Source organism: Jeotgalibacillus sp. S-D1 (assembly GCF_004358665.1).
GTDB lineage: Bacteria > Bacillota > Bacilli > Bacillales > Jeotgalibacillaceae > Jeotgalibacillus.
Genome location: NZ_SMZR01000007.1, coordinates 57,672 through 115,342, shown reverse-complemented (window position 1 = coordinate 115,342; position 57,671 = coordinate 57,672). Strand labels below are relative to the sequence as shown.

Sequence of the window (57,671 nt, the reverse complement as noted above, 5' to 3'; positions counted from 1 at the left end):
TAATTCCGATTTTTGGCGCATTGGACGGAACTCTTCTGGCGGAGAGTAAAACAAGAATCCTGTCACATGTTTCGGACAGCCAAATAGACGAGCTGATTGTGGATTTGCAATCGGTTTCCTCTCTTGAGCCGAAAGGAATTAACCAGTTAAAGGAACTTATTAAAAACTGTTCACTTATGGGGGCAAAGACGTATATATCAGGTGTTAAGCCTGAGCATGTGGACTTGTTGAATCAGCATCATATGCTGGACCACGCTGTTTTTATTAATACCTTGAAGCACACGATTAAACGATTGGTATAAAAAAGCTTCCCATTTGATGGGAAGCTTTTTTTATACCTTGATGTGACTGAATGTCCGTACATTAAACAAACCAATATCCGTCAGCTTTAGAGCCGGGATAACCGGAAGTGCTAAGAAAGAAAGGATAGAAAACAAATGAAAGGATGCGCTTGGCGACACAACTTTAAGTGCATGCTGAATCGTTTCCATTTCTGCTGCAGCTTCTTTCATTGGCTTAATGGACATTAACCCTGCAAGCCGCAGTTCCATCGCGCCAATTACTTTTCCATCTTTCACCACTGCAAATCCGCCTTGATGATCATTGAGCCAATCGATGGCCTTCATAATTGCTTCATCGGAAGTGCCGGCTGCAATGATGTTATGAGAGTCATGGGCAACGGTGGATGCGATCGCACTGTCCGGTGTGAGATTAAACCCTTTTACAATACAAGCCCCGAGAGTGCCTCTGGCATGATGGCGTTCTGCTACTACGAGTTTTTGCAGATCTTGCTCTGCTGAAGGAAGAAAATAGCCTTCAGAGTCTGTAGGAACGGTTGATTTGGTATGCCTCGTTACAATTTGGTTTGGAATGATCTCTATGATGTTGGCAATCGCTTCCTCCGGTTTAATTTTAAGGTCTGTGACCGTGATCGGCTTCATATTGACCGATTCCACACAGCCTTCCAGCCCGCTTGTTGTATGGGGCCACTCTTTAATAAGAGCAGAATTATGCGCAATGACTTTCCCATCTTTTATTACAGTTTTAATATCTACCTTTTCCAAATCAGAAACAACCAGAATATCTGCCTTCATGCCTGGTGAGATCGCTCCGCGGTCATGTAGTTGGTAAACCTGTGCAGCATTAAGTGTGCCCATCTGATAAGCTGTCAGCGGATCAAGCCCCAAAGCAATAGCTTCTTTGACACAATGATTGATACTGCCTTCTTCAATCAGCTCATCGATATGCTTATCATCGGTGCAAAAAGAAAAGCGGGAAGCATTCTTTTCATTAACTGCCTCCAATAATGCAGGCAGGTTTTTTGAGCCGGAGCCCTGCCGTATCATGACACGCATTCCAAGTCTTACTCGTTCAAGTGCTTCGGCTGCTGTAGTGCACTCATGATCATTTCTTATGCCTACAGATAAATAACCGTTAATTTCATTTGTGGAAAGTCCGGCTAAATGACCATCAATTAATCCGGAGTAATGAGCTGCATCCTTGATTTTATGAAGCATATCACTGTCCGCATTCATTACCGCTGGATAATCCATCACCTCTGCTAAACCAATTACGCTGGGGTGATCATAAAATGGTTTCAAGTCCTCTGCTTTTAACAATGCACCTGCATGCTCAAACGATGTGGCGGGAACACTGGAGGGGAGGACGTAAAAAATATCCATAGGGAGTCCCTCCGCATTATTCAGCATGTACTCAATGCCTTTTTTTCCTAATACATTGGCTATTTCATGCGGGTCGGTAATAATGGTCGTAACACCATGGGGCAATACTGCCTTTGCAAACTCTGAAGGAGTTAAATTGGTGGATTCTATATGGATATGCCCATCGATAAAGGAAGGGGATAAAAAACATCCATCCGCATCAATAACTTGCAGTCCTTCATAATTCTCTCCGATCGCTGCGATGTATCCGTCTGCAATAGCGATATCAGCAGAAATGATTTCTAATGTATAAACATTAATAATTTTCCCGTTTTTTATCACCAGATCTGCCGGAAGTTTGCGCTGAGAGACCCCTATTCGTTTTGTGTATTCTTCAATTGAAGGGTTTTGCTGGATGGTCATGGTGTGTCTCCTTTCATTTTATATCTCTAATTGATGGGGTAGTTATTCATTCTTTTTGAATAACTAACTCAATAAATTATTCTTTCAAGAAGTATATGTCTTTAGAACAGTTTCCCGCAAATTTATTTTTTTGTAAATCCTCTTTACTCTTTTGATGCATGGGAGTAATATAGCTTTCATAGTAAAGATTCTAAGTCGCTGAATTTCGTTATTTCGAAAGCGGGGGACCCGTTTTGCCAAGTCATATTGGCTAGGGGTGAAGCCTTTAAAAGGCAGGGTTACTCTCATAACCCTAATCCGACAGCTAACCCCGCAAGCGTTATAGAGAGAGAATACATTACTTGTGAGCCATGATCTGTGACCACAGGGTTTGTTCCTCGTGGTTTTTTTGCATGGGAAATTGTTTCACTGCAGCAGGTAAGATTACGCTTGAGTAAAAAGGATGGTAAACATGAGAAAACAATTTGCAGTGCTTGGCCTCGGAAGTTTTGGCGGCCATTTAGTAGAAGAGTTTCATCAAATTGGAGCAGAGGTATTCGCGATGGATCGTGACCCTGAGGTTGTTGATAAATTCAGTCATCTGGCAACTCACGTGGTTCATGGTGATGCACAGGATGAACAGCTGCTTTTACAGGCGGGAATACGAAATTTTGATTTGGTGGTTGTTTCATTTGGTGAAAATATTGAGGCAAGTATTCTGACCACGATCATTTTAACTGATCTGGATGTTAAAGAAATCTGGGTGAAAGCATCCAGTCTATATCATCAAAAGGTCCTGGAGAAAATTGGAGCGACCAGGGTAATCCGGCCTGAAAAAGATATGGCCAAACGGATTGCACACCGTCTGGCATCAGAACATTTTATTGATTATATCGAGCTGTCTGAAGAGCATTCAATGGTTGAAATTAAAGCAACCCCAAAAATTGTCGGCAAGACAATCGCGGCTCTTAATGTTCGAAATCGATTCGGATGTAATATTGTGGGGATTTACCGGTCTCACGATATGTTGGTTTCTCCAAGCGGTGAAGATAAAATTCTTGAAGGTGACGTATTAATCGTCATAGGAGAGAATCGCAAGCTTCATCGATTTGAAAAACAAGGAGTCTGAAGAAAATGAGAAAAATCGGTTCTTTAAATCCCCCCCAGCTTTTAATTGCAGTATTTTTAATAAGCATTGTGATTGGATCATGGCTTTTAAAACTGCCATTTTCTCATAATGGTTCACTAAGTTGGCTCGATGCTCTTTTCACAGCCGTTTCAGCGATGACCGTTACGGGGTTGGCTGTTGTGGACACCGGAACAACGTATACTTTATTTGGGGAAATTGTCATTATGGGCTTAATTCAATTAGGTGGTTTGGGCATCATGACATTTGCAGTTTTATTTTTTTTACTGTTAGGAAAAAAAATCGGGTTTAAAGAACGGTTAATTATTCAGCAATCCTTAAATCAAAATGCTGCCGGAGGAATTATCCGTTTAGCTATTCAGTTGACCATTTTTGCTTTAATCATTGAAACATTTGCAGTTATCATGCTTTCAACCGTATGGGTGCCGGAATTAGGTTTGTGGGAAGGTCTTTATTTCAGCCTGTTTCATGCTGTATCAGCTTTCAATAATGCAGGATTTGGCCTCAGACCTGACAGTCTAATGGCCTATGCAGGAAATCCAACCGTTAATCTTGTCATTTCTGCTCTTTTTATTCTGGGCGGGATTGGGTTTACCGTATTGATTGATGCCTGGTATTCACGCTCTGTACGTCAATGGAGCCTTCATACAAAAATGATGGTGTTTGGAACGCTGGTCATCAATAGTGTAGCGATGCTGTATATTTTTTTAAACGAGTTCAGCAACCCTTTAACACTTGGCGCTCTTCCTCTGGATGACAAGCTATGGGCTTCTTATTTCCAGGCCGTTTCACCAAGAACTGCCGGATTTAACAGTTTGGATATTGCAAGCCTGGATGACTCAACGATTTTATTTATAATTGTTCTGATGTTTATTGGGGCAGGGAGCGCATCCACTGGCGGCGGAATTAAGGTTACAACCTTTTTAATTATCGTTTTAGCAACGATTTCTTTTTTCAAAAGAAAAGCAGAAATAAATATATTTAATCGGGAAATCAGACAGGAACTGGTCTTCAAATCACTCGCTATTGCCATGAGCAGTGTCCTGCTGGTTGTGGGTGCTTTGCTTATTCTGACTCATTCGGAGCAGGGGATGTCTTTTATCGAGCTGGTGTTTGAAACAGTATCTGCATTTGGAACCGTCGGCTTATCAATGGGGATTACCGGCGACTTAAGTGTGATTGGAAAAACTGTATTAATTATTGTCATGTTTGTGGGCAAAATTGGTCCATTAACCCTGGCTTTTTCAATTGCAAAACCGGATCATAGTAAAATAAAATATCCAAAATCAGATGTGTTGGCTGGATAGAAGCAGCAGTGCAAAAAGGAATTTGGTACTATGTTATTCAGCAAATAGACACTCTTATAATGCTGACATATGCCTCAGTCCATCAGAAAAACATAACTTCCGGGCAGTCGGAAGTTATGTTTTTTTTTGAGTTTTAACCTTATCAAACAACAGAACCTTTTAATGACACAGTAGAGTAATAAAGTATAGGTTAATTGGAGCGGAAGGGGGGACTCCTGCGGGATGCAGCGTGACAGGTGAGACGCTGAAGAGCGTTAGCTCGAAGCGGCTCACCGCACGCCCCGCGGAAAGCCTCGCCTGCAGCGGAAATTAACCGGCCTCCTGTTAGATGAGTTTTATGCCGTACAGGAAGTTTTAAATTCTTTTTCAGCAGCTTTATCTGACCAAAAATATTAAGCTTTTTTTCTTTTGAAAAAATCATTAGGAACCGGATCAAGCGTCAGGTACTCATCCCTGCATGGCTGCAGTAAAGATTGCAGCTCGTCAGCATTGGTGTCGGCAGACAGCCATGATTGATAGTCATCTTCTTTTAAAATAACCGGCATCCTGTCATGAATTGATTCCATTTTTGAATTTGGACGGGTAGTTAAAATGGTACAGCTTCTGATCACTTCATTCCCTTTGTGCCAGGATTCCCATAAACCCGCGAACGTCAGAATGTTATTTGAAGCAGGTTTGATAGCAAAAGGCTGTTTTTCTTTGGATGAAAGCTTTTGCCATTCGTAAAAGGAATCTGCAGGAATCAGGCATCGTTTTTTTTGAAAAGCTTTTCTAAAGCTGGGCTTTTGCTGAACGGTTTCTGAACGGGCGTTAAACGTTTTGTAGCCAATTTTTTCATCTTTAGCGAACGGGGGGATCAGACCCCAGCGGAACTGAACAGGGTAACGGATCTTATCCACTTCTACCACAGCCATGATTTGCTGCGAAGGAGAAATATTGTCATTCGGTTCATAAGAAAATTCCTCCCTCATCTCAAATTCATAATGAGCTTGAAGTTCAGCCAGTTTTTCAGTCAGGGAAAATCGACCGCACATAAAAAATCCCTCCTTTTGCCATTATTATACCCTGATCGTATCACACAAAAGAAAAAGTGGGAAAGGTCAAACGATTGGGCACGGCCAGGCTGTGCTTTTGTTAATCTGAAGTCAGCCATTGACAGGAACAACTGCATCTAGTAGAGTATCTGTAATTAACTAAATAGTTTGGATTCTTATCAAGAGAGGTGGAGGGACAAGGCCCTGCGAAACCTCAGCAACCTTCATAGGCTTCGTTTTTATGAAAAGGTGCTAACTCCAGCTTGTATGCTGCTTAAGGCATACGGGGAAGATAAGGAGAGTTGTGATCTCATACGTACAGGTCTTCTTATTGATTCAATAAGAAGGCCTTTTTGTATATACAACAGCTGCTCCGAATAGCGGATGAAGAATTAAGGGAGGAGTTTTTTATATGAAATTAGCAGAAGCGCTTCAAGAGAAAATATTAATCGCAGACGGTGCAATGGGAACCTTGCTTTACTCTTATGGAACAGATCAATGCTTCGAGGAACTTAATCTTTCACAGGCCGAACATATTCAGCAGATCCATTCTGCGTATATCAAAGCGGGAGCCGATGTCATTCAGACAAACACCTACGGCGGAAACTATCATAAGCTTGAACGTTACGGACTTCAAGACCAGGTTAAGGAAATAAACAGTGCAGCTGTCCGAAATGCAAAGCTTGCTGCAGAAAAAGATACGCATATACTTGGAACAATTGGCGGAATAAGAAGCATCCGCCCTCAATCCATTGCACTTGATGAAATTAAACGTTCCTTTCGCGAACAGCTCTATTGTTTGCTGCTGGAAGGTGTAGATGGACTGCTGCTTGAAACCTATTACGATCTGGAAGAACTTTCGACGGTGGTGGAAATTGCCCGTAAAGCAACGGATGTACCGATAATCGCTCAGGTCTCATTACAGGAAATAGGTGTATTGCAGGATGGGACACCCATTGCTGAGGCACTTGGCAGGCTTGAAGATCTGGGTGCAGACGTAGTGGGAATCAACTGCCGCCAGGGGCCTTTTCATATGCTGAGATCTTTGGAAAGTGTTCCCCTGCCAAAGCATGCTTTCTTATCCTCCTATCCAAACGCCAGCCTGCCTTCTTATTCGGATGGAGACCTTCAATATAATAACAATGCTGAATATTTTGCTGAATGCGCCAAATCATTCATAGCACAAGGGGTTCGCCTGCTTGGAGGCTGCTGTGGAACGACTCCCGAGCATATCCGTGCCTTTTCAGGTGCATTGCAGAATGCTGTACCGATAACGGAAAAGAAAATCATCGCTCCGGAACCAAAAATTGAAGTCAGGTCAAAAAAAATCCATGTCCCTGAGCCGCTGCCTTCCATAGTATCAGCCCGGCCGTCGGTGGTGGTGGAATTGGATCCTCCTAAAAAATTAAATACGGATGCTTTTATGAAAGGTGCTCAAGTACTCAAGGATGCTGGGGCTGACGCCATAACACTTGCTGATAATTCTCTGGCAAGCCCAAGAGTGTCCAACGAGTCACTGGGCCATTTAATAAAACAGGAAATCGGTGCAAGACCGCTTGTTCATATCACCTGCCGGGACCGGAACCTGATTGGGTTGCAATCACATTTAATGGGATTGCACACGCTTGGCCTTCATGATTTGCTGGCAGTAACAGGCGACCCGACTAAGGTTGGGGATTTTCCGGGTGCAACGTCTGTTTATGACGTGTCCTCTTTTGAATTAATTGAAATGATTCAGCAGCTTAATAAAGGTGTTTCCATGTCAGGTAAAGACCTGGGTGAATCCACGTCGTTTTCCATTGGAGCGGCTTTTAACCCGCACGTCAGAAGCGTGGAACGGGCAGTGCTGCGGATGGAGAAAAAGATTGCAGCAGGCGCTGATTACTTTATGAGTCAGCCGGTTTTTTCAAACGAAAAACTGCTGGATGTCTATGAGCATACCAAGCATATTCAAAAGCCAATGTATATTGGGTTAATGCCCTTAACCAGCAGCCGAAACGCTGAGTTTCTGCATCATGAAGTACCTGGCATTAAGCTGTCAGACGAAGTTCGCGAACGGATGGCAAAGGTATCGGGAGATAAAGAAAAATCTGCGCAGGAAGGGATAGCTATTACCAAATCATTAATTGATGCAGCACTTGAGCTATTCAACGGGATCTATTTGATTACCCCATTTATGCGTTATGAAGTAACAGCAGAGTTAACGAGATATGCAAATGAACAAGCGGCAAAAAGAGCTGGAGGGATTCACCATGTGTCCAACATTATTCACTGATCAACTAGAGAAAAAAATCCTCATCATGGATGGAGCAATGGGAACAATGCTTCAGGAAGCCCAGCTGACTGCAGATGATTTTGGCGGGGAAGAATTCGAAGGCTGCAATGAAAATTTAAACAGAACTGCACCGGATGTTATTGAGCGGATTCATGATGCTTATTTTGAAGCGGGTGCAGATATCGTTGAAACGAATACGTTTGGAAGTATGAGTGTGGTTCTGGAAGAATACGATATTTCACAGGATGCCTATGAACTGAGCCGGCTCGGCGCTGAAATTGCCAAACGCTCAGCCGATAAATGGTCAACGCCAGAACGGCCGAGGTTTGTAGCAGGCTCAATGGGTCCGACAACGAAGACATTAAGTGTAACGGGCGGGACCACCTTTCAGGATTTGACTGCCTCTTATGCAGAGCAGGCACGCGGCTTAATTGATGGCGGTTCCGACCTGCTTTTAGTGGAGACAAGCCAGGATTTGCTTAATGTGAAATGTGCATTTTTAGGCATTCAGGAAGCATTTAAAAAAACGGGCAAAGAGCTTCATGTAATGATTTCCGGCACCATTGAACCAATGGGAACAACCCTTGCCGGTCAGACGATTGATGCTTTCTATATCAGCGTGGAACATATGAAGCCTGTTTCAGTTGGGCTAAACTGTGCGACAGGTCCTGAATTTATGCAGGATCATATTCGCTCATTATCTGAGTTAAGCAACTCTTATGTTAGTTGTTATCCGAATGCAGGGCTGCCTGATGAAGAAGGTCATTATCACGAAACGCCTTTGTCATTGGCTAAGAAGCTTGAAGGGTTTGCTGAAAAAGGATGGCTGAATATTGTGGGGGGCTGCTGCGGGACAACTCCTGCCCATATCAAAGCTCTTTCAGAAACAATGGAAAAATATAAACCAAGAGTGGTTAAACACAAACAGGTTCATACAGTATCCGGTATAGAGCCGCTTGTTTATGATGATCCGTCCATGCGTCCGCTGATGATTGGCGAACGGACAAATGTTATAGGCTCACGCAAATTTAAACGTCTGATCGCTGAAGGTAAAATTGAAGAAGCATCTGAAATTGCAAGAGCCCAGGTAAAAGGGGGAGCACATGTTATCGATATTTGTCTCGCTGACCCGGACCGTGATGAAATGGAAGACATGGAGAATTTTATTCAAGAAGTTGTGAAAAAAGTGAAAGTGCCTCTTGTGATTGATTCAACGGATGAAGAAGTCCTTGAACGCGCGCTGACTTATTCTCAGGGAAAAGCCATTATTAACTCCATTAATTTAGAGGATGGACTTGAACGATTTGATGCGGTCATTCCACTCGTGAAAAAATTCGGTGCCGCAGTGGTAGTGGGTACAATTGATGAAGTGGGTATGGGCGTTTCCAAAGAACGCAAACTTGAAATCGCCAAACGGTCTTATCAAATATTAGTGGAAGACTACGGAGTGAATCCTTCTGATATTATTTTTGATCCGCTTGTTTTTCCAGTAGGCACAGGAGACGAACAATATATCGGTTCCGCCAAAGCTACTTTAGAGGGCATTAAAGCTATCAAGGAAGCACTGCCGCTTGTGCAGACAACTCTTGGAATCAGTAATGTTTCATTTGGACTGCCGCCTGTTGGCCGGGAAGTGTTAAATGCTGTCTTTTTGTATCACTGTACTCAGGCAGGCCTTGATTATGCCATTGTCAATACAGAAAAGCTTGAACGATTTGCCTCTATTTCAGAAGAAGAAATAAAAATGGCAGAGACGCTATTATTTGAAACGACTGATAAGTCACTAGCTTCATTTACAGAGTTTTACCGCGGCAAGAAAAAAGAGAGTAAATCTGCTATGCCTGATATGACCCTTGAAGAGCGTTTAGCTTATTATGTAGTGGAGGGAACAAAGGAAGGGCTGCTGCCAGATCTTGAAATAGCCCTTGGAGAATATGATGCTCCTCTAAAAATTATCAATGGGCCTTTAATGACAGGGATGAAAGAAGTTGGCCGTTTATTCAATGACAATCAGCTGATCGTTGCGGAGGTGCTGCAAAGTGCAGAAGTAATGAAAGCGGCCGTTGCATTTCTCGAGCCATATATGGAGGCTTCAGACACATCTTCTTCAAAGGGAAAGGTGCTGCTTGCTACTGTAAAAGGCGATGTTCATGATATAGGAAAAAATTTGGTTGATATTATTCTGAGCAATAATGGATATGAGGTAGTGGATCTTGGCATAAAAGTAACGCCAACCGTATTGATTGAAGCGATAAAACGGGAAAAGCCGGATATAATCGGCCTTTCTGGACTGCTTGTAAAGTCAGCACAGCAAATGGTTATCACAGCAAGTGACATGAGGGAAGAAGGCATGGAAATACCGATCCTGGTCGGTGGAGCAGCTCTTTCCAGAAAATTTGTTGATACAAAAATTTCACAAAACTATGAAGGCCTTGTGCTTTATGCGAAGGATGCCATGAATGGTTTATCACTTGCAAATCAATTGCAGGATGAATTGGAGCGTGGACAGCTGGTGGAGGAACGCCGATTGAAAAAAGAGGCGGCCGCGAACGCGGGTGCTGCCGAAAAACCGAAACAAACAGCCGTGGCGGTTAAAACTAAACCAGCTGTATCAACCGATGCTCCTGTATTCACACCATCCGATTTAAAAAGAAGAGTGCTGAACTCTTATTCGGTTGCCCATGTTGAAGCCTACATCAACATGCAAATGCTGATCGGTCACCATTTAGGCGTTAAGGGGAAAATTTCGCGCTTATTAGCAGAAAAAGATGAGAAAACGTTAAAGATAAAAAATGTGGTAGATGATTTAATTGGCGAAGTGAAGGCAGAGTCACTGATTCAGCCGTCAGCAGTGTATCAGTTTTTCCCTGCGCAAAGCGATGGAGATGACGTCATTATTTATGATCCTGAAAATCACGGACGGGAAATTGAACGATTTACGTTTCCGCGCCAGCCTCGTGAGCCATTTTTATGCTTAGCTGATTATCTTAAATCTGTAGACAGCGGGGTCATGGATTATGTAGGGTTCTTTACGGTAACAGCAGGACGTGGCATACGTGAAAAGGCACAAATTTATAAAGAAGAAGGGCGCTTTTTAGAAAGCCATGCGCTGCAGTCTCTTGCCCTTGAAACTGCAGAAGGCTTCGCAGAACTGCTTCATCAGCAAATGCGGGATCGCTGGGGCTTTCCTGATCCAGTTGATTTCACGATGCAGGAGCGGTTCAGTGCGAAATATCAAGGTCAGCGCTTCTCCTTTGGCTATCCGGCCTGTCCTAATCTTGAAGATCAGGAAAAACTGTTTAAGCTGATTCAACCGGAGGAAATCGGTGTTGAGTTAACAGACGGGTACATGATGGAGCCTGAAGCATCTGTTTCTGCCATTGTATTTGCCCATCCTGAAGCCAGATATTTTAATGTGCTGTAAGAGTATTTTATAAAAACCGTCTTTCCCTTAATGGAGGGGGAGACGGTTTTTTGTGTTTGGGGAGGTGAGCCGCGGCGATGGTGTGTTGAATTAACGGGTTCAGGCATGCAATCGAAGTCTTGGCGTGTTTAATCGAAGGGTTGAGGCACGGAATCGAAGCTTTCAGGTGTTCAATCGAAGGGTTGTGGTATGTAATCGAAGCTTAGTGTGTTCAATTGAAGACTTGAGGGGCGTAATCGAAGCCTTGGCGTGTTTAATCGAAGGGTTGAGGCACGGAATCGAAGCATTAACGTGTTCAATCGAAGGGTTGAGGCACGGAATCGAAGCATTGACGTGTTCAATCGAAGGGTTGAGGCACGGAATCGAAGCATTGACGTGTTCAATCGAAGGATTGTGGTATGTAATCGAAGCTTAGCGTGTTCAATTGAAGACTTGAGGGGCGTAATCGAAGCCTTGGCGTGTTTAATCGAAGGGTTGAGGCACGGAATCGAAGCCTTGACGTACTTAATCGAAGGGTTGAGGGACGTAATCGAAGCCTTCACACCTTCAATCCGCGGGTCGTGCCTAAAGGCCCAGCTGTTTCCCATATAAAAAACCGTAACCCTTTGCAAAGTGGCAGGCAGGGTTACGGAATTTATAAATCAGCAGGCGTAGCACTTGGAACACGTACAAAGTCTTTTCGTTTGCGCAGCAGAGCATGAATTGTCAGCAATTCAAAATAAATATAGCTCTTAACCGGGAGTTCTTCTTCTTCCGTTTCATCTTTTAAAGCATTTCTTAATGTTTGAAGCGCGCTTCGGTCAATCGGATCAAGATTTTGGGTGGTATGAATGCGCTCGATTAGTTGAGAAGTTAGTTTCCTTAGATCCTCTTTTTCTTTTTCTGACCATTTTGGTTTTTCATCCATTGGCAAACTGAGCAGGTTAGTTAAATGATAGGTTAACTGTTTAAAAAGATAGAGCTTCTTTTGATGCATATGAACAATTCGCATTTCCTCACGCTTGTACCGATGATAATGCCATTCTTCCAGTTGGAATCTGCACAAGGTTTCTGTGCGGTCAAGCTTGTGACGAAGACGGTCCGCTGCATTTTCCAGTTCACGTGAGCGAGTAGAGCCTGCCAGCAGTTCCTCCATTCGCTGATGAAAAATTCGTGTCAGCTCGTTTTCTGCCTGGCTAGATTGTTCATGTATTTGTTTCTCATATTTTGGAGGCAGCAGGACAAAGTTCACCAAAGTTGAAGTCAAAAGGCCAATAACAGTCGTTCCTAGACGGGTAACAAAGGTTAGAAGGTAATGATCATCAGCTCCTGGAATCATGGCTACCGCTGTTAGGGTGGCAACCAGCATGCCTGCTTCCAATCGCAGCTTATGGCAAAGCCAGATTGTAGCAACGGCTGATATAGCATAGGTAAGGGCAACATTCCCGATTAAGAAAGTAGTAAGCATGGCTACTGCTCCGCCAATAGCTGAAGCAGGAAAACGGATAATGCCTTTTCTGATGGAATCGGCTGCTGTTGGCTCAATTGTAACAATAGCCGTTATCACGGCAAAAATAACTGGCAGGTTGAACAGCTGGCAAATAAAAGCTGTGACAAAAACGGCCACACCGGTTTTAACAATTCTTCCTCCAACAAATCGATTTTGAACCCATTTCATTATTTGCAACATCCTTCATAAAAAACTTAAATATGCCAAAGACAATATCTCACAATTATAGCATACGAGAACTTTTTTCAATAGTCGATTTGGGATGACAAATAGATTAGCAGACGTTACAATTAAAGCAGATGCAATTTCCACAAGGGGAGCCCTGACGGCTGAGAGTGAACATTTTGTTCAGACCCTTTGAACCTGTGAGTTAATGCTTACGAAGGAATGTGGATGGAAACAGGCGCGTTAAGCAATGTCTGGATTTCTATCCTATGACATTGCTTTTTTGTATGCTTTTTTCTTGTTTAAAAAAGCGGTACACGGCAACTGTTAAGTCCCCTTGGAGCGAACTGCATCGTATTCGCATAAGGAGGAAACAACATGGAACGTAACAAACTATTATTTTTACTGGAGATCGCAATTTTCTCAGCGATTGGACTAATACTGGACAAGTTTTCATTTTCCATCTGGCCGCAAGGCGGTTCGATCAGCTTTGCCATGGTTCCGATTATCTTAATGGCTTTTCGCTGGGGGTTAAAAGGCGGCTTGCTAACCGGACTTCTTGTTGGAATTCTGCAGATCATTTTGGGAGGAGCTTATATCCTGACTCCTGTCCAGGGCGCTCTTGATTACCCGATTGCCTTTACTGTAGTCGGTCTTGCAGGACTTCTCGCAGGTCCAGTTCAACGCGCACTTTCAGACGGGCTGATGAAAAAAGCAGTTGTTTTCATTACACTGGGGACATTGATTGGCGTGCTGCTTCGTTTTGTCTGTCATTTCCTGGCAGGTGTCATCTTCTTTGGTTCAGGTGATCCTTCTGTACCTGCATGGATATTTTCATTGACCTATAACGGTTCATACCTTGGACCTGCATTTATTTTAACAGCTGTCATTCTGTCAACACTGCTCACCACAGTTCCAAGAGTGGCAACGCACCAGCGAATGAAAAATGCTTAGGTGATCCTCAAATATTTAAAGGTTTAATTCTTCAGCAGTCAGCATCTCTGGATACTGACTGCTTTTTTCGTGTTTTGACTCGAGCTGTTTGTGTTTGGTAAAATGCTTTTATTCACAGTGCAGAACTCATGGAGATAATTGAATAATATGATATAGTGAACAGATAAACAGGTGCAAGGAGAGGGAAACATGATTGTAAAAACAGACCAGGAACTTGAAGCGCTCAAAAAAATTGGAGCGATTGTGGCTGAAATCCGCGACGAAATGAGAGCGGCGACTAAACCGGGAATTACAACAAAAGAATTAGATAAAATTGGCAAGCAGAAATTTTCAGATCATGGAGCGGTTTCCGGTCCAAAAGGTGAATATGATTTTCCGGGATATACATGCATTAGTGTGAATGATGAAGTGGCACACGGCATTCCAAGCGACAGAGTAATACAAAGCGGAGACTTGGTAAACATTGATGTTTCCGGTTCTCTGAACGGCTATTTTGCTGATACTGGTATTTCTTTTGTGGTAGGAGAAGACGAAGAACTAACCAAGCTTTGTGAAACTGCTGAAAAAGCTTTTTACGAAGCCATTAAAAAAGCAAAAGCAGGCTCGAAAAAGAGCCAGATCGGGAAGACCGTTTCCCGTGTTGCTCGTGAAAACGGCTATAAAGTGATTACGAACCTGACCGGTCACGGCATTGGTAAATCGCTGCATGAAGCACCCGACCATATTTTAAATTATTTTGATCCATGGGATAATGATCTACTCCAGGAAGGAACGGTCATTGCGTTCGAACCCTTCATTTCAACCAGCGCTGATTTTGTGGAAGAGCAATCAGACGGATGGACGTATAAAACGCCGGATGGCAGTCTCGTTGCCCAAATCGAACATACAATTGTCATTACAAAAGGCGAGCCGATTATTTTAACGAAGTAGCTCAAACAACAGTGCTTATCATAAGAAGAACGCCTTCATGAATGTTTTCATGAAGGCGTTCTTTATTTTGTGCTGCTTTATTTTTATAAAAATTATTCTGTGTAAACAGTGATCCTGCTCCTTTAGGAGAGCGTTCATGATACTACAAGAAAGCAGGAAGGGGATCATGCAGTTTGGACCAGTCCAGCTGCATTTCTTCATCCGTCAGCAGGCAGCGATCAAGTTCTGCTGTGATGCTTTCCTTGTCCATCTCAATGCCGATCCAAACAAGTTCATTTGAACGGTCTCCCCATACAGGATCCCATTTTTCGAGCAGTTCAGGTTCATCTTCGAGTGTTTTTCTTTGTTCTTCTTCACTTAGTGCTGCAATCCACTCGCCAGCCCCCTGCATCTGAATGGATGCTCCGGCCTGTGAAAATAAACCGGCAGTGCTATTGCGGCTTGCAAGCCAGAAGAACCCTTTTGCCCGCACGATTTCATTGGGAAGGTGCAGCAGCCAGTCGTGAAAACGTTGTGGGTGAAATGGACGATTTCTGCGATACACAAAGGACTGAATGCCGTACTCATCGGTTTCGGGAACATGCTCTTCATTCAGTTCTTTAATCCAGCCTGCTGATTGGCTGGAGCGCTCAAAATTAAATCGGCTGGTATGGAGAATTTCTTCAAGGGGCACATTCCCTTGGACGGCTTCAATTATTTTAGCGTCAGCATTTATTTTTGATAAAAAAGCTTTCATTGCTTGAATATACTCATCAGATAGTAAATCTGTTTTGTTCAGCACGATTACATCCGCAAACTCAATTTGGTCGATCAATAAATCTGACACATCACGCAAATCCAATTCATCATCGGTTTGCTTCCGGTCCAGCAATGTCTCTCCACTTTCGTAATCCTTCCAAAAACGAAACGCATCGACGACTGTGACCATGGTATCTAGCTGGCAAATAGAGGAGAGGTCAATGCCAAGCTCTTCATCCATATAGGTAAAGGTTTGAGCTACTGGAATCGGCTCTGAAATCCCCGTGGATTCAATTACGATATAATCAATATTTCCGTTAGCCACCAGGCGCTCCACTTCTTTCATCAAGTCATCACGCAGTGTACAGCAAATACAGCCATTCTGAAGCTCAACTAATGTTTCTTCTGTCCGGCTGAAGTGGCCATTTTTGACCAGCTCAGCATCTATGTTAACCTCACTCATATCATTAACAATGACTGCAACTCGTAGATTTTCTTTGTTAGAGAGTATATGATTTAATAAAGTTGTTTTACCAGCGCCTAAATATCCGCTTAAAACAGTAACGGGAATTGTCATATTCTTTCCTCCTAAATAATATTCATTACGATTTAAAATTAATAAGTATAAAACGTAATCACTACGATTTAATAGTATCGCATTTATTTAGGATTGTCACGAAGAAAAAAACGGCAGGACCATATAGGCCTCACCGTTTTAATTCATCTTCTTTTGCTTTTTTACGCTGCTGCATAAAAACTGCCCCTGCAAAGGAGAAAAAAGAAAAGGCAGTTGGAATGGAGATATAGGAAGACATAAGAAGCAGCACCAAAACGCCCGTGCCTCCCGGTGCATTCATCGCATCAATTTCATCGAGGCGGAGCAGGTAATACACAACTACACCAAGCGAGAAAAGCAGAAAAATGGAATTGAGAATCCACAGCCATTTCACTTTATTTCTTCTCCCATAAATGATGGAAAGGATCATTAAAACAGGTCCAACTAATAATGTAATTAAAAACATAGCAAATACAAATTGTCCGTCCAAATATGAAGCTCCTTCTCCCGCTAAAGGGTGGTTCTATTCTTTAATCCTATCAGAAAGCAGGGGAGAGGCAAACAAAAATCAGCTGTACAGGATCCTGTACAGCTGATAGAAGAACAAGTCTGGCTAGCTTCTGCTGCTTACGATCTTATCATTTTTGTTGCGAAGCACCAAAATCCCTATTGCGATGACCGCTGCCAGAATATAGGCAGCATAAACGACAACTGGCTCTTCTCCTGAATTTCGGACTGCTATGCCAATAAATGCCCAAATAAACACAAGCGGGTATGCCCAGTCATTCTCACGGTAACGAACGGTCAGTGCGAGAAGAGTCGCTACAATCAATAGCAGCACTGTCCAGAATACTGAAGATAAACCAAAGCCGTTCCAATCATAATAAGTAAGAGTATAAGCAATGTTGGCTATCGTTGCGACACTTACCCAGCCCATATAAACAGAAAAAGGGAAGCGGTCAAAGAATGTGAATTCATTTCGTGTGATCGTTGTATAAATTAAAATGAGTGAAATCAGTAAACCGATGATTACAATAACCGAGGCAATAAAAATTTCATAATGCCAAACAAAAATCCACGTGATATTAAACAGGCAGCTGATTACAAACAGGGCAGAGGTATCGCGATAAACACTGCGGTCCCGCTGTGATTTTAACCCGCCTCTGATCACCCAGATGAAAAGCAATAAGTAAATAAAACTCCAAATAGAGAAAACATAGCCTGCAGGTGTGAAGAGCACATTCAGCTTGTCAGAAATCTCCCCGGATGTCTGACCGTTAATTGGCAAGATATTTGCCAGCGCATTCACCACGACAACCGCGATGAGCGCCAGTAAATTAATGATAAATCGTTTCATGGTAATGACCTCCCAGTTTTACTTTTATCCTCCCCTATTCCCTTAATATTAGAGATCATCCATAAATATACTGAAATTTTTACATCAATGTGTTTTTTATTAAGATCATTTTTATTTGAAAATAACTTGCTTTATCCTCTAAAGCCTCCTTGATCGGCTTTAACTTTGGTTCTTCAAGAGACTGGCGAACGGTCAAAACCTCATCTTCAAGCTCTTGTGAGAACCATTGATCGAAGGGAAGAGGGTACCCCTCTTTAAATGCTGTTTGAAGATGTTTTTCAATCGTTTGTTCTGTCATTGCCCGCTTAATGGCAATTTTACTCACGCTGTTTCCATCTTGAAGAAGGCTGTATGTAAACATATAGCTTGGCTGGTCTCCATCAGGTACTTCTTCCGCTGTTTTTGTTTTTTTGATGACTGGCACAGAGGTTTTGTCTGCTGCTTTGCCGTATGCTTGTACATATTCTGTCACGGCGTGAACAAACATTTCACCATATTCGTTTAACTTCCGTTCACCTACACCTTTAATGGCAAGCATTGCATTGTGATCCTCAGGATAGTAAGTGGCCATCTCCCGCAGCGTGGCGTCTGAGAATATCAGATATGGAGGAATGGATTGGTCCTGTGCAAGCTGAGAGCGAAGGCTGCGCAGCTTTTCGAATAGCTGTTCATCGTAAGACACGTCCTGATGCTGAATCTGGTAGGCAGATTTAACCCACACTTCTTCTTCGCCCTTTAACACGCCCAGTGCCCTTGAGCCAAGCCGAATGGTTGGGAACTGCCCGCTGTCCAATCCAAGATAGCCATCAGAAATAAGATAATGGATGAAATCACTGATTTGTTTTTCTGTCTGGTTTTTCATCAGGCCGTAAGTAGTCAGCTTATCCAGCCTGAAATCAAGAATTTTTTTGCTTTTGGATCCTTTAAGAACCTTAGCTGTAATGCCTGCCCCATAACGCTCGCCCATCCGTTTCACGGTGGATAATATGATTTGCACATCACGCGTGCGGTCTATTTTTTCCCGTTCATCACGACAGTTGCTGCAATGTCCGCAATCGCCGGTCATTTGAGGATCTTCAAAATAGTCAAGTATAAAACGGGGAAGACAGCTGTTGCTGTGGCAGTAGTTCACCATTTTCTGCAGTTTTGCGTACTCATCAGCTTTTTTGTCCTCATTTGCCATGGACTGTTCAATTAAAAACTTTTGAAGCATTACATCCTGCGGACTGTAGAGCAAAAAGCAGTCACTCGGCTCGCCGTCACGTCCTGCACGGCCCGCTTCCTGATAGTAGGATTCCATATTCATCGGCATCTGATAATGAATAACAAACCGCACATTTGACTTATCGATTCCCATGCCAAATGCGTTTGTTGCAATAATTATTTTTTTTTCGTCGTAGATAAATTGGCGCTGCGCTTCTTCTCGATGCTGTTCAGAAAGGCCGGCATGATAGCAGGTTACAGAATGTCCCTTTGCTCCGAGCGTTTTAGTCAGCTGGTCCGCTTCTTTACGTGTCGCTGTATAAATAATGCCAGTATCCAGCTGATGCTCCTTTAAGTAGCGGGAAATAAACTTATGCTTATCTTCACCTTTTAAAACATGAAAGGATAAATTATCACGTGCAAATCCTGTATTGACTATATTTTTCGGCTCAATGGCTAATAGCCTTGCAATGTCCTGTATGACATTATCTGTAGCAGTTGCTGTAAGGGCAGCCATGACAGGAAGATTGGGTATTTTCTTCAAGGTGTCTACAATGGAACGGTAGCTCGGTCTAAAGTCATGCCCCCATTGTGAAATGCAATGGGCTTCATCAAATGCAATCAGTGAGAGCTTGATAGAGGTGATCGTATGAAAAAATAACGGAGAATCAAAGCGCTCCGGTGCCACATAGACAAATTGATAGCGTCCCTGACGAATATCCTGCATTCTTTCAGATACTTCACCTGAAGTCAGGGAACTGTTGATGTACGTTGCTTCTATACCGTTTTCCAGCAGCGCATCAACCTGGTCTCTCATTAGAGAAATCAACGGTGAAATGATGACAGCAGTGCCTTCAGCCAAAATCCCCGGTATTTGATAGCAGAGAGATTTTCCTCCGCCGGTAGGCATGATGCCTAAGGAGTTATCCCCGTTTAAAATGGATTCAATGACGCGGTCCTGTCCCGGTCTGAATGAATCATAGCCAAAGTAGGTTTGCAATGCTTTTTCTGCTTGCAGGATCATCTAATCATCCTTTCGTTCAACTTCAATTCTATTAGTTTATCATATGAAAAGGCCCTATGGATATTGGGATAGTCGACATTTTAAACAGCGCTGTAAATTAATTTGAAGAGGTTAAAAGCATTTCGTGATTCGAAGTACTATGGTATAGTAAAAAATAGAAAGTGGTCTGAATATTTACATATTTTATTTATTAAGGAGGAATAGCCATGACAGCCGTTACCTATCCCCAGCAATGGGATTTAGAGGTCTTTTTTAAAGGAGGGAGCAGCTCTCCTGAATTAGATAAGCATCTCAAAGAGTACGCTCAAAAAACAGAGGAATTCAGAGAAAAGGTGCAGCGGTTCAGTGCCCCGTCTGATACCGGGCAGTTAGCTGAAACAAAAGCGCTGATTGAAGAAGCAAAAAACGTAATGATGGGAATTCGTCAAGCTGGTGCATTCGCCAGCTGTCTGGAAGCACAAAATACCAAAGATGCTTTAGCCAACGCTCTTAGAGGGAAAATAACCGGTCTCAGTGCATCGTTTGGCTCAGCCTTTACCGCCTTTCAGCAAAAGCTCTCAGCAGCTGAGGAGTCTGTCTGGAATTCGATTTTGGAACACCAGTCATTTAAGGAACTGGAATTTGTCTTAAATGAGTGGAGAGAAAAATCAAAGGAACGGTTATCAGAGAAGGAAGAGGATTTAATACAGGCACTTGGGGTAGACGGGTATCATGCGTGGGGGCAGATGTACAATACAATTATCTCATCAATGAGCATTCAAGTAAACGTGGATGGAGAATCCAAAACCTTATCGGTCGGACAAGCTAATAACCTGATGTCTCACCAAGATGCTGCAGTACGTGAAGAGGTACATAATCAGCTTGAAGACGCATGGAGGGAAAAAGAATCCTTGTTCGCAGAAACACTAAACCATCTTGGGGGCTTTCGTTTGAATGTTTATAAAAAACGCGGCTGGGACCAGGTATTAAAAGAACCGCTGGATCTTAACAGGATGGACCAAAAAACACTTGATGCCATGTGGGGGGCTATCTCTAAAAATAAGCAGCCATTTGTGGACTTTCTTAAACGAAAAGCAGAGCTTCTGGGTCTTGAGAAAATGACATGGGCGCATGTCGGGGCACCTGTCTCGAACGTTTCATCAACGATTTCCTACGACGAGGGTGCCGCATTCATTTTAAAGCACTTTGCTAAATTTGGATCAGAGATGGCAGCATTTGCAAAAAAAGCTTTTGAAGAAGGCTGGATCGAAGCGGAAGACCGTTCAGACAAACGGCCTGGAGGATTTTGCACAAGCTTTCCTCTGAATGAGCAATCCAGAATTTTTATGACCTACAGTGGCTCCATGTCCAATGTCGCGACACTCGCCCATGAACTGGGCCATGCTTTCCATTCCTATGTCCTGAGTCCGATGGATCCTTTTAATCGATTGTATGCGATGAATGTTGCAGAAACGGCTTCTACATTTGCAGAAATGATTGTTTCAGATGCTGCCGTAAAAGAAGCAGCCAATGAGGAAGAAAAAGTATCTTTACTGGAGGATAAGGTTTCGAGAAGCATTGCATTCTTCATGAATATTCATGCCCGGTTCATATTTGAATCACGTTTTTATGAAGAAAGAAAAGAGGGACCTGTGCCCGCAAATCGTTTAAATGAATTAATGACTGAAGCCCAGCATGAGGCATATGCAGGAGCAATTGAAGATTCTCATCCTCGATTTTGGGCGTCCAAAATGCATTTTCACATAACGGGCGTTCCTTTTTATAATTTTCCTTATACGTTCGGGTACCTTTTCTCGCTGAGCATTTATGCAAAAGCGCTTGAAGAGGGGGCGGATTATGAAGAAAAATACATGGCATTATTGCGGGACACTGCAGTTATGAGCACTGAAGAACTGGCTTTAAAGCATTTAAATGAAGACATCACAAAAGAAGCATTCTGGGAAAAAGGCATTGCCATCTGCATTCAGGATGCTGAAGAATTTATTCGTTTGACACAAAGATAGTTTGTCTAAACCCCGTTTGATGAGCATACACTCAGCGAACGGGGTTTTTTTATTAGAAGGGTTATTGGCCATTCTATATGACTGTCAAAAAAGTTTGAAAATCCATCGATTTTTTTTGGCTTTGGGTTTACACTTAAGAAAGTGAAAAAAGTTTGTACGCATTGGAGAGAGTTGAAATGATTTTGTTGAAGAGTGAGCGTCTTTACTTTCGGCCTTTGGGACCGGAGGATGTGGATCTGTTTGTCGACTTATTAAAGCGAAACCGCAATTTTTGGACAGTTCATGAACCGAAGCATCCGGAATCATTTTACACACGCGAGGTTCAGCTTGAAAAATTAGCAGAGACGCAAACGCAGCAAAAACTTGGCAAGGAATACAGCTGGGGTATTTTTTTAGCAGATACAAGTGAACTGATAGGCAGCATTTCAATTTATTCGATTCGCAGACTTCCATTTTCCTCGGCTTTTATTGGTTATTCATTGGACGAATCAAGAACAATGCGGGGATTGGGTACTGAAGCTGTCACAGCAGCATTGAGATTTGCTTTTCGCGATTTTGGCTTACATAGAATGGAAGCACTTGTCTCACCAAGGAATGGGGCATCGATCAAGGTGCTTGAAAAAGTAGGCATGCAAAAAGAAGGTTGTCTCAGAAAAAATTTGTACATTAACGGCACGTGGGAAGACCATTTTATATACAGCATGATTGAGGATGAATTTTGAAAGGGTAAGACCCTTTGGGAAAAATATCTTATCAGATCTTTAAGCAATGTAAGAAGAAGGATCTGGTAAAAAAAGAACAGCTGCCTGCGACAATTTCGCTGAGGCGGCTTTTTTTGCGGTCTTTTTTTGCTATCGGTTGTGTGCAGCAATGGTTAAATGCTCTGAGTGAAATGGATTTGCATCTGGTGTGGTAAGTTCGACAAAATTCGGCCCATACTCTTATACGCCTCAGGACCTACATCAAAATCAAGCTTGAGAGCGTGTTGTGATTTTTGTGCCCGCGTTAAGATAAGAGCATGAAAAGAAAAGGGAGGAACAAGAGATGAATAAATTTTGGTTAATCGTGATTGGAGTGGCTGCAGCCATCCTGGCTCTGGCAAACCTCGGGTCACTCATTGCACTGTCAATCAGTGTTGCCATCACGTATTACACAGCAAAATGGTTTTTCAAGACGGAGTCGCTGTTTAAGAAAGTGGTTTGGGGAACAATTGCAGCAGTTGCCGGCCTGACGGCTATTGCAAATGTACCGGCGATTTTGGGTGTTGCTGCAATATATGTAGTTTACGTCATATATAAAAAATGGCAGGATGCCCCGGAGACAACAAACTCAAAGGATCCATTTGTAAATTTTGAAAAACAGTGGGAAGAACTAACAAAAAAATCAAAGTAAAAAGGAGCCGGACAAAATGACAAACTTACTTACCCGTGTAGCAGATGCCATAAAATCAGATTTTTATGAAGAGAAAAAAAACGACAACAAAAACAACCCGATTCACACGCTAAACCGTTATCTGCGTGAATGTGAGGAAGAAGTTGAAAAGGTGGCATCGCTTGTTGAGCGTCAGCGCCTGTTAAAAAATGAGTTCACGAAAGAGTTGAATACAGCTTCATCAATGGTTTCGAAAAGGGAGCAGCATGTACGACTGGCAGAAGAGGCAGGAGAATCAGAGCTTGCTGCTGCAGCACTGCGGGAACTGACTCATTATCAGGGAAGAAAAGACCGTCTTGAAATATCGGTCCAGGAGGTGGCGAAGCAGCTACACACCCTTGAACAAATGCATACAGACATGAAGCACAAGCTAAAAGATATGTATATTAAGCGCCTGGAAGTAATGGGAAAAGAAAATATGGCACAGGCTAATAAAAAGGCCGAGCATGTTTTTGCAGAAGAAGATGCGGGACAAAATGCAGAAGAACTTCGGTTCAAAAAAATTGAAGCTTATCTTCAACAGCTCGAAAAAGATGAAGTCCAGGAGGAAGAACAAACAGTGGATCAGCAAATTGCAGAGCTTCAAAAGAGGATGAATCAAAAACAAAACAGCATTGAATCATGAGATGTGAATATTCGAGGGAAATCATGGCGATTTCTCTCGAATTTCTTCGATTTAGCGTAGTGAATAAAGTGCGGGAGCGATACAATAGAAAAGGTGAAGGTATCAACAGCCGACCAGAGCTTATCTGATGGCTGTTGATGGTTTTATTGAAAGGGGGATTAAGATGCTGCGTCATCTGCAAACGGATGTTCTTTCATCGTGGGTTCTTATTGCTGCAGGCCTCGTCCTGATCGAAATATTATTTTTCAAAAGCGGAACCATTTTTTCATTGTTTTTTGCAGCGCTTCTTATTTATTTCGGCAGAAAGAACTTTCACCGATTTTTAGGAAAAATCATGCTCGGTGTCGGGCTGATCAGTCTGACATTTACGATCCTGTCCATGTTTACCCTGAAATTAATTGTAATTGCTCTTGTGGTTTACTGGATCGGAGACTATTTTAAATCAAAGAAAGAACCGGGTTATATTGCCCCGGTTGTTCACGAGCAGGCTAATGGTGAAAAGAACACCGAAGTGCTGACATTCAAACGCCAGCAGCTTTTATTAAATAAATGGATCGGCCATCAGCATACCCCACATGCAATATATGAATGGGAAGATATTCAATTGCAAAATGGAGTTGGAGATGTAGTCATCGACCTGAGCAATACGGTCTTGCCATCAGGTGAATCTGTTATTTCTATTCGCAGCGGGGTTGGGAAAGTGACAATTCTTGTTCCCTACGAGCTGGATGTTGGTATTCGGCATAGTGCCATTTTAGGTACGGCTTCAGTATTCCAGTTCCAATCCACTCGGTTATGGAACGAGAGTGTGTCGTTTAATTCGGAGTTTTATGCTGACGCCCCTCAAAAAGTGAAAATCCTGACTTCTGTCTGGGTTGGCGATCTTGAGGTGAAGCGCGTATGACGATGTTAATGAGATTTATTCTGCAATCGCTGGGCATCGCATTTACCGCTGTTCTGGTCTCATTAGGTGGCTATTTAGCTCTTTTCCCACCAGCTGAATGGTCCGTTTTTTGGTCAGGAAGACTTTTGGATATTCCCCTAGTGTTCTTTTTACTTATGAGTACAGCGCTGATCGCCTGTATTTGGGCGTTGATTCAAAGTGTGGGATTTAAACGTCAGATTCAATATGTAACGCATCAGCTTGAAGATGCAAAATTAGGAAGATCAACACTTGTTGGCAAGCCTCCTCAAACAGCTGAACTATCCTTACTTTCAGAAGAAGCGGCGCGGATTCAGCAAATGATTCACGATCAGGCGAGAACCGCTCAAAAGCTTGCAAGTGAAAAAGTAGAAAATCAGGAAAAAATTATACAGGAAATGGTCTCACAAGAGCGGAACCGGCTAGCGAGGGAATTGCACGACTCCGTAAGTCAGCAGCTCTTTGCAGCTTCCATGCTGATGTCAGCAATCAATGAAACAAGGGATCCTGAACCAAACCAGGAAACCAGACAGCTTAGGATGGTAGAGGAAATGATTCATCAATCCCAGCTGGAAATGCGGGCTCTTCTGCTTCATTTAAGACCGGCCGCGCTAAAAGGAAAAACGCTTAAAGAAGGCATGGATGAACTTTTAGTTGAACTCCAGCAAAAGGTTCCAATGAATATTTCGTGGAAAGCAGAAGAGATGAAGCTCGCAAAAGGCATCGAAGATCATTTATTCCGCATTCTGCAGGAGTCTGTTTCCAATACATTGCGTCATGCTAAAGCCAACATGCTCCAGGTTCTCTGTATTCTTCGTGACGGCTATGTCATATTGAGAGTAGTGGATGACGGTACTGGGTTTGAGGTAACAGAAGAGCGTGCAGGTTCATATGGTTTAATGAACATGAGAGAGCGGGCGGTAGAAGTGGGCGGTTCATTAAAAATCGTATCACTTCCCGGCAAAGGCACACGTTTAGAAGTGAAGGTGCCATTTGAAGAAAGAGAGGATGGGGCACAATGATTCGCGTTTTATTTGTAGATGATCATGAGATGGTTCGGATAGGAGTAGGATCGTATCTTTCTGCTCAAAAAGATTTAGAGGTCGTCGGTGAAGCTGATGATGGCGGGGTGGCTGTGGAAATGGCTTTGAATCTGCGGCCGGATATAATCCTCATGGATCTTGTAATGAAAAAAATGGATGGCATAGAGGCAACAAAACAGATTATTTCAGCCTGGCCAGAAGCTAAAATAATCATCGTCACAAGCTTTTTAGATGACGATAAGGTTTACCCTGCACTCGAAGCAGGGGCGACAAGCTACATGCTAAAAACCTCGAAAGCCAGTGAGATTGCAGACGCTGTTCGCAAAACCTATCATGGCGAAATGGTGCTTGAGCCGGAAGTAACAGGTAAGATGATGAAAAAAATGAGGCAGGGAGATAAACGTCCTTTACATGATGACCTGACAGCGCGTGAAGTTGAAATTTTGCAGCTTATGACTGAAGGGAAAACGAATCAGGAAATTGCGGATGAACTTTATATTGCCCTTAAAACAGTGAAAACCCATGTGAGCAATATTTTAGGGAAATTAGAGGTCCAGGATCGAACGCAGGCAGTGATTTATGCATTTAAACATGAATTGTTTAAATAGATTACAGGAAAATGACGATAAAAGGGTTATCTATTATGCTTTATAGGGAAACACTAGAGTACTACATGTTGTTGAGAGGAGTAAGCATAATGCGTTCGCTTTTAGAAGATCAAGCCAGAGAATGCTGCTGGCTGAACGAGCCTGCATCCTGGTCTCTGGAAGATCAAGTGATGAAAATAAAAACACAAGAAAATACCGACTTCTGGAGAAAAACGTATTACGGGTTCGAACGCATGAATGGCCATGTTTTTTATAAGGATATTGAGGGAGATTTTGAAACGGAAGTCCATTTAACAATGGAGGATCCAGCGAATCGCTATGATCAATCTGGCTTATTTATTATGCTTTCTGAGGACTGCTGGTTAAAAGTGTCACTGGAGTATATGCCTGAAGGAAATTGTTATTTAGGCTCGGTTATTACGAACAATGGCTACTCTGACTGGGCTTCAAAAAACTTCCCTGCACAAGATGCGTGTGAGCCTCTGACATTTAAAGTTAAACGAACGAGCGGCACCTACCAGATCTGGGTGAAATCAGCACTTAGTGAAGGGGAATACGAGCAGATGCGGATCGGAAGACTGCATGAGGATGACCATAACAAACCAATCCGAATCGGGCTTTATGCATGCAGCCCGTCACCGGAAGCTTCCTTTACGACTACTTTTCATTCATGGACTGTCCAGCTTGAAGTAAAGTAAAAACAGCAAATAAGACAAGAATAGAGTGAACCGTCATGCACTGTTATCCTGAAAAGGCAGCCCTATTGACGGTTCATTTTTGTATAGATAATCGATTGACGGCAAGGTATTTATCCTATGCTGCAATGAAGCGGGATTGTTTTACATATGACTTGGTGGATGTAATGAAAGAGACTAACAATCTATGATAGTACTAGAGAGGAGCAATTCAATGATCTTACTTCCAGATTGGTTTTCATATCATGTATGGGGAACTGATAAGCAGCTGGCACATTTATCGGGACTGCCAGATGAAGTATACGCGCAGGAAATGCAAAGTGTTTTTTCTTCTATGCAAGAGGTATTTGAACATGTTTGGGTTGTGGATGCTTTATGGCTGAAGAGAATGCAGGGAGAAGAGAGTCCTTCGATTGCAGGGAAAAGGCTTCCTTCAATTGAAACCGCAAGAGAGGAATTCGCCGTGCTGCATGAAGAAATGATGAATTATATAACCTCTGTTGAAAATCCGGAGACAGTAAGATCGTTTAAAACGATGAAAGGCATCGAAATGGAAAATTCAATTGAAGAGATGATTTATACAGTTGTAAATCATGGGTCATATCATAGAGGAAACGTGACAGCTATGCATCGTCAGTTGGGCTATGTGGGGATACCTTATGATTATATTTATTATTTAAAAGATAAAGCTAAAAGATAAAAAGCAAACCCTTTACTTGGGTTTGCTTTTTATCTTTTATTTATATCCGTCTTTAACTAAATCAAGCTGCCCTGTGCCAGGGTCGATCACAAGCCCGTGAACAGGAACATTTTTATCCATTAGCGGATGCTGGCGCACCATTTCCACACTATGGCTTACGCTTTCTGCAACATCGTCAAAGCCCTTCAGCCACTCCTGCAAATCAATGCCGGAATACTGCAACGTGTCAAACGTATCTTCCGTTATTCCCCGTGCTTTCATTTTCTCAATCATGTCATGGCTGTTGACTGCCCCCATCCCACAATCATGGTGGCCGATAATTAGCACTTCATCTGCCTGCAACTCATATACAGCAACCAGCAGGCTGCGCATGATACTGCCGAAAGGATGCATAATAACCGCTCCCGCATTGCGGACTACTTTTACATCCCCATTGTTCATATTCATCGATTTTGGCAGAAGCTCAAGCAATCGAGTATCCATACAGGTTAAAATGACTAATTTTTTATCAGGAAATTTCGTTGTAACATAAGGCTCATATTGCTTTTCCTGAACAAATTCCTTATTAAAAGTTAAAATTTCTGATAGAAGTGACATGGATGATCCTCCCTGTTTAATATTCTCTAACTATTCCATTGTATATAATAGAGTAGGATTCTGTCTAATTGGAAAAAATTTTAGCGAATGTTGTTTAATAAAAAATAAGCTTATTGAACCTTCCAGCACCTTCTAAAATAAAAGAAGGAGAAGTACTCTGCATAAAATCAGAGCATTTCTCCTATAACCGTTCTTACTGAGCCTCAAACAGAGGGGTAAACTCAGAATATCCTTCTTTTTCTAGATCTTCTGCAGGAATAAATCGCAGAGCAGCTGAATTCATGCAGTATCGCAGTCCGGTCGGTTCAGGTCCATCCGTAAACACATGTCCAAGATGCGAATCAGCATATCTGCTTCTCACTTCAGTACGTGTTCCGAAAATCCCGCGATCTTCTTTTTCAACAATATTTTCAGGTGCCAGCGGCTTTGTAAAGGACGGCCAGCCTGTGCCGGAATCATATTTATCCAACGAACTGAAAAGGGGCTCTCCGGAGACGATATCCACATAGATCCCATCTTCATAGAATCCATCGTATTCGTTATCAAAAGCCTTTTCTGTGCCATCTTCCTGGGTTACATTATATTGAATCTCAGACAGCATATCACGAAGCTCTTCGTCACTGTAATCTACGTTGTAGGGACTGCTTGCGTCAGCTTCATCTTTCGTAAGGAGAGGAAGTTCTCGATCTTTTCCCCAGGTGCGATCCAAAAACTGGTCTCGTCCGGAGTTTTTACGGTAAAACTCATAGCGGTCTGAGCTTTTTTTATAGTAATCCTGATGATAATCTTCTGCAACATAAAAAGTAACGGCATCGGTGACCGGTACTACGATGTCTTCCTCAAATCTTCCGGATTCAGCAAGGTCTTCTTTAGAGGCCTGTGCTGCTTTGCGCTGTTCTTCATTGTGTACAAATATTTCAGGACGGTATTGAGCACCTTGATCGACAAATTGCCCGTCAGCATCCGTAGGATCAATTTGTCTCCAATAAACTTCCAGCAGATCCTCATACGATATAACGGTCGGGTCATAAATTACCTGCACTGCCTCTGTGTGTCCTGTGCTTCCGGAAGAAACTTCTTTATAGGCGGGATTTTTCTCTTTTCCGCCTGTATATCCTGACACCGCATCTCTTACTCCTGCAAGTTTTTCAAATGGCGGTTCCATGCACCAAAAGCATCCCCCTGCAAAGGTGGCAACAGCTTCATTCGGTCCGATATCTGCTTCTGTCACAGGCTCGCTGCCGTAGGAGCTGTTAGCAAGCTGGTCAGAGAACATAATATAGAGAGCCGCACCGGCGATCACAATCAGTAAACTATATACAGCCCATTTCTTCTTCTTCTTTGACATTCAATCACCCCATTAAGTTATTTAAAGTGAAATATGGGAAACGAAACGTCCAACTCTATCTTAAAGATAGCATATTTGGTTTCGCTTCCATAAAAATAATGCTCGTTTTTCTTAAATGTATGAAGGATTTTGAACATTAAAAGAGAATTAGTATAAGTAGCAGTCAATTACTGTCTTGGCGCCTCCGAACTGAACATGAAAGGAGCGTAATAGATGACCGGTTTTCAAGTAATGAAGAAGTCAAGCTTCTATTTTATAGGAATGAAATGGAGCGGAACCTATGAAGCGGCAGCTCATGGTGACATTCTGCCTACTATCCAGCACTCGCAGGAAAGATTAAAGGAACTGGGTCTCGTCAATGCGGAATCGGATCTGATCGGATTATCTTATCATGACCGCACAGATGGCTTTACTTATTTTATAGGAACAGAAGCAAGAAACGCTCCGTCGATTCCTTCTGATATGCATGGGATTATCGTTCCTTCCCATGAATACGCCATAACGGAGCACGAGGGGCAGCATGCCTGGAAAAGTTATGAGAAGCTTTATAGCTGGGTGGAAAATAAAGGTTACCAGCTCCATCAATATGGGTTAGACCATCTGGATGTCTACCCGATGGATTATGACCCATATAAAATGAGCCCGACCCTTACCATTGGCGTTCCAATTAAAAAAAGAGCCCAGAGTATAGACTAATTTTAACTTCGGACGTATAATAGCAGAGATTACAGCAAATTTTGCACAATATAACACTTATTCGGGGACATCTAACAGGATGTGTCCTTTTCTTGTGGACCGCATTTGGAACATAGGAATGAAGTTTATCCCAAAAAGTTACTAAGATAGCTCGTCTATATAGGAGGATATTTCATGTCAGGAAGATCAGAGAAAGAATTAGAAGGCGTTAATCTGCTCGGGAATCAAGGAGTAAACTATTCATTTGACTACGCTCCGGAAGTACTCGAATCATTTGAAAATAAACACCAGGGCCGGGATTACTTCGTTAAATTTAACTGTCCGGAATTTACTTCTCTTTGCCCAATAACCAGCCAGCCGGACTTTGCAACCATTTATATCAGTTATATTCCGGATGTGAAAATGGTAGAAAGTAAATCCCTTAAATTGTATTTGTTCAGCTTCCGCAACCACGGCGACTTCCATGAGGACTGCATGAACATCATCATGAACGACCTCATCGAACTCATGGACCCGCGCTACATTGAAGTATGGGGGAAATTCACGCCACGTGGAGGAATTTCAATTGACCCGTATACTAACTACGGCAAGCCTGGGACGAAATATGAGGAAATGGCGTATCATCGTTTGATGAATCATGATATGTATCCGGAGACGGTTGATAATCGGTAGAATATTTGTAGCGTTAAAGCGTGTGGTCACATGAAAATGGAGTATTTGTGACCACGAGAACAGCTTTTTTTGTAAAGAATGTGACCAAATGTGTGACCACAAAAACAAAAAATATTGCAGGGTGTGACCACGGTAATCTGCTGAGAAAGAGATGTCTTAATAAGGCGTCTCTTTTTATTTTTATCAATTGCATGGTGCTGGACGACATGATTAAGGCTCAAGTAAATTTGAATGAAGCAGAAAAAGCTTTGAACGATGCTGAGCAAAAAATTACTCAATTAGAAGTGCAATAGTTATCAAAAGAGGAAGAGGCTGCAAAGATAAGTGGACTTTGATAAAGGAGGGGGGCTATTTTTACATTTATTGATCTTCTTCTTGTAGAATAGGCGGATAGCACCTTAAGCCGCACGCTACGCTGTAATAAATCTCCGATATGAGACAGATATTAGGTGCTTTTCATCCTACAAAAACAAGTCTCTAGATGTTTTGATAACGGTTGGATTGAAATAAAGTTTTGGAAAACCATTAATATTAATGTTGATCAAAAGATTAAAGAAGGTGCTACAGAGCAGGATGTTAAAGTTTTGCTATCTCTACTGGATTTGAGTAATTTTGTCCAGTTAAGGGATGCTGTAGCGCGAAAATTGTCGTAAAATTTTTAAACTATCATAAGTGTCCCTTCAAACTTATGATAGTTTAAATCATGATATAGTTAAAAAAAGTTGATATACACCTCATTTAAGGGGATGTTGTAATGGCCATGCGAAAGAGAATCGAATTAATAAACATTGACGGTGCTTGTCATAAGGAATGTACAAAATGCGGTAGCATTAAGAAATTAGAAGAATATAGCAACGATAAAAAAGGAAAATTCGGTAAGCAATCAGCCTGTAAGGTGTGCAGAGCTAAGGAGAATAAGGAATATTTAAAGAATAATGCTGAAAAGGTTGCAGCTACTAAAAAACGATACAGAGAAGAGAATAAGGAAGCTTTCAAAGAAAGGGATTGTAGGTATCGAGAAGCCAATAAAGATCGTATTAGGGAGTATATGCGTCAATATCAACAATTGAACGCAGAAGCTATAAGGGAGAGAAAGAGTCGTTGGCATTTTGAAAATAAAGACGATCAAAATGGGAAAGCACGTCACTACTACAGTAAGCATGCAGAAAAAATTAGAGAACGTAATAAACAGTACTATTTGGAAAATATAGATGTAATAAAAGAAAGAAACAAAAAATACATAGTTAAAAACACTCAAATAATAGCAGAGAGGAAGCGATTATATGCAAAAAAAAATGCAGAAGTAATTGCAGCATACAAAAAACAATGGCAGGAAGACAATGGTCAACGAATAAGAGAACAGCGTAAACAATTTCGTCAAGAGAATGCTGATAAAATTAAGGAAAGTAAACGTAAGTATTATAAGGAGAACCCTCACGTAAAGGTAGCGAGCGGACAAAGAAGAAGAGCTAGGTTAAAACAGTTACCTTCTGATCTCGCAACTGCACAAGCATTCGAGATATTAAATCGCTTTAATAGGTGTGCCATTAGCAATTTAGATGAGGGTACGCATTTAGATCATTTTATCTGTTTGGCTACAGGTCATGGAGGTACAACTTTAAGCAACATGTTGCCTATTGCTTCAAGTTTGAACATCTCAAAAAATCATTATAACCCTTTCGAATGGGTACAGAATAAGGACGTTGCGGCTCAGCTAGATATTAAGAAGTGGCATACTGCACTTAAATACTTAGCTGAACTTAATGAAATGACAGTAAAAGAGTATAGAGATTATGTTAACTATTGTTATACACATCCAAGAGACTTATCGGAAGAATCCTACAAAAAGGATGAAGATAGAGAAACATAACATCAATCGTTTTCTTTTTATTAATGTTATGTTGTAGTAGTTGAACTTTACATATTATCCATTATTTGGTATAATAAATTGGGAGGAGATTATTTGTTTTCCGAGTCAAAACTCCTTGAGACATTCAAAAATTCAGCGACTAAATTAAAGGGAGTTTTGTTGATTACAATGTTAAGTGGTGGTTTGTTGATGAATGGAACATTCAGTGTAGAGTGCAGTGTTGGAGATTTAACTATTGGTTACGAGCAACAAATTGAACAAGATGGAAATGATAAAGTTGCTGAATTGTCTCGGAAAGCAAATAATCGTGAAAAGTAATCTTAGAAAAGAGTGCTAATTAAAGCACTCTTTTTGTTTTTTGCAAAAGAATTTACCTGTACTTTGATTAGACAAGGTACATATTCAACAGAATGCGAAATACCCTACTTTTAGGCATTATTAAATTCATCGACTTCTCTTTGTGCTACTTCTACACATAACAGGAGCTTGAGGATATCATTTTAGGATATGACCTAGGCGTTAAGAGGTTGTACCTGCAGACGTTCCTTTGACTACTGTTCTAGGAGGAATCTAATGGCCAGAATAGGTAGATGGGGTACAGCAAAGCTAACTAGTACATATTTAGCAAGCTAGAGAATCAAACAATATAGAAAGGTGCAGGAATAAGATGTTAAAGAGAGCGGTATGTATATACTGCTCTTTTTTTGTGTTTAAAATTACTTTGATATAATATATTTTTGTTTTGACTAATTTTAAATACTAAACAAAATTATTAAAATTAATTGATTTGCAATACTTTTGTTTAATAGTCAGAATATTCAGTTGATTAATATTTGTTCTTCTTATATAATAATTATAAATAATTTACGAAAAGGGGAAGCAATATGGAACTTGATATATTCAAATTAAGGGATTATTCACATAAGAAATATATTACTCTTGTTAAAAGGGATTGTGTTATCTGTCAACGCCCGTTTCATTTGCCGAAAAGTCAAAAGGATGGTACAACAACTTGTTGTAATTATTGTCAACGCTTAGCATTATCGTGGAAAAAAATGAAAGGTCATTATAGATTATGTAAGATGTGTGATAAGCCGTTTTGGAAGATGCCAACCGATAAGATTATAGGAAAATATTGTTCAAAAAAGTGCCATAATTTAGCGATGTCTGTGTTTCCACAAGAAAATAATCTAGGAATAATTCAAACTGGTAGGAAAAAGTACTACGGTGCTGATTGGCTAAATCAAAGAAGGCTTGCTAGAAAAAGAGATAATTACTGTTGTTTAAAATGTGGAATATCAGAAGTGGAGTACGGACAGGAATTGTCTGTTCACCATAAAACCCCGTTTGTTTATTTTGAAAAATATGAAGAGGCAAATATACTTGAAAATTTAATGAGTCTATGTGAGCCGTGTCATAGAAAAGAGCATACAGGGGACAGCCATCATTACAAATTTACTAAAGAAAAGATTGTATTTAAGGAGCAAGTTAACAAAGTTACGCAAAAACAAAGGGAAAAGGCGATTAAAGTAGTACAATTGTTATTTAATACTGATAAATCCTTAAGGGAGATTGCAGATGAAACAGGACTATCTTATGGAAAAGTTCAAAAGATATACAAGGGTGACAGATGGAAAGAGCTGTACCAAAGGCCAGCTAGGGATGTAAGATTTCGAACTAAAAATATAGCAATTGCAAAAAAGGTTCATGAAAATCTAATTAATACTAATTGGACTTTGACTAAAATTTCTCAAGAGGTTGGTTGTTCTATTGCAATGGTTCAAGATTTATATAAGGGGCGTACTTGGCAAGAGTTGTATGATACACCAGTATATCTAACAAATCCTAGACAGAAAGCAAATGAGATAGCTAAATAGCATTAATGGGGTTATTCCACTATAAATCACACCTATGTTATTAAAAATAATCCGATACCAGACTGTTTGAGGAGTATATAGAACGTTAGAAATTGTTGAAACTCCTCTTATTTTCTTATAAATTCCGACGCATTGTTCTTTAAAACGTAATTAATAGTGCAGCGTTCAAGGGAATTGTTAAATAATAGTAGTGAGAGGATAGCGATTGTAGCTATTCTCTTTTTACTTAGAACAAAAATAACCTTTGAATTTAACTAATCAGTAAAGAGGAAGGGCTGGTGAATTTTAATTCAAAGAAAATAACAGAAATAGTCTTGACTTACAAATGTAAGTCGTGATATAACTTATATAGGCTTACAAGTGTAAGTCAAAGGTGTTAGGGAGTGATTACCATTATAGGTCTTGAAAAGCTTGCTAAAACATTTGGTTTGAGCGTTAACCAGATAGCAAAGGAACTAGGGATAGGTAGGCAAACTATTTATGATTGGTTAAAAGGAAAAAGGAAAATTCCTAAAGAGCGGATTGAACAACTATCAAAACTCTCTGAGTTCAGTCATGTAAATAAGGATTTATTTCAAAAAGAAATAGATGAGGTAGATGAATTGGAGATTGAACGAGCATACTTCCAAGAATTATCGGCTAAACATACGGAAGAACCATTGGATGATGAAGGCAATCCATTTACCTTAGACCCTTATTATCAACATAGAGAAGCGATTGAGGTACTTATGGACAGAGAAAGGGAGTTGAAGATAACAAAATCATTGTTACAGGATGACAGTTATCTGGAGGAATTAAATTCTTCTAGTAATGAACTTTACTTACTCGGTTTAGGTACATTGAATGGTACATTCCAACAGAAGAATGTTAAAAAGGTAGAGGCTGTAACAGAATTGCTTAAATTCATTAACATGAATGACATGACAAATGAATTGAATAAAGACTTGAAGGAACTGCTACAAAAACATGACATGTTTAGTGGCGAAGATGATTGGATTAAAATTATTCTGGATACAGAAGATTGATTAACCACGTCTCTCAGAAGTAAATAACACACATCATCCTATGTGTAATCCTAAGTTAATAATTTCGAGCATTACAGATTCAATTTCTAACTAAAACATGAAGGGAGTGAAATAGATGGCTGCTAATAATAGCGAAACCTAGTCATCAGAAAAGGGAATTAAATTGGAAAAATTATTTAAAAGCCGAATGATTCAAGTAGTAATTACAATCTATGGAAAGACAGAAACAACTTCTTTGCTATCACTGTATATGTTTAGTGGAGGAGAGGTCGGATGAAAATACTCCTAGATACAGTTGACTATTTATCCAAGCCTAGCGGGAGAGAAATTGGTCTGATTAATAACCGTATTATCCAGTGCAATCCTGTTGAAATTGATGCTGCAAAGCTAGCTGAAGAGGTTACAAAAGGAAAAACATTCATTCCTGCAACCTTTAAGTCCATAGGAGATAGTATAAAAAGATCAAAGGCAAATTGGGAATCACAACAAGTAATAGCTTTAGATTTTGATGAGGGTCTTACATTAGACGAGGCAATCAATGATGAATTCTTTAAACACAATGCTGTGTTCCTCTACACAACGTTTAGACATAAGGAAAATCATCATAAATTTCGAGTAGTTTTTGTATTGGACAAGCCTCTAACTCAATATAAAGTTTTTGAGTATATTATAGATGATTTGCTTAGGTGTTATCCCCAAGCAGACCGAGCCTGTCGAGATGGTAGCCGACTCTTCTTTGGCGGTAAAGAAGCTAGTTCATTTAATTTCAATAATCGGTTAAAGGTATCCAGCTTCGCTATCCTAAATAGAACCCCTTTGCAGGACATAAAGGGTAATCTGGATATGTCCGTCACAAGGGTTCACACGAAACCTGAAGCTTCCCATAGTAACTTATATACAAATTATGTTGAGTTGATAGGTAATGGGAAAACTGAGAAGCTACAAGAACTACTTCATATTGAACCAGTAACATTATCAAGTAATGAGGTACTTGACTATCTTAAGAAACAAGACTTAAGAGCCTTCTTAGGTATTAGAACAGAAGGCAACTTCATTGATATCTTTCATGACGAAGATAGTCCAAGTGCTTCAATATATCAATCTCATAGAAAAAATGGCCATTGGCTTTATAAGTGCCATTCATCAAGTAATCCATTCATAGGAACAATCCTTCATGTGGTACAGAGGCTGTTAGAATGCTCTGTCGTAGAGTCAAAGAAATTCTTAATGGAACTTTATATGATAGAGATATATGAGAGTGAAGCGGTTAAGGAGTTTAAGGAAACCATAGATATTTATAAAGAGTTATTGATGTCAGAGGTACTTGAAGAAATTTATCCACACTTCTGCAAGGTATTTAGTAAGTACGGACATCTCCTGGACTTATATATGTTGTTAGACCTAGCTAAAGAATTCATTACTAATGATACAGACCCAAAAATTGTGTTTTATCACAGTATAAGAACCTTAGCACAGCACTTCGGTAGAAGCACAAGTGCCACTGGTACAAGAATGAATTTCTTTACTCTTTTCAAAGTAATAAGAAAATTAGATGAAACAGAATTACCAGAAGAACTTTTGAAAATCCATCAAAGAAACAAAAGAGAAAATCATTTTCAATATAGGAGTAATACATATGAGCTACCAATGTATACTTACCAGTTCTTCCACCAAATCGATGAAATGTGTAGGGTTTGGTTGGATAAAGGTTGTACAGGTAGAACTATATCATATGAAGGAATTATGAGAACCTTTGGAAGAGAAGAAGCAGACAGGGTCTTTCCTCAGGACAAAGGAAAAGAAATCGCAGAACTGAACGAGGAAGTAGTATCTAGTATACAGTTTAATACGCTTAAATTAATACAAAGTAAAGGTTGGACAACTGAGAAAGAAATTTTAGATATGGTGAATTTATACTTTAAGGGGCAGCAAGAATTCAAAACAAAGCAATTCAAACGTTGTATAGCCGAGATGGTGGATGCTTATGACTTGGAGATAATCCCATCTAACAATAAGTTAAAAGAAGAGATGGGCATAACAGAAGAAGAAATGAGTAAGTCAAGCTTTCCAAAAATGATCAGAAAAAAACTTGTAAAGGATTGCCGTCCGATACAAGTTGAAGAAAATAAAAAATTAATTTGTTAAAGACATTATATAGAATAGATAAATAAAAGTCACGGTTGCTTTAGAGTTTTAAAGTTCATAGGAATTTCAACATGATGTATACACCTATCATGTTCCTTATATAGTCATGCTACGCAAAAGTGGCAAATGATAATTATTGGGATTATGTGAAAGTATTAGACATCTAAGACAACCGTGTAATTAATAGCAATAATCATGAGTGGGATTTGAAACTGGAGTTCTGCTTCTCATACCAAATAAAAACTATAGTGAAAAAAGGATGATTATATATTATGGCAAATCAAGTAACAGTATTTAATGAACAGGAAGTATTAGGAAAGCAATTTAGAATGTATGGGGATGCTAAAAATCCCCTCTTCCTAGCTAAAAATGTAGCTGAATGGATTGGACATACAGATTTATCAAGAATGGTCGGTTTGGTTGATGACGAAGAAAAGCTGAAATGTATATTATACGTGTCAGGGCAAAATCGTGAAATGTGGTTCTTAACAGAAGATGGACTTTATGAATTACTACTGCAGTCACGCAAGCCAATTGCGAAGAAGTTTAAGAAGGAGGTTAAGCAGATTCTAAAATCAATCCGCAAGCATGGTATTTATGCAACTGCTGAAACAATTGACAACATGCTTAGCAATTCAGATTTTGCAATTGAATTATTGGAGAAAATCAAATCCGAGCAAGCAGCAAGACAACTAGCTGAAAAAGAACTTGCAAGGGCAAATGCTATTTACGAACCTATGCTTGATACCTTTAAACATATAGTATCTGATGGTGAATACAAATCCGTTAATGATGTTGCTCATTTAGCATTTGATAAAGAAAACGGTATTGATATTGGCGGGAAAAGATTGTACCAAAAATTGCGTGATTGGGGTTTTGTTAAGAAAAATAGCACAGAACCAACGCAACTTGCATTAGAGAGGAATATCCTTACGGTCAAAATAAAGTATGTAAAAAATACTAGAAGAAATGAACGAGTAACAAAGGTAACTTCATATGGCGAGATTTATATAATTGACAGACTTATTAGAGAAAGTAAGCGAGAATTAAGAAATAAGGTTGTGTAACTAAAGCCTATAGTACATTTCCATGTTATTGGTATGATTACTGAAATAATAAGTGGCAGTACCTTTTCTACTTGTGCAAATACCAAAGGTCAGTCTTTCTTCAAGGAAATAAGCTGCGTTTCTGTACTAAAAGGAAACGCTTCTTTATATTTTGTATTGTGCTGACGGCAGTATAGGACTAAATCTATGGACTATATGAAGCCCTGTTGAGGAGTTATGAGTTAGTGGTTGTCATGATTCAGAAACCACACTCATTCTCAAACAAACATTCGTTAATTTTCCGACACGACTAAAGTATTTGATATGATTTAATGTGATAAAGCGATAAAACATATAGTAATAAACTGATGTAGTTCGACAATGGTAACCGATAACAGAGGCGTATCCTATTTTAAAGTGATATCAATAGAATAGATATCTCTGCTTTATGATGTTGTTTTTGGTAAGTTGTATGTAAATCTAGAGCGTGCTATAACTTTACAATTTCTAAACATCAGAAAGTTGTAAATCAGAAATCGTAGATCTTATTAATTTGCATATTGTAAACAAAGTCTTTGAACCTATTTTTACAATATGCTATTGTTAACTTATTAATACGTACGGAAGGAAAGTTGAATATGAACATAGCATATATCAGAGTATCAACAGTTGAACAGAATGAAGCAAGGCAAGTTAAAGTGATAGAGCAGTTTAGAATAGATAAGGTATATCAAGAAAAGGTGTCTGCTAAGAATACAAATAGACCCGAATTACAAGAGATGTTGGACTTTGCAAGAGAAGGAGACACAATCTATGTTGCAGACTTTTCACGATTAGCACGATCCACAAAGGACTTATTAGAGCTAGTTGAACTATTAGAATCGAAAGGAGTTCAATTGGTTTCCATTAAAGAAAATATTGATACTTCAACCGCAACAGGTAGATTGATGTTAAAGATGATTAGCGCAATTAATGATTTTGAACGTGAAAATATGCTTGAAAGACAACGTGAAGGAATCGCAATAGCAAAAGCAGCAGGAAAGTACAAGGGACGAAAAGAAATATCCATCTCAGACTTCAACAAACAATATCAAAGATACATGAATCGAGAAGTGTCCAAATCTCAACTTGCAAAGGAATTAAGTGTATCAAGACCAACATTAGACAAGTTAATCAAAGAGCATCAATAAGTGAGTTAATAAGAGACTCACAAAGGGTTCTTATTCCTTTGTAATCGAAGTGGGGGTGTATTTCCACTTATTTAGTGGGGCTATAAACGTGATAACCACATAGTTGGTTCATTCACACGTAATGAAGATTCCACATGAACATATGTTTTAAAAGGATGAGTTTCAACTATTATATTGTTGAATTACAAAGTACGAACTATTTGAACACGCCCGTCACTCCGCTATTGCTTCGTTCCTCCTCGGCAGTTGCTCGTTATTCGCCTCGTTTAGAACGGCAACTATATCATAAGCACATTTGCTGACTAGATACTCATCTTTAACTCCTAGTTAATAAAGAAACAAGTTATCTCCAGTAAACATTTTAAAACATTGATTTATTAAAAGTTATATTGTATTAAACCTTTTCACATTGTAAAAAAACTAAAGGCAGGGTATGTTGCTTACCCTGCCTTTAATTTTAAGAAATCCGTTGGTTAGGGTTGTTTGGAAACAGAGTGTCTATCTGTTTTGTCCAGCCCTCTTGATGGACAAATCGGTGTTTGTGTAAATTTCCAGCTATGATTTCAGCCTTGGTCATTCCTGAGAGAGTTTTCCAATCACCCTCGAAAACATAAGTTGCGTTTCCGTATTCAGCAGTTTCGAATATATATAGATTTAACTTGGTGAATCCGAAGATAACATATCCTCGATAGCCGTTTGTTCCGATTGCGTGAAAATCAGGCTGGTGCTTTGATACTGATTCCAAACGGTCAGCAATGATTTTCTTTTTGCCTTTTGATGACTTTTCCAGCAAAGGGGTTAGCTTCGGCTTGAATTGTTCCCATGGCATACTTCCTGTAGGGAGGACATCCCAACCAAGCCTTTCAATCCGTGGAACTTCATACCGTTCGAGATTTTCTTGTAGAATCTCTACCCTTTTGAAAAGCTGTAACATTAAGTTAATGCGATGGGTAATGTCTTCTTCAGGAGTAAGACTTTTGGTAAAACTATCTCCAGCTGTAATGAATTTCTTTTCTCCAGACTGGATAATGGTCAACGAGACCCATGGTGCAGGAGTCCATATTCTTGGATACCTTTTGTATGGAATGTCCACGGTACGGGAATAAGTTGTTCCATTCCAGTCTTCCCATTCCCAATTTTGTTGGCGATATACTGTTTCCATCGGCAAGTGTTTCTGTGGAAGATCTTTACCGATTGCATTAAATTTGCTGACTGTACCCAATTTTGGTGATGGTACTAGACTTTCACCAGCGTTCATCGTGTTAAAACCAATTTCTTTTAGTCGAGCTGAAATATCATCTGTCACGGGTAAACCGATCAAAGCGGTTTTACCTTCCTCAATATGGGCAATATATTTACTACAGTTCTTAATCCTTTTTTTTGTAATCAACATGATTTAATACTCCTCTATCCATTAAATTTTTGTGGATGAGTAAGTAAATAGCTATTAAGAAAAATGTATCGCTACCCTCCATGAAAAACTGCCTTTATAGAAGGATTCACCTCAATTTAACGAATGATAAAGGGTATCAAAATAATGATCATGATGAAATTTGTCGTTATTTTCCAGTAAAAATGTCTTGCTTTCGACAAACTTGATGATGTATTATGATAATCGTAATCAAAAATCAATCGTTTGTGAAAAGAACCAAATCTGATGCGCTAACATCAGACACTAAAAAGAACAGTAGAATTTTAATAGGCTATTTACCTAGACCCATCTCACTTAATTGTAAGATGGTTGTTCCTGTTTGTCAACGAGTATAGTTAAAATATTTTGAAATTTTTGCAGCTTCTGACAACTTTGTCAGAGGTTTTTTTATTTTAGTAGCTTTGTATCTAAAGCTACACTTTTTGCGCAATTTGTGGGGCGGTAGAATAAGTGTTCAGGGTTGATTTTTTGTACGGTGGTAAACACTTAGGACGAACTAAAACGTTTATTAGAATTGAATTTGAACAAGCTTATATAGAATGGAAAGTAGGAAAAATTACTGCTGTTTAAGCAATGAAGAGGTCAAATATGTATAAGGCTACATTCTATCGCAAGGTCTCTTTCTATAAGTTGAGGAGTTAGGGGGTGTTTTCCACATTCTAAGTGGGGCGAAGGACCAACAAGTGGAATTGATATGGCGGCAATACCATACAACTAGCAGCTCAATCTATATTAAAGAGTGTAAAATTATCCGATGCGAGAAAGTTTTAATGCGGTTCAGTATACAATGAAATAAATTACTCATATTGAATTTTATGTTAAATGAAAATATAATAAAAAACAGTAAACTAGTAAACTGCTTAGCTATGTAAAGCCTTTAAATAAACCACTGTTAACTTTGAAAAGTGATTTTTTTATCATTTATTCTAAAAAGCCACATGTGTAGCTATAGAATGGAACTACTTAGAATTGTAATAATTAATGAGATAATATGGTCTTACAAATAGGAGGTAGCTTTATGAATAAGCGAAATGACTCAAAAATAATAGGTGAAGTCGGGGAGATCTTTGTTGCATATTTAATTGTAAAAACAAGAAGCTGGTTGGCTAGGTTGCAGCAAATGGATTATGGAGTTGATATAGAAGTAGAGTTAGCCGAACCTGCTCCAAATGGAAATCTAATGAAAGTACAAGTAAAGTCAACAGATTCTCTAACTATAAAAGAGAAATTGATTCATTATAGAGAGGACAAGGAGTATATAAAGAAATTTTTAGATTATGATTTACCAGTTATATTCGTAGTTGCAGATACAAAGAATGAAAAAGCATATTATGTATACCTGCAAGAATGGGTTGAAAGGAATAGAGAAGAATTATACGATAGTAAACACTCAACTATCGTTATAAAAATCCCTTTGATAAAGGAATTGCATTGGGGATTAAATGGACAACTAAAAACAGTTGCTCAACAAGGGACATGGGTTAGGCATACACAATTAATAAACAAGCTAATTCAATCTTCTACAAAATTCAAAGATAATGAAATGGAAGAATTCCTAATTAATAAGATGGCAAATGAAGGTCAAGAATTTGCTCGACAGTTTATTCAAATAGATGACATATTAACAAAGGGGGAAGAATTAGGACAAAATCTCCGTGGCACACCAGAAGGGGAGACACTTCAAGATACACTTTATACTGTCTGTCGTGAATTCGGAGATTATTTTACTTTAGATGATGTAATGCGGATGGTACTTCGTGAAGGCAATTCTTTTTCAATGGCAGGTTTAACTGCCTTGAGTATATTATACGATACTTATCCAGTACATATGAGGAATCTGAATCTTCCTCAGACTTTGATGGAAAAATATGATATGGAGCTTTATTTTCATTTATACTACTATTGTAAACTAAGAGAAAAGTATATTGATAAAAAAGATATGGATTTTTCAGATAAAAGAGACGAACTTGAAATGGAGATTGACGGATACATGCTTGATGATTTTTTCTATGAAGAATTTTGGTCTTATTATCCTAATAGAGGAACTATATTTTTTATCCATTGTGTAAGACCAGTTAATGTTCCAAAAGATGGCTAATATATCTGGAGGTAAACGGTTAGTTACATTATTAGTTCATAGGTTAAGGACTTTCACATAATGTAGTATAAGGCCTTTAACACGTTAAAGGCCTTAGGTGATGGTTCTACCTTTAAAACATTCCAAAAACTTTAGATCGAGCATCTAACCTAAATATGGTTAGATGCTTTTTTTGTGGAGTAAAGTAGATGACGACAATTAATGAAATATTGATTTTATTCACTCTGATAGGGGAGCGACTATTATTCACTTTCCTTTTAACCCATTTTTTGTATACCTGTAGTATAATGGTAGCACAAAACCTTTTAAGGGAACGGTGATTATATATGGGTAGCAACTTTTCATTTTTTCAAGGGAAATGGGATGTACTTGCTAATTTGGGAGAAACAGCGGAGAAAAATGTATATCATGACCCCCAGACGACAGTGATGAAGCTCCGATTATTTGCAGAGACAATAGCAAGATTTATTCTTGCATCCGAAAACATTCGGGAAGTTTATGGTACTAGTCAAGTAGAACGTATTAATACGTTACGTAGAGAAGGCTTATTAGAAAATGAATTAATTGATATATTTGAAACTCTTCGACGCAAAGGGAATCTAGCAATGCATGAAGCTGGTTATGGAAAAACAGAAGAAGCAAAAGCTTTGTTGCAGTTAACTTTTCGTTTGTCTAATTGGTTTATGGAGGTTTACGGTGATTGGGACTTCCAACCTCAAGAGTACAAAGAACCCCAGGAACAAATGGTACTGGATACAAGAAAACTTCAGCAGGAATTTGTGGAGAAAGAGAAACAACTCGATGAGAACGTTGAAGCAATTCTGCAACAAGCAGATTTGGAGCAAGAGGATGTAAAAACGAAGCGTAAGAATAGATCAAAAAACTTTATACGTCTTAATCAATTAACAGAACCAGAAACACGTATTATTATTGATGAAAAGTTACGTTTGGCAGGATGGGAAGCAGACACAAATGTACTTAACCATCACAAAAATGGTACGCTCCCCAGAAAAAATCGGAACATGGCAATTGCAGAGTGGAAAGTAGAGGGTGGCAGAGTTGACTATGCGCTGTTTATCGGTCTTAGGCTTGTTGGCTTAATAGAAGCAAAAGCAAAAAAGAAAACCATTCCTAGTGCCTTAGATAGTCAAACAAAGGTATATGCAAAAAATGTTAAAGTAATTGGAAATGAAACTTTGCTGCCTCCAATTAAAGACTATAAAGTTCCTTTTTTGTATGCAACAAATGGTAGGCCTTATCTGAAGCAATTACAAGAGGAATCGGGTATCTGGTTTTGGGATGCACGTAAACCCACCAAACATGCTCGTCCTTTAGAAGGGTGGCATTCTCCCGATGATTTACAGCTTCTGTTAAGTCAGGAAGATCAGGGTGCTAATCAAAAGCTTAAAGAAGAAGATATAACAAAATTTGGACTGCGCCAGTATCAACAGAATGCTGTTCTGTCCGCTGAAGCGGCTTTAATTGAAGGAACTAGACGTATGCTTATTGCAATGGCAACTGGTACAGGTAAGACCCGAACAGCTATCGCATTGATGTATCGTTTAATTAAGACAAAGAAGTGTCGTCGTATCCTTTTTCTAGTTGACCGCAACTCTTTAGGAAAACAGACGGAAGATGCACTCAAAGATACCAAAATTGAAGGACTATCATTTGCAGATATTTATGATGTGAAATCCTTAGAAGACATAACCCCAGAGGTTGCTACAAAAGTACAAATTGCTACGGTTCAAGGTATGGTTCGAAGACTGTTTTACAGTAATGATGAAACAATGCCAAGTGTTGGTCAATACGATTTCATTATTGTGGACGAAGCACATCGTGGCTATACCAGTGATCAAGAGATGTCTGAAGAAGAGTTGGAATTCAGAGACCAGGATGATTATATAAGCCAATATAGACGTGTTATTGATTATTTTGATGCAGCGTGTTTAGGACTTACTGCAACTCCTGCACTGCATACAACAGATATTTTCTGTATGCCCATTTTCAAGTATTCCTACAGTGAAGCGGTATTAGACGGGTTTTTGGTTGACCATGAACCGCCTTATTTGTTTAAAACTGAACTATCTCAGATGGGTATTACGTTAGAAAAAGATGAAGAAGTGGAAGTTTTTGATGTGGAAGAAGGAGAAGTTATTTTAGAGAAAATGGAGGATACAATTCATTTCGAAGTAGAACAGTTTAATAAGCGTGTTATCACTGAGCCATTCAATAAAGCGGTATTAAATAAATTAGTCGATTACATTGACCCTAGAAGCAAAGAAAAGACACTCATATTTGCTGCTACTGACCAGCATGCTGATTTAATAGTTAGGTTACTAAAAGAGGCATTTAAACAACGTGGTGATGAGGTAGAAGATGACGCCATTATGAAAATCACTGGATATATCTATAAGCCTTTAGAAGCCATCAAGAGACTTAAAAATGAAAGGTTACCAAATGTGGTAGTAACGGTGGATCTATTAACAACAGGTATAGATGTTCCAGCTATTACAAACATAGTATTTTTACGCCGTATTCAATCACGTATTCTTTACGATCAAATGCTAGGTCGTGCAACTCGGCTTTGTCCCGATATAGGAAAATCTCATTTTAATATATACGATGCCGTAGGTATTTATGATAAGTTACAAAAATACACAGAAATGAAGCCTGTTGTGAAAAGAAAAAATATTGCCATTGGGGACTTATACAATTCGTTAACCCGCTCCACCACAGAAGAAGAATCTTCGTTTTATCGTGACCAATTAGTAGCTAAATTGCAGCGTCGAAAACAAAAGTTGAACGAGGAAGGTAAACAAAAATTTGAAGAGCTGTCAAAAGGTAAATCGGTTGATGAATGGGTAAAAGAGGTTCAATCATATTCTCCAGAAATTGCAAAACAACATAACGTCCTGTTTGAGTACATTGAAACATACAGAGTTAGAGGAGAAAAACGATACATTTCTAATAAAGAAGATAAAGTAACAGAAATAATTCGAGGGTATGGGGAAGGAAATAAACGCCCAGAAGATTATCTTGATGGTTTCGTCCAGTATATTCAAGAGAATATAAATGAAATCCCTGCTCTGCAAATCGTATGTACAAGACCAAAAAACTTAACTAAAAAAGATTTGAGAGAACTTATCACAATACTAGAGACAAAGGGATATAAACAATCACATTTACAAACTGCTTGGAAACAAACAAAAAATGAAGAGATTGCGGCAGACATCATTAGTTTTATTCGACAAGCGGCTCTTGGAGAAGCACTTGTTTCCCATGATTTCCGTATTAAGCATGCTATGCAAAAAGTATTCTCCTTACATGATTGGACTCCTAGGCAGAAAAAATGGTTAGAAAGAATTGAAAAGCAATTATTACAATTCCCTATCTTAGCTCCAACCTCTCAAGATGCGTTTTCAGAAGAACCATTCCTTAGTCAAGGCGGCTATAAGATGTTAAAACGAGAGTTTGGAGACAACATTGATAGAGTGGTAAATACGATCAATGATAACTTATATATCAGTTGAAACGCTTGCCTCTTTATTGAGGCTTTTTTTACGTTATAATAGTAAACGTCGACTAATTGATACGGTAATTAAGTTGATGATAAACAAAATTTCGAACGTGCTGGAGGCATTTTATGAACAACCAAGAGATCGTACAAAAGCTATGGAATTTATGTAACGTTTTACGTGATGATGGAATTACTTATCAACAATACGTAACAGAGTTAACTTATATATTATTTTTAAAAATGATGAAAGAGCAACAAACAGAGGAAGTTATACCAGAAGGGTATCGTTGGAATGACCTTACAACAAAAGAAGGTATTGAACTAAAAACCTTCTATCAACGATTATTATTAGAGCTAGGTAGCAGTGAAAATGAAAGACTTCGTTTGATTTATAGTGATGCAGCAACGAGTATTGAAGAGCCTAAAAACTTAGAAAAAATCATTAAATCAATTGATGCACTTGATTGGTACAGTGCTAAAGAAGAAGGGTTAGGTAATCTATATGAAGGATTACTCGAGAAAAATGCGAGTGAAACCAAGTCTGGAGCAGGACAATACTTCACGCCTCGAGTATTGATCGACGTAATGGTTCAACTCGTTGATCCAAAAGTAGGAGAACGTTGTAATGACCCTGCTGCAGGAACATTAGGCTTTATGATTTCAGCTGACCAGTATTTGAAAAATAAAACAGATGATTATTTTGACCTTGACCCACAAGAAGCGGAATTCCAAAAGAAAGAAGCATTTAGTGGAATGGAGCTTGTAAAAGGCACACACCGTTTAGCACTTATGAATGCGTTACTCCATAATATTGAGGGACGAATGGAGAACGGGGATTCTTTATCGAGTAACGGAAAATGGATGAAGAATTTTGATGTAATTTTGACAAATCCTCCATTTGGTACAAAAAAAGGTGGAGAACGTGTGTCTCGAGATGATTTAACGTTTGAAACATCCAACAAGCAGTTGAATTTCTTACAGCTGATTTATAATTCCTTGAAGGATGATGGAAAAGCTCGTGCAGCGGTTGTTTTGCCTGATAATGTGTTATTTGAGAGCGGGATAGGTGCGCAAATTCGTCGTGATTTAATGAATAAATGTAATCTGCACACTATCTTACGATTACCAACTGGTATTTTCTATGCGCAGGGTGTTAAAACAAATGTATTGTTTTTTACAAGAGAAAAAACAGATCAAGGCAATACTAAAGATGTTTGGGTGTATGATCTAAGAACAAATATGTCTTCATTTGGTAAACGGAATCAATTAACCATGGCTCATTTTGAAGATTTCATGAAAGCATTTGTTGCAGAAAATCGTTCAAAAATTGAAGATAACCGATGGAATAAATTTACTAGAGAAGATATTTTAAAGAGGAATGATAGTTTAGATATTGGATTGGTTGCTGATGACTCTCTCTCGTCTTATGAAAATCTGCCAGATCCTATTGAGTCAGCTGAAGAAACTATATTAAAACTTCAACAAGCGATGGGATTATTGAATGAAATTGTTGATGAGCTGCGTGAAACTGAAGAAGTTAAGGTGAATAGCTATGGTAAAGAGTAAAAATAGAAAAGAAATGTTAGTAGAATCAATAATACTTGCTGAAGAACAGCCATATGATATTCCTAATAATTGGATATGGACAAAGTTAAAATTTCTATTTGAAATTAATATGGGACAATCACCTAAAGGGGAATTTACAACAGAAGAATCATGCTACATTCCTCTAGTAGGGGGACCAGCTGACATGGGTAAAGATTTTCCAATGGTAAGTAGATACACGAAGAAAGCAACAAAAATAACTACTAAGAACGAATTAATAATCTCGATAAGAGCAACTATTGGAAAAACAAATATCTCAGATGGTGAATATTGTTTGGGACGAGGCGTAGCAGGAATTAAGTCTCTCAATATTAATACAAAATTATTGAGATATTACATTGATACAATACACCCCTATTTAAATACGATTAGTACTGGAACAACATTCAAACAAATTTCAAAGAAAAACATAGAAGATATTCCTTTCCCCCTACCACCTATCAATGAACAAAGACGTATTGCTAACAAAGTTGAACGTCTTCTAAGTAAAATAGATGAAGCAAAGCAATTAATTGAAGAAGCAAAGGAATCGTTTGAACTTCGCAGGGCTGCTATATTGGATAAAGCGTTTCGGGGGGAGTTGACGAAGAAGTGGAGAGTTAATCATAATATTAAGAATAATGATATTACTCCCTTGAATGCTAGTTTATCATTTAATATCCCTAAAAATTGGGTAGTAACAAATTTTCAATCAATAGCTGCCGATGAAAAATATTCACTTGCCATTGGTCCTTTTGGAAGCAATTTAAAAGTTTCAGATTATACAACAGAAGGTATTCCTTTAATTTTTGTAAGGAATATTAGAAGCTTGAATTATAAGTTAGAACAAAAGTTTGTTTCTGTAGATAAGGCGATTGAATTAAAGCCTCATGTGGTGAATTCGGGTGACGTTTTAATAACTAAAATGGGTGATCCACCTGGAGATTCTGATATACTACCAGATTCTTTTGGCAAAGCTATAATTACTGCTGACTGTATAAAATTCAGAGCTAATAATAAACTTGTTAACAATAGATACGTGATGTATGCTATCAAATCACCATTTATCCAAAATCAAATTAGAAAACAAAGTAAGGGTGTTGCACAACAAAAAATCACTTTAAAAATTTTTAAGGAATTAAAAATACCAGTACCCGTTTATGACGAACAAGTTAAAATTGTTGAAATACTAGATAAGTACATGAAAGATAATGAATGTATACTAAGTGATATCAAAATAACACAAAATACTCTGGCTCTACTAAAACAATCAATCTTATCTAAAGCCTTTCGGGGGGAACTGGGAACTAATGACCCAAATGAAGAAGATGCAATTGATTTGTTGAAACAAGTGTTACAAGAACAAGTAAAATAGTTCATCGGTAAATAGAGCATGGCTAACTAGATGATCACCGCCCATCTAAGGTGGTGGTCAAAGGAATTTTAAAAATAAGAATTTATATAAAAGGCGAAAAAAATTCTCGCCTTTTCGTTTATAGGAGAAGGAATAATAAAGCAGATTGGGGTATTATACAGGTTTTTAATTTACAATATAGCTGAAGAGATTTTCAAATCCTACCTCTTAGCTGAGGAAGTTGAGATAAACCGAACCGTTCAGCATCATAAAGACTTGCAAAGCGGGAAGAGAAAGCGGTTACACAGAAGAGGATTTGAGACAAAAAAGGAAGCAACATTTTCTAACAAGCAAATTTTGTCAAATATATGTTTTTCTGTTATTCTTGTAATACGTGAAAAACGGTGGGGGGAAATAGATTTGGAATTAAATAGCACGAAAATGAGAACTGCTGTTAATGAATTATCTAATGTCCTAAGATCAGAAGACATAAAAGAAGATTATTTAGAATTATATGCTGGAAGTAATGTACTGACCACAGTTAATAATATTAAAAATCAGGTCATTTACGGTAGAAGGGGAACAGGTAAGACTCATTTACTTAATGCCCTCAAAGAGCTTTTGTATCAAGAGATGTACGACAAGAGAATCTATCCTGTTTATATTGATTTGCGAAACACTTCAACTTTTGAAGAAACATTTGCCAATAATCCAAAGTTGAATGCTTTAGTATACTTTCAAAATATACTTAAAATGTTAGTTGAGCATATAGTAGAGGAATTTGAGTTTATTGTAAATCCGTTAAGTCATCTTGAAAATTTTCAAGTTAATCAAATAAGGTATGAATTATCAAGTCACTTGAAAGAATTAAATATTGTATTAAATGGTAACAAATTCATGAAACAAGGTGAGTTCTCAATTGACTCAGAATCGGTAAAAGCTTTAGTAGGAGACTTTTCAACAACTGGTGCAAGAATAAAACCTGAATTTAAAAACACGAAAAAGGCACAAGAGAACGGCATTAAATTTATATCCTTTGGTGAATTGACTAAGATACTAAATAATATCGTTAGAATTTTAAGTCTGAACAACATTATTTTAATGTTAGATGAGTGGTCTGAAATAGATATTAGCACGCAGCCATATCTTTCTCATCTACTAAAGATTGCTTTTGTATCTAGTTCCATTAAGTTAAAAATAGGAGCGATAAAGTTTAGAACAAGACTAATGATAGATGACAACGATTCAAGGTTTGGACTTGAAGATGGTGGAGATATCTTTGGAAATGACTTGGATAATAAGTATGTATATGAACTAAATGAAGACGCTACAAAAGACTACTTTAATGAGTTATTATTTAAGCATTTGTCTAAGCATTATCCCGAACTGCACGGTATATACTTCTCAGAAAAAAATGCAAAACCAAGAATAAATTTTATCGGTGAATTTTTTACTCATCAAGCGTTGGGAGAAATATTAATTGGAAGTGCCGGTGTATCAAGAGATTTCTTAAATATATTTATCAGTGCGTATGAAGAGTTCATATCCAATCATAGTGATAAAAAGGTTTCAGTTCACAATATAAGAAAAGCAACACAACAATGGTATAGTGTTGATAAACAAAATCGTATCGACAATGAACCGAATGCAAAAAAGCTTTTGGACCATATCATAGATTATGTTTTAAGAGAGAAGAAAGTTACTCATTGTCTTATTTCCCAAAAATACTTTTCAAATAAATATCTCCAAACTTTAGTTGATTTAAGGGTTATTCACTTAAGGAAGAGAGGTTATTCTCACCAAGACATAAAAGGGGAAGTTTATGATGTGTACTCCATTGACTATGGATGCTTTACAAATAATAACTATACAACTAATCAACTAGATACAAAGACTGCGGATGATATTGAGGTAATTGATAATTATCGAGAAATACGAAGGATTGCTCTAAGTGATGAGATTTTTTCAAAGCATCGTTTAGAAGTAGGTGAAGGGTTAATCTGTGATAAGTGTAATAATGTAATTGATACTAGTCATCCTGCGTTTCTTAAACAAAGTCTATGTACGAATTGCTGGGAGAGATATGAAAGTTCTATTCCTATTCAAGAGGCGGCTACTAGAAAATAAAGTATAAAAATCTATAGGATTTATTAAAAAACGATAACAGTTTAGTTTACTGTTTCCTTTAACCACTTTAAAATTAGAAGGTACACAACAAATTGTGAAGTAGTCGTCTGTATCTTCCTAGAAACTAATGAAACGTAATAATACCGACAAAAGTAACTCGTTACGCTCTTCAAAATGCAGTATCTGTCGCAGCACTCTTCCTAACAACAGAAGCAGTCGTAGCAGACAAGCCTGAAGAAAAAGACATGAGCTACACATCAATCTAAAAAGAGCCAAGTCTTGCTTTAATGAGGTTTGGCTCTTTTTTATTTGTAAAATCAATTTAAAGGAAAACTTTATACAATTGGCTTAGGAAGCGGAAACTTTGGTCGCAGATTGGTCACGAGCAGGTGACCAATTGGTAGCTATTGATTTGAATAATTCCATTAAGTTCTTTGATTCCGTAGCTCAGTTGGTAGAGCGCCACCTTGACAGGATAGAGGTCGCTGGTTCGAACACAATAGGAATTATAAAATATTAAGACAACTTTAAGACGATTTTAAGGATCTTGAAAACTCCTTTTTTTAGTAAATAACGAGGATTAATAAGAAGTGTATAATAGGGTTAGAAGAGAAATTACCAACAATGATAGACATTTAATCATAACGTTATTAAAATACTATTAAGCAGATTCCTAATCACCTCCCTGTGAAATACAGGTGATAGTGATGACAGTAATAAAAAAAGATGAGAAAACAGGTAAGTATTTTTTTGTGTTAGACACTGGGAAAGATCCCATGACTGGAAAAAGAAAGCAGCTGAAGCGAAGAGGTTTTGATTCAAAACATGAGGCAAAATTAGCTCTCGCAAAACTTCAGATTGAGGTTAGTGAAGTGAAAGAATTGAGTGTGGCAAAGCTTCCTTTTAGCAAGTATCTTGCTCAGTGGTTTGAAGCAAAGAAGATCAAATTAAAGTCGAGTACGATTCAAAATTATGAAGAACAAATCCGCTATAACATTGTTCCGTATATCGGGGATGTACAGATGGGTGAGTTTAGTGAGCAAATCATCCAGACTTATATCCAGACGCTCCACAAAGAACGTAAGCTGTCTCCAGCGACAATCCGAGCTGCTTATGGCATTGTGGCAGAAGTCCTTTATAAGGCTTCTCAAAAAAGCATCTTAAACAAGTCAATGTTAGACGATATTTCATTGCCAAGAATGCCGAAAAAGCTTCGGGTATGGACAGCGGATGAGATGATGTTGTTTTTAGGCGCTCCTCAGCGAGTATTGAACTTAACAAGACACTTTATCGGCTTCAGTATTTCCACTCAGACAGGTATGCGAATGGGTGAGGTTCTTGGCTTGCGTTGGAGTGACATTGACTTTAAAGGTAAACGAATCTTCATTCGACAAACACTTAGTAAGATCGACGAGGATAACGTGTATGGCTTTGTCAATGAAGGGAAGACCAATGCCGCTTTGAGAGTTGTCTATGTCCCTGACGCTCTTCTGAGCAGCCTAAAAGCACATTATAAGTGCCTTCTTCGGGAAAGAACGGTATTGGCAGATGAATACCTTCCATACGATTTAGTGGTATGTACGAAAAACGGAAGCTGGGTGCATCCGAATAACTTTAGACGAGCTTTCAAAGTGACCGTCGAACAATTGGGACTTCCAAAAATCCGTCTTCATGATCTCAGACATACACATGCTACATTCTTGATGGCAAATAAAGTAAATCCAAAAATCATTCAAGAGCGGCTTGGTCACAAGAATGTAACGGTGACATTGAACACATATAGTCACGTTTTACCATCGATGCAGCTTGAAGCGGCTGGCACGTTTGATGAATTGTTCAAGGGCAGTGACCAAAATAGTGACCAGTAAATAAATGCAGCCGCTAAACTCTTGATATAACTGGGGTTACAGACGGCGACTTCCATGAGGACTGCATGAACATCATCATGAACGACCTCATCGAACTGATGGACCCTCGCTACATTGAAGTATGGGGGAAATTCACGCCACGAGGCGGCATCTCCATTGACCCGTATACTAACTACGGCAAGCCTGGGACGAAATATGAGGAAATGGCTTATCATCGTTTAATGAATCATGATATGTATCCGGAGACGGTGGATAATCGGTAAACCTTTAAAAACGTTTCTTACACTTTTGTAAGAAACGTTTTTTTATACAATAAGATAATGTTCAAACAAGAAAAGCTTAATCCCTGGCCAGACCTCTTTCAAAAGCAGCAAGATGATTCAAGGAGGCGTTACGAAGTTGTGAAAACACTGTTCTCACATCGGCAGGGATTTCAAATGATAAAAACCTTTCATACATAGCGATATTGTCTATCTCTCCTTGAACGCCAGCGGCATAGGCAGCTTTAATGTTTTCTGGTGTTGAAACCAATGACGGTGATATATCTGCAGGTACAGGCACTTGGTAGCGTTCAAAAAGGGGTAATAGAGCACTTATATGTCTTAATTCCGCTTCTTGGATTTGTGCAAATGTACGAATATATCCAAAATTCCCTAGGATATTATTATATCTTGCCTGTGCTAAGTACTCGTCTTGAAGGGCATAAGTGAGCATTTGGGGGATAGACAATGTAGAAGAACTTAATGCCCCTTGAGCACCATAATTTTCAATTTGCCGGGTTGTGGGTGATAGATCTGGTTTATGAAGAAAATACAAAAACCATACAGCATGATTTTGCTCATCTGCAGCTGCACGGCGAAATCGATTAATAAGAACTGCATCCTGAGATTTATCAGCTATATCTAAGTAAAAATCCACAGCTTCCTGCTCATCTTTATAAGCGAACTCAATTCCTTCCCTATAGTTATCAGGACATTCCTCAGTTACTTTATATGTTGGCTGCATCCCTGTTAAATTTGTATAAATTCTGCTGAACTCTTCAAGATGACGTTTTTCATCTGTTTGTATATTAAGGATTTTGTTCCTTTCATTCTCTGTAGGTGCTATTTTGGCTAACTTTTCATAACAGGCAATAGCACTATACTCAGCATTAATGGCTTTTTGAATATCGTCAATAAGCTGTCTGTCATTGTTTATGCGAAAATATTCATTAAAATATTGATTTTGATAAGTAGAATATTGATTAAAATACATTGTTCATTGTCCTCCGATGTTCAATTTTATTGTTATCTTATGTTTTTTGAAGATTGGTGTGCGTGCGATGTCAAAACGAAGATTTAGCGTTATGTGAAATTCATTTATGGTGATTCCGGGAAATGTAGAAGTTCTGGCGCAAAGTGTAGAAGTGATGGTTTGTGGTGTAGAATGTCACGCGCGGGGTGTAGAAGGGCTGAATTGTAGTGTAGAACCCTCAGCTGATGCAGGAGCACTTAAAGAAAAAAACAAACAAGTTGTGAATCTCAATGAGTGCATCTGAATAAGTTTATGAAGCTATCCATGTAAAGGGGGGAAGCCGGGAAATGTAGAAGTCCGTCCGGGAAATGTAGAAGGTCTGGCGCAAAGCGTAGAAGTGATGGTTTGTGGTGTAGAACGTCACGCGCGGGATGTAGAAAGTCTGAATTGAAGTGTAGAACCCGCACAGAGGAGCAGAGTGACCTTTTTTAGGAGACACTCTTTTTTTCGTTAGGCAGATTTAACACTTCAGATGATTTCAGCAAATCCTCAATAAAAGTGAATAACTTTAAGATGTGGTTATCATAATGTACATATCAGGACTTACAATCGAGGTGAATACTATGAAAGCAGCTGATATCAGGGCTTGTTTAGTAAATTTGAAAAAAGTAGAAAACAGTTTGGCGGATCTATCGCTGAAAACCACGAATATTAAAGAAAAGAAAGTCTATCATGATTCCATGCTGACAGTAAGTGAAGTCATTAATGATATAAAAGATCGTTTAATAAGAATAGAGGAAACACCGGTACCGTCAAAATCGAATTAAGAAATGTGGTGTGATGGCAATGCCAGAATGGTTAATCGTAGTCAGCAGGGCTATCATGATGCTTGCGGCCCTATTTTTAGTCACGAAATGGTTAGGGAAAAAACAAATCTCTCAGCTTTCATTTTTTGAATATGTAATTGGAATAACAATCGGAAGTATTGGGGCTGAAGTAATTACGGGTCTGGATCGAAGTTTTATTCATGGAGTTATCGGCATTTGTGCTTTTGTGGTTCTTCCTATAATAGGAGATAAGCTTTCGATGAAGAGCAAAAAACTGAGAGATTTTCTAGAGGGAAAAGGAACCGTCCTTATTCAAAACGGAAATGTCATTGAAAACAGCTTAAAAAAGGAACGCTATACGGTAGATGAGCTTATGGAACTGCTGCGAAAGAAAGATGTATTTCAGCTGTCAGATGTAGAATTCGCGATACTGGAGCCTACTGGAGATTTGAATATTCTGCTGAAAAAAGAGAAACAGCCTCTCACGGCGGAGGATCTTAACATAACCGTCCCTTATATGAAGGAACCATGTACCATCATTATGGACGGTGTTGTCATGGGTCAGGCCCTGAATTCAATCGGAAAAAATGAAGAATGGGTGAAAGGGGAGCTGGCTAAACAGAGCAGAGTGATGCAAGATGTGTTTATCGGACAAGTGGATTCAGCTGGTCAACTGACTGTGGATTTATATGATCATGTTATACAGCACCCCACAGCAGCAAAGGATCAGATTCTTACTGCATTACTCAACCGCTGCCAGGCTGATTTGGAGTTGTTTTCGCTGGCATCACAGGCAGAGGAAGGCATGCTGCTGTATCAAAAAAACAGTGAAAAACTAAAAAAAGTTCAGCATGACCTAAAGAGTTTAAACCAATAAGTGTATAAAAAATCATTTGTATGTATGATGAAAAATAACTGAATTCATCTACGATTCTGCATCAGCCATAACTCCTTTACATGCCCGTCCCACATGCGTATAATGCGGTCTTGTGATTATAAAAAAACGGCATGAGGAGGCATTTCGTATGAATAAGGTTATGAGTTTTTTATGGATGAATATCGGAGCACTTTTTGTTGCGATCAATGTACATTTCTTTCTTTCACCTAATAGTCTGGCGACTGGGGGCGTGAGCGGAATGTCCATTGTATTAAATACACTTTTCCCCGGAATGTCGATTGGTTTGTTTATGATATTAGTTAACATTGTATTATTTGCTTTGGGAATCGCTTTTTTAGGCTTTCAATTTGGCGCTAAGACAGTCTACACCAGTTTTGCCCTGTCAGGATATGTCTGGCTTCTGGAATGGCTGGCTCCGCTTACTGGACCACTAAGTGATGATATTTTAATCCAGTTAATTATTGGTCAATGTATCGCAGCGATCGGCATGGCGATTGTATTTAATCAAAAAGCTTCAACTGGCGGTACAGATATTATTGCAATGATCATCAATAAATATTTTCGAATTGAA

General features: G+C 39.2%; 46 protein-coding genes, 3 pseudogenes and 3 riboswitches (2 of these 52 cut by a window edge). Of the genes and pseudogenes, 38 read left to right on the top strand and 11 right to left on the bottom strand.

Going from position 1 to position 57,671, the window contains the following annotated elements; genetic code table 11:
- On the top strand, nt 1-302 hold the end of the coding sequence (locus E2R51_RS17280) for an STAS domain-containing protein (RefSeq protein ID WP_133378344.1). 442 nt of this gene lie to the left of the window's left edge; the window shows 302 of its 744 coding nt (coding positions 443-744); the start codon falls outside the window, past its left edge; it ends in the stop codon at nt 300-302.
- 30 nt (nt 303-332) lie between these two features.
- Here the strand turns inward: E2R51_RS17280 and ade are convergent, their stop codons facing one another.
- Nucleotides 333-2,084 carry an adenine deaminase gene (ade, locus tag E2R51_RS17275; RefSeq protein WP_133378343.1) on the bottom strand — a complete coding sequence of 584 codons (1,752 nt, stop codon included), beginning with the start codon at nt 2,082-2,084 and terminating at the stop codon, nt 333-335.
- A gap of 186 nt (nt 2,085-2,270) precedes the next feature.
- Nucleotides 2,271-2,418: riboswitch (cyclic di-AMP (ydaO/yuaA leader) on the top strand.
- Nucleotides 2,419-2,535: 117 nt separating this feature from the next.
- Between ade and E2R51_RS17270 the strand changes: the two genes are divergently transcribed.
- Both E2R51_RS17270 and E2R51_RS17265 read left to right on the top strand, forming a co-directional pair.
- Entirely contained in the window at nt 2,536-3,192 is a 657-nt protein-coding gene (locus E2R51_RS17270) for a potassium channel family protein (RefSeq protein WP_133378342.1), read from the top strand.
- A 5-nt stretch (nt 3,193-3,197) separates the two neighbouring features.
- Entirely contained in the window at nt 3,198-4,517 is a 1,320-nt protein-coding gene (locus E2R51_RS17265; RefSeq protein ID WP_133378341.1) for a TrkH family potassium uptake protein, read from the top strand.
- 392 nt (nt 4,518-4,909) lie between these two features.
- Here the strand turns inward: E2R51_RS17265 and E2R51_RS17260 are convergent, their stop codons facing one another.
- Entirely contained in the window at nt 4,910-5,551 is a 642-nt protein-coding gene (locus E2R51_RS17260; RefSeq protein WP_133378340.1) for an SOS response-associated peptidase, read from the bottom strand.
- A gap of 173 nt (nt 5,552-5,724) precedes the next feature.
- Nucleotides 5,725-5,850: riboswitch (SAM riboswitch) on the top strand.
- A gap of 113 nt (nt 5,851-5,963) precedes the next feature.
- Between E2R51_RS17260 and E2R51_RS17255 the strand changes: the two genes are divergently transcribed.
- Nucleotides 5,964-7,826, top strand: a complete 1,863-nt coding sequence (locus tag E2R51_RS17255; protein WP_133378339.1) for a bifunctional homocysteine S-methyltransferase/methylenetetrahydrofolate reductase — start codon at nt 5,964-5,966, stop codon at nt 7,824-7,826.
- Nucleotides 7,804-11,250, top strand: coding sequence for a methionine synthase (metH, locus tag E2R51_RS17250; protein ID WP_133378380.1), 3,447 nt, complete (start codon nt 7,804-7,806; stop codon nt 11,248-11,250). The genes E2R51_RS17255 and metH overlap by 23 nt, the downstream gene beginning before the upstream one ends.
- Nucleotides 11,251-11,884: 634 nt before the next feature.
- Here the strand turns inward: metH and E2R51_RS17245 are convergent.
- Nucleotides 11,885-12,919 carry an FUSC family protein gene (locus E2R51_RS17245; protein WP_133378338.1) on the bottom strand — a complete coding sequence of 345 codons (1,035 nt, stop codon included), beginning with the start codon at nt 12,917-12,919 and terminating at the stop codon, nt 11,885-11,887.
- A 123-nt stretch (nt 12,920-13,042) separates the two neighbouring features.
- Nucleotides 13,043-13,144, top strand: a riboswitch (TPP riboswitch).
- Nucleotides 13,145-13,282: 138 nt separating this feature from the next.
- On the opposite strand from E2R51_RS17245, the gene thiT reads away from it, so the two are divergent.
- Nucleotides 13,283-13,858 carry an energy-coupled thiamine transporter ThiT gene (gene thiT, locus E2R51_RS17240; RefSeq protein WP_133378337.1) on the top strand — a complete coding sequence of 192 codons (576 nt, stop codon included), beginning with the start codon at nt 13,283-13,285 and terminating at the stop codon, nt 13,856-13,858.
- A gap of 189 nt (nt 13,859-14,047) precedes the next feature.
- Nucleotides 14,048-14,788: a type I methionyl aminopeptidase gene (gene map / locus E2R51_RS17235; RefSeq protein ID WP_133378336.1), complete on the top strand. Its 741-nt coding sequence runs from the start codon at nt 14,048-14,050 to the stop codon at nt 14,786-14,788.
- 142 nt (nt 14,789-14,930) lie between these two features.
- Here the strand turns inward: map and E2R51_RS17230 are convergent, their stop codons facing one another.
- The 4 genes from E2R51_RS17230 to recQ all read right to left on the bottom strand — a co-directional run bounded on the left by E2R51_RS17230 (nt 14,931) and on the right by recQ (nt 19,666).
- Nucleotides 14,931-16,103, bottom strand: a complete 1,173-nt coding sequence (locus tag E2R51_RS17230) for a GTP-binding protein (RefSeq protein ID WP_133378335.1) — start codon at nt 16,101-16,103, stop codon at nt 14,931-14,933.
- Nucleotides 16,104-16,233: 130 nt separating this feature from the next.
- Nucleotides 16,234-16,572, bottom strand: a complete 339-nt coding sequence (locus tag E2R51_RS17225) for a hypothetical protein (RefSeq protein WP_133378334.1) — start codon at nt 16,570-16,572, stop codon at nt 16,234-16,236.
- Between the two features lie 123 nt (nt 16,573-16,695).
- Entirely contained in the window at nt 16,696-17,439 is a 744-nt protein-coding gene (locus tag E2R51_RS17220; RefSeq protein ID WP_133378333.1) for a tryptophan-rich sensory protein, read from the bottom strand.
- Between the two features lie 79 nt (nt 17,440-17,518).
- Nucleotides 17,519-19,666 (bottom strand): DNA helicase RecQ, encoded by a 2,148-nt coding sequence (gene recQ, locus E2R51_RS17215; RefSeq protein WP_133378332.1) that lies wholly within the window; start codon nt 19,664-19,666, stop codon nt 17,519-17,521.
- A 206-nt stretch (nt 19,667-19,872) separates the two neighbouring features.
- Here recQ and E2R51_RS17210 point away from each other — a divergent pair, with 206 nt between their 5' ends.
- The 9 genes from E2R51_RS17210 to E2R51_RS17170 all read left to right on the top strand — a co-directional run bounded on the left by E2R51_RS17210 (nt 19,873) and on the right by E2R51_RS17170 (nt 27,693).
- The gene (locus E2R51_RS17210) at nt 19,873-21,669 is read left to right on the top strand and encodes a M3 family oligoendopeptidase (RefSeq protein ID WP_133378331.1); all 1,797 of its coding nucleotides are present in this window, start codon (nt 19,873-19,875) and stop codon (nt 21,667-21,669) included.
- A gap of 176 nt (nt 21,670-21,845) precedes the next feature.
- Entirely contained in the window at nt 21,846-22,391 is a 546-nt protein-coding gene (locus tag E2R51_RS17205) for a GNAT family N-acetyltransferase (RefSeq protein WP_133378330.1), read from the top strand.
- Between the two features lie 322 nt (nt 22,392-22,713).
- A complete protein-coding gene (locus E2R51_RS17200; RefSeq protein WP_133378329.1) occupies nt 22,714-23,061 on the top strand; it encodes a lmo0954 family membrane protein in 348 nt (115 codons plus the stop codon).
- 16 nt (nt 23,062-23,077) lie between these two features.
- Nucleotides 23,078-23,725, top strand: coding sequence for a PspA/IM30 family protein (locus E2R51_RS17195; protein ID WP_133378328.1), 648 nt, complete (start codon nt 23,078-23,080; stop codon nt 23,723-23,725).
- 163 nt (nt 23,726-23,888) lie between these two features.
- Nucleotides 23,889-24,629 (top strand): cell wall-active antibiotics response protein LiaF, encoded by a 741-nt coding sequence (gene liaF, locus E2R51_RS17190; protein WP_165967261.1) that lies wholly within the window; start codon nt 23,889-23,891, stop codon nt 24,627-24,629.
- On the top strand, nt 24,626-25,669 hold the full coding sequence (locus tag E2R51_RS17185) for a sensor histidine kinase (protein WP_133378326.1): 1,044 nt from the start codon (nt 24,626-24,628) through the stop codon (nt 25,667-25,669). Before liaF ends, E2R51_RS17185 begins: the two co-directional genes overlap by 4 nt.
- Nucleotides 25,666-26,298 carry a response regulator transcription factor gene (locus E2R51_RS17180; RefSeq protein ID WP_133378325.1) on the top strand — a complete coding sequence of 211 codons (633 nt, stop codon included), beginning with the start codon at nt 25,666-25,668 and terminating at the stop codon, nt 26,296-26,298. The genes E2R51_RS17185 and E2R51_RS17180 overlap by 4 nt, the downstream gene beginning before the upstream one ends.
- Nucleotides 26,299-26,387: 89 nt before the next feature.
- Nucleotides 26,388-26,996: a DUF1349 domain-containing protein gene (locus tag E2R51_RS17175; RefSeq protein ID WP_133378324.1), complete on the top strand. Its 609-nt coding sequence runs from the start codon at nt 26,388-26,390 to the stop codon at nt 26,994-26,996.
- A gap of 211 nt (nt 26,997-27,207) precedes the next feature.
- Nucleotides 27,208-27,693 (top strand): DinB family protein, encoded by a 486-nt coding sequence (locus E2R51_RS17170; RefSeq protein WP_165967260.1) that lies wholly within the window; start codon nt 27,208-27,210, stop codon nt 27,691-27,693.
- A 36-nt stretch (nt 27,694-27,729) separates the two neighbouring features.
- On the opposite strand, the gene E2R51_RS17165 is transcribed toward E2R51_RS17170, so the two are convergent.
- Nucleotides 27,730-28,290 (bottom strand): beta-class carbonic anhydrase, encoded by a 561-nt coding sequence (locus tag E2R51_RS17165; protein WP_133378322.1) that lies wholly within the window; start codon nt 28,288-28,290, stop codon nt 27,730-27,732.
- Between the two features lie 193 nt (nt 28,291-28,483).
- Entirely contained in the window at nt 28,484-29,638 is a 1,155-nt protein-coding gene (gene msrB / locus E2R51_RS17160) for a peptide-methionine (R)-S-oxide reductase MsrB (RefSeq protein WP_133378321.1), read from the bottom strand.
- A 213-nt stretch (nt 29,639-29,851) separates the two neighbouring features.
- Here msrB and E2R51_RS17155 point away from each other — a divergent pair, with 213 nt between their 5' ends.
- The 10 genes from E2R51_RS17155 to E2R51_RS17105 all read left to right on the top strand — a co-directional run bounded on the left by E2R51_RS17155 (nt 29,852) and on the right by E2R51_RS17105 (nt 40,159).
- On the top strand, nt 29,852-30,334 hold the full coding sequence (locus tag E2R51_RS17155) for a GyrI-like domain-containing protein (protein WP_133378320.1): 483 nt from the start codon (nt 29,852-29,854) through the stop codon (nt 30,332-30,334).
- A gap of 174 nt (nt 30,335-30,508) precedes the next feature.
- Entirely contained in the window at nt 30,509-31,006 is a 498-nt protein-coding gene (gene queF, locus E2R51_RS17150) for a preQ(1) synthase (RefSeq protein WP_133378319.1), read from the top strand.
- A gap of 47 nt (nt 31,007-31,053) precedes the next feature.
- Complete coding sequence (locus E2R51_RS17145; RefSeq protein WP_133378318.1) at nt 31,054-31,299, top strand: hypothetical protein; 246 nt, start codon at nt 31,054-31,056, stop codon at nt 31,297-31,299.
- Between the two features lie 461 nt (nt 31,300-31,760).
- A complete protein-coding gene (locus E2R51_RS17135) occupies nt 31,761-32,876 on the top strand; it encodes a hypothetical protein (protein ID WP_133378317.1) in 1,116 nt (371 codons plus the stop codon).
- 93 nt (nt 32,877-32,969) lie between these two features.
- On the top strand, nt 32,970-33,194 hold the full coding sequence (locus E2R51_RS17130; RefSeq protein WP_133378316.1) for a hypothetical protein: 225 nt from the start codon (nt 32,970-32,972) through the stop codon (nt 33,192-33,194).
- A gap of 566 nt (nt 33,195-33,760) precedes the next feature.
- Nucleotides 33,761-34,753, top strand: coding sequence for an HNH endonuclease (locus E2R51_RS17125; protein WP_133378315.1), 993 nt, complete (start codon nt 33,761-33,763; stop codon nt 34,751-34,753).
- Between the two features lie 383 nt (nt 34,754-35,136).
- Complete coding sequence (locus E2R51_RS17120; RefSeq protein ID WP_133378314.1) at nt 35,137-35,778, top strand: helix-turn-helix domain-containing protein; 642 nt, start codon at nt 35,137-35,139, stop codon at nt 35,776-35,778.
- Nucleotides 35,779-36,051: 273 nt separating this feature from the next.
- Nucleotides 36,052-37,923 (top strand): hypothetical protein, encoded by a 1,872-nt coding sequence (locus tag E2R51_RS17115; RefSeq protein ID WP_133378313.1) that lies wholly within the window; start codon nt 36,052-36,054, stop codon nt 37,921-37,923.
- Nucleotides 37,924-38,195: 272 nt separating this feature from the next.
- Nucleotides 38,196-38,990: a BRO family protein gene (locus tag E2R51_RS17110; RefSeq protein WP_133378312.1), complete on the top strand. Its 795-nt coding sequence runs from the start codon at nt 38,196-38,198 to the stop codon at nt 38,988-38,990.
- Nucleotides 38,991-39,607: 617 nt separating this feature from the next.
- A complete protein-coding gene (locus tag E2R51_RS17105) occupies nt 39,608-40,159 on the top strand; it encodes a recombinase family protein (protein ID WP_133378311.1) in 552 nt (183 codons plus the stop codon).
- Nucleotides 40,160-40,616: 457 nt separating this feature from the next.
- On the opposite strand, the gene E2R51_RS17100 is transcribed toward E2R51_RS17105, so the two are convergent.
- Entirely contained in the window at nt 40,617-41,552 is a 936-nt protein-coding gene (locus E2R51_RS17100; RefSeq protein ID WP_133378310.1) for a hypothetical protein, read from the bottom strand.
- A 1,057-nt stretch (nt 41,553-42,609) separates the two neighbouring features.
- Between E2R51_RS17100 and E2R51_RS17090 the strand changes: the two genes are divergently transcribed.
- The 9 genes and pseudogenes from E2R51_RS17090 to E2R51_RS17050 all read left to right on the top strand — a co-directional run.
- On the top strand, nt 42,610-43,689 hold the full coding sequence (locus tag E2R51_RS17090) for a DUF4365 domain-containing protein (protein ID WP_165967259.1): 1,080 nt from the start codon (nt 42,610-42,612) through the stop codon (nt 43,687-43,689).
- Between the two features lie 326 nt (nt 43,690-44,015).
- The gene (hsdR, locus tag E2R51_RS17085; RefSeq protein WP_133378308.1) at nt 44,016-47,222 is read left to right on the top strand and encodes a type I restriction-modification system endonuclease; all 3,207 of its coding nucleotides are present in this window, start codon (nt 44,016-44,018) and stop codon (nt 47,220-47,222) included.
- 113 nt (nt 47,223-47,335) lie between these two features.
- Nucleotides 47,336-48,775: a class I SAM-dependent DNA methyltransferase gene (locus E2R51_RS17080; RefSeq protein WP_133378307.1), complete on the top strand. Its 1,440-nt coding sequence runs from the start codon at nt 47,336-47,338 to the stop codon at nt 48,773-48,775.
- The gene (locus tag E2R51_RS17075; RefSeq protein ID WP_133378306.1) at nt 48,762-50,168 is read left to right on the top strand and encodes a restriction endonuclease subunit S; all 1,407 of its coding nucleotides are present in this window, start codon (nt 48,762-48,764) and stop codon (nt 50,166-50,168) included. Before E2R51_RS17080 ends, E2R51_RS17075 begins: the two co-directional genes overlap by 14 nt.
- A 255-nt stretch (nt 50,169-50,423) precedes the next feature.
- Nucleotides 50,424-50,480 (top strand): annotated as a pseudogene (locus tag E2R51_RS20145) (Arm DNA-binding domain-containing protein); the annotation flags it as partial.
- An 87-nt stretch (nt 50,481-50,567) separates the two neighbouring features.
- Nucleotides 50,568-52,274: a DnaA ATPase domain-containing protein gene (locus E2R51_RS17065; RefSeq protein ID WP_133378305.1), complete on the top strand. Its 1,707-nt coding sequence runs from the start codon at nt 50,568-50,570 to the stop codon at nt 52,272-52,274.
- Nucleotides 52,275-52,408: 134 nt separating this feature from the next.
- A pseudogene (locus E2R51_RS20040) lies at nt 52,409-52,540 on the top strand (hypothetical protein); the annotation flags it as partial.
- A 441-nt stretch (nt 52,541-52,981) separates the two neighbouring features.
- On the top strand, nt 52,982-54,142 hold the full coding sequence (locus E2R51_RS17055) for a site-specific integrase (RefSeq protein WP_133378304.1): 1,161 nt from the start codon (nt 52,982-52,984) through the stop codon (nt 54,140-54,142).
- 44 nt (nt 54,143-54,186) lie between these two features.
- Nucleotides 54,187-54,405 (top strand): annotated as a pseudogene (locus E2R51_RS17050) (tunnelling fold family protein); the annotation flags it as partial.
- A gap of 76 nt (nt 54,406-54,481) precedes the next feature.
- Here E2R51_RS17050 and E2R51_RS17045 read toward each other — a convergent pair.
- Nucleotides 54,482-55,396 (bottom strand): ferritin family protein, encoded by a 915-nt coding sequence (locus E2R51_RS17045; RefSeq protein WP_133378303.1) that lies wholly within the window; start codon nt 55,394-55,396, stop codon nt 54,482-54,484.
- A 602-nt stretch (nt 55,397-55,998) separates the two neighbouring features.
- Between E2R51_RS17045 and E2R51_RS17040 the strand changes: the two genes are divergently transcribed.
- The 3 genes from E2R51_RS17040 to E2R51_RS17030 all read left to right on the top strand — a co-directional run.
- Nucleotides 55,999-56,202: a DUF1657 domain-containing protein gene (locus E2R51_RS17040; protein WP_165967257.1), complete on the top strand. Its 204-nt coding sequence runs from the start codon at nt 55,999-56,001 to the stop codon at nt 56,200-56,202.
- Nucleotides 56,203-56,212: 10 nt separating this feature from the next.
- On the top strand, nt 56,213-57,079 hold the full coding sequence (locus tag E2R51_RS17035) for a DUF421 domain-containing protein (protein WP_165967256.1): 867 nt from the start codon (nt 56,213-56,215) through the stop codon (nt 57,077-57,079).
- Between the two features lie 148 nt (nt 57,080-57,227).
- Nucleotides 57,228-57,671, top strand: partial view of a YitT family protein gene (locus E2R51_RS17030; RefSeq protein WP_133378300.1) — the 5' portion only. The gene runs 402 nt beyond the window's last position; only the first 444 of its 846 coding nucleotides appear in the window; its start codon is at nt 57,228-57,230; the stop codon falls past the right edge of the window.

Coding starts and splice junctions, on each gene's coding strand:
- ade (WP_133378343.1), bottom strand. CDS start 2,084: ATGACCATCCAGCAAAACCCTTCAATTGAAGAATACACAAAACGAATA.
- E2R51_RS17270 (WP_133378342.1), top strand. CDS start 2,536: ATGAGAAAACAATTTGCAGTGCTTGGCCTCGGAAGTTTTGGCGGCCAT.
- E2R51_RS17265 (WP_133378341.1), top strand. CDS start 3,198: ATGAGAAAAATCGGTTCTTTAAATCCCCCCCAGCTTTTAATTGCAGTA.
- E2R51_RS17260 (WP_133378340.1), bottom strand. CDS start 5,551: ATGTGCGGTCGATTTTCCCTGACTGAAAAACTGGCTGAACTTCAAGCT.
- E2R51_RS17255 (WP_133378339.1), top strand. CDS start 5,964: ATGAAATTAGCAGAAGCGCTTCAAGAGAAAATATTAATCGCAGACGGT.
- metH (WP_133378380.1), top strand. CDS start 7,804: ATGTGTCCAACATTATTCACTGATCAACTAGAGAAAAAAATCCTCATC.
- E2R51_RS17245 (WP_133378338.1), bottom strand. CDS start 12,919: ATGTTGCAAATAATGAAATGGGTTCAAAATCGATTTGTTGGAGGAAGA.
- thiT (WP_133378337.1), top strand. CDS start 13,283: ATGGAACGTAACAAACTATTATTTTTACTGGAGATCGCAATTTTCTCA.
- map (WP_133378336.1), top strand. CDS start 14,048: ATGATTGTAAAAACAGACCAGGAACTTGAAGCGCTCAAAAAAATTGGA.
- E2R51_RS17230 (WP_133378335.1), bottom strand. CDS start 16,103: ATGACAATTCCCGTTACTGTTTTAAGCGGATATTTAGGCGCTGGTAAA.
- E2R51_RS17220 (WP_133378333.1), bottom strand. CDS start 17,439: ATGAAACGATTTATCATTAATTTACTGGCGCTCATCGCGGTTGTCGTG.
- recQ (WP_133378332.1), bottom strand. CDS start 19,666: ATGATCCTGCAAGCAGAAAAAGCATTGCAAACCTACTTTGGCTATGAT.
- E2R51_RS17210 (WP_133378331.1), top strand. CDS start 19,873: ATGACAGCCGTTACCTATCCCCAGCAATGGGATTTAGAGGTCTTTTTT.
- E2R51_RS17205 (WP_133378330.1), top strand. CDS start 21,846: ATGATTTTGTTGAAGAGTGAGCGTCTTTACTTTCGGCCTTTGGGACCG.
- E2R51_RS17200 (WP_133378329.1), top strand. CDS start 22,714: ATGAATAAATTTTGGTTAATCGTGATTGGAGTGGCTGCAGCCATCCTG.
- E2R51_RS17195 (WP_133378328.1), top strand. CDS start 23,078: ATGACAAACTTACTTACCCGTGTAGCAGATGCCATAAAATCAGATTTT.
- liaF (WP_165967261.1), top strand. CDS start 23,889: ATGCTGCGTCATCTGCAAACGGATGTTCTTTCATCGTGGGTTCTTATT.
- E2R51_RS17185 (WP_133378326.1), top strand. CDS start 24,626: ATGACGATGTTAATGAGATTTATTCTGCAATCGCTGGGCATCGCATTT.
- E2R51_RS17180 (WP_133378325.1), top strand. CDS start 25,666: ATGATTCGCGTTTTATTTGTAGATGATCATGAGATGGTTCGGATAGGA.
- E2R51_RS17175 (WP_133378324.1), top strand. CDS start 26,388: ATGCGTTCGCTTTTAGAAGATCAAGCCAGAGAATGCTGCTGGCTGAAC.
- E2R51_RS17170 (WP_165967260.1), top strand. CDS start 27,208: ATGATCTTACTTCCAGATTGGTTTTCATATCATGTATGGGGAACTGAT.
- E2R51_RS17165 (WP_133378322.1), bottom strand. CDS start 28,290: ATGTCACTTCTATCAGAAATTTTAACTTTTAATAAGGAATTTGTTCAG.
- msrB (WP_133378321.1), bottom strand. CDS start 29,638: ATGTCAAAGAAGAAGAAGAAATGGGCTGTATATAGTTTACTGATTGTG.
- E2R51_RS17155 (WP_133378320.1), top strand. CDS start 29,852: ATGACCGGTTTTCAAGTAATGAAGAAGTCAAGCTTCTATTTTATAGGA.
- queF (WP_133378319.1), top strand. CDS start 30,509: ATGTCAGGAAGATCAGAGAAAGAATTAGAAGGCGTTAATCTGCTCGGG.
- E2R51_RS17135 (WP_133378317.1), top strand. CDS start 31,761: ATGGCCATGCGAAAGAGAATCGAATTAATAAACATTGACGGTGCTTGT.
- E2R51_RS17125 (WP_133378315.1), top strand. CDS start 33,761: ATGGAACTTGATATATTCAAATTAAGGGATTATTCACATAAGAAATAT.
- E2R51_RS17115 (WP_133378313.1), top strand. CDS start 36,052: ATGAAAATACTCCTAGATACAGTTGACTATTTATCCAAGCCTAGCGGG.
- E2R51_RS17110 (WP_133378312.1), top strand. CDS start 38,196: ATGGCAAATCAAGTAACAGTATTTAATGAACAGGAAGTATTAGGAAAG.
- E2R51_RS17105 (WP_133378311.1), top strand. CDS start 39,608: ATGAACATAGCATATATCAGAGTATCAACAGTTGAACAGAATGAAGCA.
- E2R51_RS17100 (WP_133378310.1), bottom strand. CDS start 41,552: ATGTTGATTACAAAAAAAAGGATTAAGAACTGTAGTAAATATATTGCC.
- E2R51_RS17090 (WP_165967259.1), top strand. CDS start 42,610: ATGAATAAGCGAAATGACTCAAAAATAATAGGTGAAGTCGGGGAGATC.
- hsdR (WP_133378308.1), top strand. CDS start 44,016: ATGGGTAGCAACTTTTCATTTTTTCAAGGGAAATGGGATGTACTTGCT.
- E2R51_RS17080 (WP_133378307.1), top strand. CDS start 47,336: ATGAACAACCAAGAGATCGTACAAAAGCTATGGAATTTATGTAACGTT.
- E2R51_RS17075 (WP_133378306.1), top strand. CDS start 48,762: ATGGTAAAGAGTAAAAATAGAAAAGAAATGTTAGTAGAATCAATAATA.
- E2R51_RS17055 (WP_133378304.1), top strand. CDS start 52,982: ATGACAGTAATAAAAAAAGATGAGAAAACAGGTAAGTATTTTTTTGTG.
- E2R51_RS17045 (WP_133378303.1), bottom strand. CDS start 55,396: ATGTATTTTAATCAATATTCTACTTATCAAAATCAATATTTTAATGAA.
- E2R51_RS17040 (WP_165967257.1), top strand. CDS start 55,999: ATGAAAGCAGCTGATATCAGGGCTTGTTTAGTAAATTTGAAAAAAGTA.